Genomic DNA, 57,671 nt, shown 5'->3' with positions numbered 1-57,671 from the left:
CGTGGGGGATCGCCCGGCCGCCCGCGTACACGACCCCGTCCAGGTCGAGCAGTGCCGTGTCGTAGGCCCGGCTCAGCTCCCGCTCGCTGCCCGCGGGCCGCGTCCTGACCGTCTGGCTCATCACGTCTCGCCTCTCCCTCGCCCGTGCCCGGCCGCGCGACACGCCGACGGGCACCCTCGCCATGCCCGTTCGGGCACCCTGCTCTTCCGATCATTCCGTATGCCTGTGACAGCGCACGGCCCACTTACGATGCACGAATGAACTCTGCAGGTCCCGCTGAAAATCCAGCCCAGGACCAGGCGGGCGACGGGCTCGACCTGATCCCGTTCCGCGGCGTGCGCTACCACCCCGACCGGGTCCGGGGCCTCGCCGACGTCACGTCGCCGCCGTACGACGTGGTGGTACGCCCCGACGGTCTGCACCACCTGGAGTCCGCCGACCCGTACAACATCGTCAGGCTGATCCTCCCGCAGGCCCCGACGCCCGCCGAACGGGGCAGGCGCGCCGCGGACACCCTCCGCGACTGGCGCGCCGCGGGCATCCTCACCACCGATCCCGAGCCGGCCCTCTACGTCTACGAACAGCACACGGGGGATCAGTCGGGTGAGCTGGTGCAGCGGGGTGTCATCGGCGCGGTGCGGCTCTCCTCGCCCGCCGAAGGCGTGGTGCTGCCCCACGAGGACGTCATGCCGCAGCTCGTCGCGGACAGGGCCGAGCTGATGCGGGCGACGGCCGCCAACCTGGAGCCCCTGCTGCTGACGTACCGCGGCGACGGGGGCGGCGGCCTCCGGGACATCGTGGACGGTCCTGACGGGCTCCAGGACGCACGCCGGACGCCGGCGCGCCCGGTTAGGGGGACTGGCCCCGTGCCGGCGAGTGGCCCCGTATCGGGAAGTGGCCCCGTGTCGGGGAGCGGCATCGGGTCGAGGGGTGCTTCTGGAGAGCGTGCGTCCGGCGGGCTCGGGCGCAGGGACACCGCCGCCGTCATCGACGACACCGTGCGGCGCCCGCCGCTGCTCGCCACCACCACGGAGGACGGTGTCCGCCACCGCCTGTGGTCCGTCAGCGACCCGGAGCAGATCGCCGCGGTCCGCGCGGACCTCTCCCGCCACCAGGCCCTGATCGCGGACGGTCACCACCGCTGGGCCACGTACCTGACTCTACGCGCGGAGCACACCGTACCCGGGCCCTGGAACTACGGACTGGTCCTCCTCGTGGACACGGTGCGTTACCCGATGCGGGTACGTGCGATCCACCGCCTGCTGCACCGCCTGCCCGTCTCCGACGCGCTCGCCGCCCTCGACGGCCGCTTCCGGGTGCGCGAGGTCGACGGTCCGCTGGAGGACGCCATGGACACGCTCGCCAAGGCCCGCACGGACGGCAACGCCTTCCTGCTGGTGGGCGACGGCGCGTTCCACCTGGTCGACCGGCCCTCGCACGAGCTGCTGGACCGGCTCGTCCCCGAGGCACCGGTGGCCTGGCAGACCCTCGACGCCACGGTGCTCCACTCGGTCCTGCTCGACCACATCTGGCAGGTCCCGGACGCTCCCGAGCACGTCTCCTACATCCACGACACCGCGGCCACCGTCGCCAAGGCGGAGCGCGACGGTGGCACGGGCATCCTGATGCATCCGGTCCGCGAGGACGTGGTGCGCGACCTTGCGCGGCAAGGTGTGATGATGCCGCGCAAGTCGACGTCCTTCGGCCCGAAACCGGCCACGGGGCTGGTGCTTCGGGTGCTCACGGAGTGAGCACCGTCAACGTCTGAGCCTCGCGCCGTGGCCGCACGGCGGGTTGGAAGCGTGGGGAGTTGGGGGGCTTGGGACTGGGCGGGCTGGGAACCTACGCGTCCCGGCCGCGCCCATCCGCGTCCCGGTGGTCGGGTGCGGTCGTCCGGTCGTCGTCCGTGTCCCAGTCGTCGTCGGAGTCCTCCCGTGGGGAGGCTTCCGCTGCTGCGGCCTCGGGCTGCCCGGACGGGTCCTCGGCCTCTGGCTCCTCGTCCAGGTCGTCCCCGGCGGGAGACTGCTCGTCCCGAGGATCGTCGGCCTGGGGACGGTCAGCCTGGGGCTGGGCGGCCTGAGGCTGAGCGGCCTCGGCTTCGGCTTCCTGTTCTGTCTCCTCGTCGAAGGTCTCGTCGAGGGCGTCCGTGAACTCGATGCCGTCCAGCTCGGCGAGCCGGTCGGAGGCGTCGGTGGTGCCGTCCCGGTCGGACTCGACGGCTTTGGCGAACCAGTCCCGTGCCTCCTCGTCCCGGCCCGCCGCGAGCAGCGCGTCGGCGTAGGCGTAGCGCAGGCGCGCGGTCCACGGCTGGATCGAGTTCGAGGCCAGTTCCGGGCTCTGCAACGTCACGATGGCGGCGTCGAGTTGGCCGAGGTCGCGGCGGGCACCGGCGGCCACCAGCCGCATCTCGACCTGGCCGGCCTTGTCGAGCTTGCCGACCTCGGGGGCACCCGCCATGTCGAGAGCCTTCTCGGGCCGGCCGAGACCGCGCTCGCTGTCAGCCATGAGGGGCCACAAGTCGACATTGCCGGTCATCCGCCGGGCGGCCCGGAACTCGGCCAGCGCCTCGCCGTAGAGCTGGTTCGCGTATGCGGCGAAACCGGCGGCCTCACGCACGGCCGCCACACGGGACGCCAGCCGCAGTGCGACCTTGGCATAACCGTAGGCGCGTTCGGGCTCGTCGTCGATCAGCCGCGCGACCATGACGAGGTTCTTCGCGACATCGTCGGCGAGTGTCTTCGGCAGGCTCTGGAGTTCCTGCCGCACCTCCCTGTCGACCTCTTCTCCGGTGACGTCCTCAGGGATGGGCAGGCGCTGGATGGGCTCGCGGTCGCGGCCCCTGTCCCGGTCGCGGTCATCACGGAACCTGTCGCCACCACGGTGGTCCCCACGCCGCTCTCCGCGCCAGTCTCCACCGCGTCCGTCACGGCTGTCCCGGCTGTCCCTGCCGTCCCGGCCACGGAAGCCGCCAGGGCGGCCACCACGGCTGTCGTCCCGGCGGAAACCACCCCGGCTGTCGTCGCGCCTGTCGTCACGGGTGCGGTACTCGCCTGTACGTCCACCACGGGCGTCGTCGCGTCGGAAGCCGCCCCGGTCGTCGCGGCCGTGGTCCCGGCTGTCACGGGTGTCACGGTGATCGTCCCGCCGCTGCTCGTGCCGGCCGGTGTCACCGGCGCGTTCGGAACGCCGGTCATCGCGACGGAAGCCGCCCCGGTACCCATCACCGCGGGGCCCGCCCCGATCATCACGGCGACCGTCACGATCGTCACGGCGGAAACCACCGCGATCGTCACGACGGCCGTCACGGTCATCACGCCGGAAACCGACACGGTCATCACGACGGAAGCCGCTCTGCTCGTCACGGCGGAACCCCCCGCGGTCATCGCGTCGGCCGTCACGGGCGTCACGGTCATCACGGCGGAAACCGCCACGATCGTCACGACGGCCGTCACGATCGTCACGCCGGAACCCACCACGATCATCGCGCCGGAACCCACCGCGATCGTCACGACGGCCGTCACGGTCATCACGCCGGAAACCACCACGGTCATCGCGTCGGCCGTCACGGTCATCACGCCGGAAACCGCCACGATCGTCACGTCGACCATCACGATCGTCACGCCGGAAACCACCACGGTCGTCACGTCGGTCATCGCGGCGGAAGCCACCCCGCCCGGCGTGGTCGCCGTCGCGCCGGAATCCCGGGCGGTCGTCCCTGCGGTGGGCCGGACGGTCTCCGTCCCCGCGGTAGCCACGGCCCTCGGCTCCGCCGGGGCGCCGCTCGGAACCGTACCGGTCGCCCTGCTGTCCGCCGCTGTACCGGTCGTCGCGACGGGGTCCCGCGGGTCGGTCGTCACGGCGGAAGGGCGGACGTCCGCCACGGTCCTGGAAGCCCCGGTCGCGGTCGTCGCGACCGCGGTTGCCGCCGTGGTCGCCGTCGCGGCGAGCGTCCCCGTGGCCGCCACGGTCGCCGCGGTCGCGGTCACCGCCTCGGTTGCGGTCTGGGCGCTGCCCGAAGCCGCCTCGCTCATCATCGCGTCGGGGCCGAGCCCGGTAACCGTCGCGGTCACCACCGTCCCGGCGGCGCTGCTCACGCTCCGGACGGTCGTCGGGAGAGTTGGCGGACATCACTGACTCCTGTCGTCACTACCACGGTCATTCTTACGCAGCCGAGCACATGAACGGCGCCCGAAAAAACAAAAGGACCCTTGGTCCCAGCGTGAACGCTGGGACCAAGGGTCCTCCAAAGATTGTTCGGCGGCGTCCTACTCTCCCACAGGGTCCCCCCTGCAGTACCATCGGCGCTGAAAGGCTTAGCTTCCGGGTTCGGAATGTAACCGGGCGTTTCCCTCTCGCTATGGCCACCGAAACCCTATCAGTCACCCCGTTTATAAACAGGGTATCGAACAGGGCCAGCGAACAAGCACACTTTTCAATTGATAAGTGAAGCCGTTCAGCCGACACGACCGTTCGTTGTCTGAGAACCAACACAGTGAACGCGAGCACCTGAGGACAAGCCCTCGGCCTATTAGTACCAGTCACCTCCACCCCTCACAGGGCTTCCAGACCTGGCCTATCAACCCAGTCGTCTACTGGGAGCCTTACCCCATCAAGTGGGTGGGAGCCCTCATCTCGAAGCAGGCTTCCCGCTTAGATGCTTTCAGCGGTTATCCCTCCCGAACGTAGCCAACCAGCCATGCCCTTGGCAGAACAACTGGCACACCAGAGGTTCGTCCGTCCCGGTCCTCTCGTACTAGGGACAGCCCTTCTCAAGACTCCTACGCGCACAGCGGATAGGGACCGAACTGTCTCACGACGTTCTAAACCCAGCTCGCGTACCGCTTTAATGGGCGAACAGCCCAACCCTTGGGACCGACTCCAGCCCCAGGATGCGACGAGCCGACATCGAGGTGCCAAACCATCCCGTCGATATGGACTCTTGGGGAAGATCAGCCTGTTATCCCCGGGGTACCTTTTATCCGTTGAGCGACGGCGCTTCCACAAGCCACCGCCGGATCACTAGTCCCGACTTTCGTCCCTGCTCGACCCGTCAGTCTCACAGTCAAGCTCCCTTGTGCACTTACACTCAACACCTGATTACCAACCAGGCTGAGGGAACCTTTGGGCGCCTCCGTTACCCTTTAGGAGGCAACCGCCCCAGTTAAACTACCCATCAGACACTGTCCCTGATCCGGATCACGGACCCAGGTTAGACATCCAGCACGACCAGAGTGGTATTTCAACAACGACTCCACGAACACTGGCGTGCCCGCATCACAGTCTCCCACCTATCCTACACAAGCCGAACCGAACACCAATATCAAACTATAGTAAAGGTCCCGGGGTCTTTCCGTCCTGCTGCGCGAAACGAGCATCTTTACTCGTACTGCAATTTCACCGGGCCTATGGTTGAGACAGTCAAGAAGTCGTTACGCCATTCGTGCAGGTCGGAACTTACCCGACAAGGAATTTCGCTACCTTAGGATGGTTATAGTTACCACCGCCGTTTACTGGCGCTTAAGTTCTCAGCCTCGCCCACCCGAAAGTGAGCTAACCGGTCCCCTTAACGTTCCAGCACCGGGCAGGCGTCAGTCCGTATACATCGCCTTACGGCTTCGCACGGACCTGTGTTTTTAGTAAACAGTCGCTTCTCGCTGGTCTCTGCGGCCACCCCCAGCTCAAGGAGTAAATCCCATCACCAGGAACGGCCCCCCTTCTCCCGAAGTTACGGGGGCATTTTGCCGAGTTCCTTAACCATAGTTCACCCGAACGCCTCAGTATTCTCTACCAGACCACCTGAGTCGGTTTAGGGTACGGGCCGCCACAAAACTCGCTAGAGGCTTTTCTCGACAGCATAGGATCATCCACTTCACCACAATCGGCTCGGCATCAGGCCTCACCCACAAAGTGTGCGGATTTACCTACACACCGGGCTACACCCTTACCCCGGGACAACCACCGCCCGGGATGGACTACCTTCCTGCGTCACCCCATCACTCACCTACTAACCGCTTGGACCGGCGGCTCCACCACTTTCCCCGACGGTAAACCGACAGGGAACGGCTTCACGGCCTTAGCATCACGATGCTCGATGTTTGACGCTTCATAGCGGGTACCGGAATATCAACCGGTTATCCATCGACTACGCCTGTCGGCCTCGCCTTAGGTCCCGACTTACCCTGGGCAGATCAGCTTGACCCAGGAACCCTTAGTCAATCGGCGCACACGTTTCCCACGTGTGAATCGCTACTCATGCCTGCATTCTCACTCGTGAACCATCCACAACTACCTTCCGGCGCTGCTTCACCCGGCACACGACGCTCCCCTACCCATCACAACACCCGTTAAGGCTCATGCTGCAATGACACGACTTCGGCGGTATGCTTGAGCCCCGCTACATTATCGGCGCGGAATCACTAGACCAGTGAGCTATTACGCACTCTTTCAAGGATGGCTGCTTCTAAGCCAACCTCCTGGTTGTCTCTGCGACTCCACATCCTTTCCCACTTAGCACACGCTTAGGGGCCTTAGTCGATGCTCTGGGCTGTTTCCCTCTCGACCATGGAGCTTATCCCCCACAGTCTCACTGCCGCGCTCTCACTTACCGGCATTCGGAGTTTGGCTAAGGTCAGTAACCCGGTAAGGCCCATCGCCTATCCAGTGCTCTACCTCCGGCAAGAAACACACGACGCTGCACCTAAATGCATTTCGGGGAGAACCAGCTATCACGGAGTTTGATTGGCCTTTCACCCCTAACCACAGGTCATCCCCCAGGTTTTCAACCCTGGTGGGTTCGGTCCTCCACGACCTCTTACAGCCGCTTCAACCTGCCCATGGCTAGATCACTCCGCTTCGGGTCTTGAACACGCTACTCAACGCCCTCTTCGGACTCGCTTTCGCTACGGCTCCCCCACAACAGGTTAACCTCGCAACATGCCGCAAACTCGCAGGCTCATTCTTCAAAAGGCACGCAGTCACGACTAACAGGAACAAATCCCGTCAGCGACGCTCCCACGGCTTGTAGGCACACGGTTTCAGGTACTATTTCACTCCCCTCCCGGGGTACTTTTCACCATTCCCTCACGGTACTATCCGCTATCGGTCACCAGGGAATATTTAGGCTTAGCGGGTGGTCCCGCCAGATTCACACAGGATTTCTCGGGCCCCATGCTACTCGGGAAACTCTCAAACAAGTCGCAGACATTTCAGCTACGGGGGTCTTACCCTCTACGCCGGGCCTTTCGCATGCCCTTCGCCTACATCCACGATTTCTAACTTGCCTCACGACCGGCAGATCATGAAAGAAAGCTCCCACAACCCCCAAGACGCAACCCCTGCCGGGTCTCACACGCCCAAGGTTTAGCCTCATCCAGTTTCGCTCGCCACTACTCCCGGAATCACGGTTGTTTTCTCTTCCTGCGGGTACTGAGATGTTTCACTTCCCCGCGTTCCCTCCACACTGCCTATGAGTTCAGCAGCGGGTGACAGCCCATAACGACTGCCGGGTTACCCCATTCGGACACCCCCGGATCAAAGCTCGGTTGACAGCTCCCCGGGGCCTATCGCGGCCTCCCACGTCCTTCATCGGTTCCTGGTGCCAAGGCATCCACCGTGCGCCCTTAAAAACTTGGCCACAGATGCTCGCGTTCACTGTGCAGTTCTCAAACAACGACCAACCACCCACCACCCCAAGCAACAGCCTGAGTTCACCGGGGCCGGCAACCGAAAACACAACCACCACGTGGCCGTGCCCTCAGACACCCAACAGCGTGCTCAACACCTCAAGCCCTCGTAGTCCACGTTCCACGCCTCACAAGGAAGCAGTACTAGCGGCCCGAGCCGACTCAAGATGCCGAATAGTCAACGTTCCACCCATGAGCGAACCAGCATCGAACACTCCCCGATGTACTGGCCTCTGCGTCGGTCTAAGCCGACGTGGAGTGCTCCTTAGAAAGGAGGTGATCCAGCCGCACCTTCCGGTACGGCTACCTTGTTACGACTTCGTCCCAATCGCCAGTCCCACCTTCGACGACTCCCTCCCACAAGGGGTTGGGCCACCGGCTTCGGGTGTTACCGACTTTCGTGACGTGACGGGCGGTGTGTACAAGGCCCGGGAACGTATTCACCGCAGCAATGCTGATCTGCGATTACTAGCGACTCCGACTTCATGGGGTCGAGTTGCAGACCCCAATCCGAACTGAGACCGGCTTTTTGAGATTCGCTCCACCTCACGGCATCGCAACTCATTGTACCGGCCATTGTAGCACGTGTGCAGCCCAAGACATAAGGGGCATGATGACTTGACGTCGTCCCCACCTTCCTCCGAGTTGACCCCGGCGGTCTCCCGTGAGTCCCCAGCACCACAAGGGCCTGCTGGCAACACGGGACAAGGGTTGCGCTCGTTGCGGGACTTAACCCAACATCTCACGACACGAGCTGACGACAGCCATGCACCACCTGTACACCGACCACAAGGGGGACCGTGTCTCCACGGTTTTCCGGCGTATGTCAAGCCTTGGTAAGGTTCTTCGCGTTGCGTCGAATTAAGCCACATGCTCCGCCGCTTGTGCGGGCCCCCGTCAATTCCTTTGAGTTTTAGCCTTGCGGCCGTACTCCCCAGGCGGGGCACTTAATGCGTTAGCTGCGGCACGGACGACGTGGAATGTCGCCCACACCTAGTGCCCACCGTTTACGGCGTGGACTACCAGGGTATCTAATCCTGTTCGCTCCCCACGCTTTCGCTCCTCAGCGTCAGTATCGGCCCAGAGATCCGCCTTCGCCACCGGTGTTCCTCCTGATATCTGCGCATTTCACCGCTACACCAGGAATTCCGATCTCCCCTACCGAACTCAAGCATGCCCGTATCGACTGCAGACCCGGAGTTAAGCCCCGGGCTTTCACAACCGACGCGACACGCCGCCTACGAGCTCTTTACGCCCAATAATTCCGGACAACGCTTGCGCCCTACGTATTACCGCGGCTGCTGGCACGTAGTTAGCCGGCGCTTCTTCTGCAAGTACCGTCACCCTAAGGCTTCTTCCCTGCTGAAAGAGGTTTACAACCCGAAGGCCGTCATCCCCCACGCGGCGTCGCTGCATCAGGCTTGCGCCCATTGTGCAATATTCCCCACTGCTGCCTCCCGTAGGAGTCTGGGCCGTGTCTCAGTCCCAGTGTGGCCGGTCGCCCTCTCAGGCCGGCTACCCGTCGTCGCCTTGGTAGGCCATCACCCCACCAACAAGCTGATAGGCCGCGGGCCCATCCTTCACCGCCGGAGCTTTCCACACCAGAAGATGCCTCCCAGTGTCCTATCCGGTATTAGACCCCGTTTCCAGGGCTTGTCCCAGAGTGAAGGGCAGATTGCCCACGTGTTACTCACCCGTTCGCCACTAATCCCCGACCGAAGCCGGATCATCGTTCGACTTGCATGTGTTAAGCACGCCGCCAGCGTTCGTCCTGAGCCAGGATCAAACTCTCCGTGAATGTCTTCCCACCAACGGTGGGTCACACATCACGAGAGCGGTGCAGGAAGCGGAATACAACTTCCCGCACACAGCGTCCTCGCTGTGTTCTTGTTACTTCAAAGGAACCACGTCACCACAAAGACCCAATGCAAGCATCTTCGGGTAGACGGGGTATCAACATATCTGGCGTTGACTTTTAGCACGCTGTTGAGTTCTCAAGGAACGGACACTTCCTTCGTACTCACCACGAAAACCTACTTCGCGGCTTTCCTCCGGGCGTTTCCCTTCGGCTTTTCCGACTCTATCAGATCCTTCGGACCCGATTTCCCCGGCCGGAACAGGGGCGTCTTAATCGGCCTCGCGGCCTTTCGACATTCACTACGTTATCCGATCCCCGGGGCGGTCCCCGGAACGGGGTCTCTGCCCTTCATGGACGCGTGAATTCGGCATGCCGATTACGCACCCGCTGAGGGAGTCGTAGGTAGTGGTTTTGCCGCTTCCGGCTGCTGACTGAAAGCCGTAGCCGGTTCCAGCGGCTCGATCTACATTACGGGTCCATGGCGGGCGCGTCAAGTTCTGCGCTTGCGGGGCGTGTGCGGCCGGTACGGGCTGACCGTGGGGTCGCCGTCGATCCAGAAGCGCCAGGGGTGGACCCCGCCCGCTCCCGACACGCCTGTGCGTGGACCGTTGCGCACGCGGTCGGCATCACACGGGTTCCCGTTGAGGAGTTGGAGCGGGGCATCGGGTCCCCCACAGAGGTCCGTGCCGTTGAGGGCGCGGTCCACGTCGAGGGCCGTCGCCAGCCTGGCCGGGCCCTTGGCCAGTTCCCTGTCGTGCCGGGCCGAGGGCCTGCGTAGACGGGCCAGCTCGGCGCCTTCCACGATCTCCCCGGCCCGCAGGAGGACCCCGCTCGCGTGGTTCTCGGGTCCGCAGACGACGTTGAGGCAGAACCACATGCCGTACGTGAAGTAGACGTATGCGTGTCCCGGGGGGCCGAACATCACTTCGTTGCGGGCCGTCCGCCCGCGGTAGGCGTGCGACCCGGGATCCACCTCGCCCGCGTAGGCCTCCACCTCGGTGAGGAGGAGCTCGATCGGGCCCTCGGGGGTGTTGCGTACGAGCAGGCGTCCCAAGAGGCCCTTGGCCACGTCCAGCACAGGCCGGTCGAGGAACTCCCGCGCGAGGGGCGTACGGTCAGGGGCCACGATCATGGGGTCCGAGCCTAGTCCACGACGCGCGCCCGATCAGAGCGCGCGGTGACCCGCCGGCTGCCAGGATGAGTGCGCGCAACCGGACGCGGCCGGTTGGCGTATACGGATCAAGAAACAGGTTGGCAGACCACAGGCGCGGCCTGGGGAGGAGAGACATGGGGTTCAAGAGGCTGCTTGCGAGTCTGGGCGCGGGCGGGGCTTCGGTGGAGACGGTGCTCAACGACGCCAACGTCGTGCCCGGTGGTGTGGTCCAGGGTGAGGTGCGGATCCAGGGCGGCACCGTCAGCCAGGAGATCCAGGGTCTGTCGGTCGGCCTCCAGGCCAAGGTCGAGGTCGAGGGCGGAGACCAGGAGTACAAGCAGAACATCGAGTTCACCAAGGTGCGGCTCGGCGGGGCCTTCCAGCTCCAGGCGGAGGCGGTGCACGCGGTGCCGTTCGGTCTGGAGATCCCCTGGGAGACGCCGATCACCAGCTTCTCCGGGCACGCGCTGCACGGTATGCACATCGGGGTGTCGACCGAGCTTCAGATCGCCCACGCGGTCGATTCCGGCGATCTCGATCCGATCACGGTTCACCCGCTGCCGGCCCAGCAGGCGATCCTGGACTCCTTCGGGAGGCTCGGGTTCCACTTCAAGAACGCGGACATGGAGCGCGGCCACATCCGGGGTACCCGGCAGCAGCTGCCCTTCTACCAGGAGATCGAGTTCTTCCCGCCGCAGCAGTACCGGGGGCTGAACCAGGTCGAGCTGAGCTTCGTGGCGGACGACCGGGAGATGGACGTCATCCTGGAGATGGACAAGAAGCCGGGGCTCTTCAGTGAGGGCAGCGACACCTTCAAGTCGTTCGTGGTGGGGCTGCACGACTTCCACACGACGGACTGGGCCGCCTATCTGAACCAGTGGATCTCGGAGGTCGGTAGCCGCCGCAACTGGTTCTAGGTCCTAGGCTCGGCTCCGTAAGTCGTACCTGATCTGGAGGTGCCGTTGTGACCGATCCCAAGAGGCCGCCCCTTCCCCATGAATTCCTTCCCCAGGTGCCCGCCTTCACCGTGGTGAGCGAGGACGTGGCGGAAGGAGCGACGCTGGGGGACGCGCAGGTCTACGCGAGCGGGAACACCTCGCCGCAGCTGCGGTGGGAGGGGTTCCCGGCTGAGACCAAGAGCTTCGCCGTCACCTGCTACGACCCGGACGCCCCCACGGGCAGCGGGTTCTGGCACTGGGTCCTCTTCGACATCCCGGCCACCGTCACGGAGTTGCCCGCCGGTGCGGGCACCGGGGCGTTCCAGGGGCTGCCGAGCGGCGCGACCCAGGCGCGGAACGACTACGGCACCAGGGACTTCGGCGGTGCCGCGCCGCCCGCCGGCGACCCAGCGCACCGCTACGTCTTCACCGTGTACGCCGTGGACCAGGAGAAGCTGGGACCGGACGCCGACGCGACGCCGGCGTTCGTCGGGTTCAACCTGCGTTTCCACACCCTGGCGCGGGCCCAGCTCGTCGGCGAGTACGCGGCGCCGGCTGCGGGATGACACGCCTTCGCTGAGGCGGCCGTCCCGCGGTCCGGTGACCGTTCGCCCTGGGAGTGGCTGTCTCGGTGGACGATGTGACCGGGTGGGCCGTGCCCGTCAGGACGGGCACGGTTCACCCAACATTCGCCCGCCTTCGACCTTGGGATTGGTCGGAGGTGGGCATCTTTTATTGCGTTGTCCATCCCGGCGCGCCCGGCCAGAGTTGATCCCAGCCCGCCAGGCGGCGGGCCGGTCATACGGGAGGTGGGTGTGCGGGACACGCTGGTGCTCAATGCGAGCTTCGAGCCGCTGTCGACTGTGACCTTGAACCGTGCCGTCGTGCTGGTGTTGCAGGACAAGGCGGTCGTCGAGCAGGCCCACCCCGCGCTGCGGGTGCGTGCCGCGGCCGTGGACCTTCCGATGCCGCGGGTGATCAGGCTCTGCCGCTACGTACGGGTGCCCTTCCGAAGACGCGCTCCGTGGTCGAGGCGGGGTGTGCTGGTGCGCGATCAGCACAGGTGCGCGTACTGCGGCAGGCGGGCGACCACCGTCGACCACGTGGTGCCTCGTTCCGCGGGTGGCGCGGACTCCTGGCTGAACACGGTGGCGTCCTGTGCCGAGGACAACCACCGCAAGGCGAACCGCACACCGGAGGAGGCGGGGATGAAGCTGCTGCGGCAGCCCTTCGAGCCGACTCCCGCCGATGCGATGCTGCTGACGCTGGGCCGTCAGGAGCGCGAGACGCTGCCGGAGTGGCTGGGCAGGCCGGCTCCTCAGCCGGCGGCCAAGCCCGCTCCTCAGCCGGCGGCCTAGAGAGGCCGGGCGGCGGCCTGGAAGACGTGTGCAGCCCCTCGCCGGGGACCGGCGGGGGGCTGCTCCGCGTTGCGCTGTTGCTTCGGGGCGGTCGCCGGCCGGTGGCACCGGTCTGCGCCCTCGGGCGCCGCGTCAGTCGATGGGCGGCTGCTCGCGCAGTTCCTTGCCGTTGGCCGCGGTGGGGCCGCCGGACATGGGGCCGAGGTTGCCGACGGCGCCGGAGAGGCCCTTGAGGGCGTCGCCGATCTCGCTGGGCACGATCCACAGCTTGTTCGCGTCGCCCTCGGCGATCTTCGGGAGCATCTGGAGGTACTGGTACGAGAGCAGCTTCTCGTCCGGGTCTCCGGCGTGGATGGACTCGAAGACCGTGCGGATGGCCTGGGCCTCGCCCTCGGCGCGGAGCGCGGCCGCCCTGGCCTCACCCTCGGCGCGCAGGATCGCGGACTGCTTCTCGCCCTCGGCGCGCAGGATCTCGGACTGCCGGACACCCTCGGCCTGGAGGATCGCTGCGCGCTTGTCCCGGTCGGCGCGCATCTGCTTCTCCATGGAGTCCTGGATGGACGTGGGGGGCTCGATGGCCTTGAGCTCGACGCGGTTGACGCGGATGCCCCACTTGCCCGTCGCCTCGTCGAGGACGCCGCGCAGGGCGGCGTTGATCTCCTCGCGGGAGGTGAGGGTGCGCTCCAGGTCCATGCCACCGATGATGTTGCGGAGGGTGGTGACGGTGAGCTGCTCGATGGCCTGGATGTAGCTGGCGACCTCGTAGGTCGCGGCGCGTGCGTCGGTCACCTGGTAGTAGATGACCGTGTCGATGTTGACGACCAGGTTGTCCTGGGTGATCACCGGCTGCGGCGGGAAGGGCACGACCTGTTCACGCAGGTCGATGCGGTTCCTGATGGTGTCGATGAAGGGCACGACGATGTTGAGGCCGGCGTTGAGCGTGCGGGTGTAGCGGCCGAAGCGCTCGACGATGGCGGCGCTCGCCTGGGGGATGACTTGGATCGTCTTGATCAGGGCGATGAAGACCAGCACCACCAGAATGATCAGGACGATGATGATTGGTTCCATCGTGGTTGCCCGTACCCTTCATGCCTCGGCTTTTCCGGAAGATCCGTGCTTCTTTTAGATCTTGCTTGTCGAGTCTGTCAGACACCCGCGCGTCGTGGGCGACTTCCCGTAACTCCGCCTTGCCTCAAGCCGGTTCGGTGCGCGCGGAACGTGCAGGTCCGCCTTCCACCGGGGGCGGCCGCCGCGCGGTGTCGGGGCGGGCCCGGGAGGTAACCCCGCCGGCTCAGATGACGACGGCCGTGGCACCGTCGATCTCCACCACGTCGACTTCCTGCCCCACGTCGTAGCTGCGGGTGGTGTCGAGCGCGCGTGCCGACCAGACCTCGCCCGCGAGTTTGATCCGCCCGCCGGCGCTGTCGACGCGTTCCAGGACGACGGCCTGCTTGCCCTTGAGCGCGTCCACTCCCGATGCCAGTCCTGGGTTCTGCATCCGGTGTCTGTTGGCGATGGGACGGACGACCGCGATGAGGGCGACGGAGACGATGACGAAGACGACGACCTGGGCGACGATGCCGCCTCCGAGCGCCGCGACGACGGCTGCCGCGACGGCCCCTACGGCGAACATCCCGAATTCGGGCATTGCGGTCACTACGAGCGGGATTCCGAGCGCGACGGCTCCGATCAACCACCACACCCACGCGTCGATGCTCACATCGGCATGGTAGGGCCGCCGTCCCGTCGCCGAACAGACCTCCTGTCAGGAAGCGGACGAGCAAGCGGGTTCAGGACATCGGGAGGCCCTGGGCGGTCCAGCGCTCGCCGACCTGCTCGACCACGAGGGGGAGCCCGAAGCAGCGGGAGAGGTTGCGCGAGGTGAGTTCGATCTCCAGCGGGCCGGCGGCGAGCACCTTGCCCTGACGGAGCAACAGGACGTGGGTGAAGCCCGGTGCGATCTCCTCCACATGGTGGGTGACCATGATCATGGAGGGTGCGATGGGGTCGCTGGCGAGCCGGCCGAGGCGGCGGACCAGGTCCTCGCGGCCGCCCAGGTCGAGACCGGCCGCGGGCTCGTCGAGGAGGAGGAGTTCGGGGTCGGTCATCAGGGCCCGGGCGATGAGGGTGCGCTTGCGCTCCCCTTCGGAGAGGGTGCCGAACTTGCGGTCCAGGTAGTCGTTCATGCCGAGGCGGTCGAGGAAGGCGCGGGCGCGCTGCTCGTCGATGTCCTCGTAGTCCTCGTGCCAGCCGGCGGTCATTCCGTAGGCGGCGGTGAGGACGGTCTGCAGGACGGTCTGGCGCTTGGGCAGCTTCTCGGCGATGGCGACGCCCGCGACGCCGATGCGCGGGCGGAGTTCGAAGACGTCGACCTTGCCCAACTGCTCGCCCAGGATGCTGGCGGTGCCCGTGCTGGGGAAGAGGTAGCTGGAGGCGACATTGAGAAGGGTGGTCTTGCCGGCGCCGTTGGGGCCTAGGATGACCCAGCGCTCCCCTTCCTTGACCGACCAGGAGATCTGGTCCACCAGAGCCCGGCCCTCGCGGACCACGGATACGTCCTCCAGCTCCAGTACATCGCTCATGAGCGCGTTGTCTCCCATTGCAGTATCGGCTGTGAGCCGTCTCAGCTGTCGCGTGCGCCGGTGGGCGCAGCCCCCAGGCAAAACCTACGCCACCACTTGTGCGGACCGTTCCATCGGCCGGTCCCTAGGGTGGTACCCATGCTCTCGGAACCACGCTCTGGACGGTTGGCCTCATGGGGAAACGCACTATTGGCCGGATTGATCTCACCGGATGACGCGGTCCTGGCCGTGGTCGGCGAGGACGCTGTGCATCGCGTCACCGGGCTGCCCGGCGAGGAGGGGGCCGTCGGGCTCACGCTGGCGCTCGGCCGGCTGCGTGCGCTCGGTGTGACCGGCCTGCGGGTCGCGCTGCCCGCGCCGGGCCATCCCCTGGGCCTCAGCGGCCCTCCCGCGTTCAATGCGCGGGCTCTGGAGGCGGGAGAGGCGGTGGTCTGCCAGGGTGCCGCGCTGGGGCTGGTCCCCGAGGTGTCCCAGGCGGGACCCGCGGGCGACGTGCATGTCGAGGTCGCCTGGATCTGCCTGCCGACCAGACAGGCACCGCCCGCGGACGTGCCGTCGCTCGGAGAGGCGGAGCGGGAGCTCGCGGAGGCCCTCAGGGAGGCCACGGAGGTCCTCTCGCGCCTGGACGTCACGGCGTCCGGGCCTGCCGCGGAGGCGGCGATCGACGCCTATCGCGCGCGTGCGGAGCGCGGCCGTGAGCCGCTGGCACCCGGTTACCCGCCACGGGCGGTACGGGTGCTGGAGCTGGCCGAGCGGGTGGCGCTGCTGGTCTCGGTGACGTACGAGAACGGGCACGGCGCGGCCGTGAGCGCGTCGGAGATGGCGGCCCGGACGGAGGCTCTGCGCCCGGTCGAGCGGACGGCCCGGCGGGCGCAGGTGGCGGCGTACAACGCGTATGTGGAGGAGCGTGAGCGCGGCGCGCGGTGACGCGCGTCACCTGTGCGGCCGGTCACGTTGTGCCCTGGGCGCGCGATGCGCCTGTGCCGGTGGCCCGCGGGGCGACCGGCTCGCCCGCTGCCTGGGTTCAGCCCGTCACGCCGTGCCGGACGGCCCACAGGGCGGCCTGGGTGCGGTCGGCCAGGTCGAGCTTCATGAGGATGTTCGACACATGCGTCTTGACCGTCTTCTCCGAGAGGACGAGCGCCCGGGCGATCTCGCGGTTGGAGCGGCCGTCGGCGATGAGCCCGAGGACTTCCCTCTCACGCTCGGTGAGCGAGCCGGCCCTCCCCTGGCCGCTGCCCGTCTCCTCCTGGGAGAGGAGGGCTCCCGCGACCTCGGGCTGGAGCAGCACGTGGCCGGCATGCACGGAGCGGATGGCGCCGGCCAGCGCGTCCGGGTCGACGTCCTTGTAGACATAGCCGGCGGCGCCGGCGCGCAGGGCGGGGACGACCGTCCGCTGCTCGGTGAAGCTGGTGACGATGAGCACGCGCGCGGGGTTGGCGTGCTCGCGGAGCTTGCGCAGCGCCTCGACGCCGTCCATGCCGGGCATCTTGACGTCCATGAGGACCACGTCGGGGGCGAGCTCCTCGGCGCGGGCGACGCCCTCTGCGCCGTCGGAGGCCTCTCCGACGACCTCGATGTCGTCCTGCACCTCCAGGAAGGTGCGCAGGCCCCGGCGGACCACCTGGTGGTCGTCCACCAGCAGGACCCGGATCGGGCCTCCGGGTGGCCGCCGGTCCTGCCGCGCGCCGCCCTCCGGCCCTTTCTCGTCAGCCACCGGGGACCTCCATCTCGATCGTGGTGCCCTTGCCGGGCTCCGAGGCGATGGTGAGCCTGCCGCCGACGCCGCTCGCCCGCTCCCGCATGGAGACCAGGCCCAGGTGGCGGCCGGCGCGGCGGACGGCGCGGGGCTCGAAGCCCGAGCCGTCGTCCGTGACGCGCAGCAGCGTGTCCACGCCGCGGCGTGTCAGGCCGACGTCCACCTGGACCGCTCCCGAGTGCCGCAGGGCGTTGTGCAAGGCCTCCTGGGCCACGCGCAGGATGGCTTCCTCCTGGGCGGCCGGCAGGGCGCGCACGCCGCGGGAGGCGAAGGTGACGCGGGCGGAGTGGGCGCGGTCGAGTACCTGGATCTGGGTGCGCAGGGTGGCCACCAGGCCGTCCTCGTCGAGGGCGGCGGGGCGGAGCTCGACGACGGCAGCGCGCAGCTCGTCGGCGGCCTCCGCGGCGAGCTGCGCCACCTGGTGCAGCTCGCCCTTGGCGCGCGACGGATCGCGGTCCATGAGCGCCACGGCTGCCTGGGCGGTCAGCCGCAGGGAGAAGAGCTTCTGGCTGACGGCGTCGTGCAGCTCGTGGGCGAGGCGGGAGCGCTCCTCGGAGATGGTCAGCTCGCGGCTGCGCTCGTAGAGGCGTGCGTTGGTGAGGGCGATGGCGGCGTGCTGGGCGAGGATCGACAGGAGCTCCTCGTCCTGCTCGGTGAATCCGCAGCCGCCCTGCGGCTTGGGTGAACGCTTGTTGGCCAGGAAGAGCGCCCCGATCGTCTCCTCGCCGTCCCGGATGGGCAGGCCGAGGAAGTCGGACATCTCCGGGTGCGCGCTAGGCCAGCCCTCGAAGCGGAGGTCCTCGCGCACGTCGGCGAGGCGCTGCGGCTTGGCCTCGTGCAGCATCGCGGCGAGGATGCCGTGCTGGCGCGGCAGGGGGCCGATGGCCTTCCACTGCTCGTCGCTGACGCCGTCCACCACGAACTGCGCGAAGCCGCCGTGGTCGTCCGGGACGCCGAGGGCCGCGTACTCGGCGTCGAGCAGCTCACGGGCCGAGGCGACGATCGTCTTCAGGACGTCGCGCACCTCAAGGTGTCTGCTCATGGCCAGCAGCGCGGAGCTCACCGCGTACAGGCCGGAGCGCGGACCATCACTCATGACTTCACGGTACCCGCGGGCGGTGACAGTGCGTATCGGACCTGTGGCGGCCTCCCCCTAGGGCTGAGGACGTAGGGCCAGCGGACGGAGCCGGGGGCGGACCGGGATCCGGGCGGGGGCTCGGTGCCGCGGCGTGGAGGTCCGTCGCAGAAGTCCGGCGCCCCACGCGCGCGTGCACGCGCGGGGACAGGGGACACCGGCCGGAACGGGCTGGTCCAGGCCATGCGCGCCTGATATTCGAGAACGGCAGGGAAACCGCCTGGGGGCGTCCCGGACAAGACCCCAAGAATACTTACCCTGTGCATTGCGTCAGCAACAATTCGTGAAATAGAACGGGCCCCGATGTGAGCCCGGGCATAGGGCGTACATCACTTACGAAGCCACCTAGTGGACGTGCCACCTCTTCTTGAACGGGCACGATGCCGCGGACCACCGTCGCCCAGCAGCGCCCTTTCCACTATCCGCTTTCGTACGTCACATCTTTGCCACGATTTTTTGCGCTCGCTAAGAATGGCTGCCGTCGCCCGGTGTCGCGTGAATTGAAAGCGGCGCTTGTTTCCGAGACATCCGATCCGATTCGGAACGGCGGGCGGCTTCATCCCATTCGAAGAGGTCCAAAACTCATGTCGAAGCGCACTTTCAACTTCAAGAACTTCAAGCCCGGCGGTTCCTTCAACCGCGACATGCTCAACCGTGACGCGCTGAAGCGTGAGGTCACGGAGACGCGTGACCGCCTGAAGCAGTCGATCATGGACAAGCGCGACGTGCTCAAACGGGTGCCGGGTTCCGGTCCCGGTCATAGTCTCGCCCTGTCCCGCACCCACAAGATCGCCGTCGCCGGTGTCGCCGGCCTGGGTGCCGCCGCCATCGCGGTGTCGCTGGTTCCCGACCACTCCGGTGGCCAGCACTCCGCGCCGGTGGGTTACTCCGCCGCGAGCCAGGCGCACACCAGCGTGACGTCTCAGGGCGCGGGTGCCGACCAGAAGGCGCAGATCGCCGACGCGAAGGTGAAGGCGGACAAGACGAACCCGGAGAAGGACCACGGCGCCACGTCCAAGGGCACGGACCACACGCAGAGGGCGGTCTACTCCAACAACCTGGACGGCTGGATCCGTGAGTCGCTGCACATCATGAAGCAGCACCACATCCCGGGCTCCTACAACGGCCTGTACCGCAACATCATGCGTGAGTCGAGCGGTGACCCGAACGCGATCAACAACTGGGACATCAACGCCCAGAAGGGCATCCCGTCCAAGGGCCTGCTCCAGGTGATCCCGCCGACGTTCTCGACGTACCACGTCAAGGGCACGTCCTGGAACATCTACAACCCGGTCGCGAACATCACGGCTGCGGCGAACTACGCCGCCGACCGGTACGGCTCGATGGACAACGTGAACAGCGCCTACTGAGGCTCTTCAACAAGTCAATCGACGACCGGTCCCAGAAGCCTCGCCTGAGGCTCCTCTTGGACCTCTGAGTCTCAGCGATGGCCGCCGGGCGGGCACCCTCACATGGGTGACCCGCCCGGTGGCCTCTGCTGTGCGGGCGTGCCGGGGCCCGCAGAGGCCCCGGCACGCCCGGTCCTACTTGCGCATGACCTCCGGCTCATGGCGGCGCAGCAAGCGGGCGACGGCGAAGCCGCAGATCACGCCGATCGCGATCAGGATCGCCATGTTGGTGAACCACTGGCTCGCCGTGGGATCCCAGAGCGGGTCGACGTCCGTGGGGTTCTTGGGGTCCCACGGGGGCATGACGGTCTGCAGGTGCAGGGTCGCCGCCGAGGCCGAGATGGCCCAGCGGATCGGCATCAGCCAGGCGATCTGCTCCACACCGGGCGATCCGAAGATCTTGAAGAGCACCCCGGTGAAGACCACCTGGACGATGGCGAACATCACCAGCAGCGGCATGGTCTTCTCCGCCGTCTTCACCAGCGCCGAGATGACCAGGCCCACCATCATCGAGGTGAAGCCCAGGGCGATGATCACCAGGCAGAGCTCGACGGCGGGCAGGCTCTTGACGACGATGCCCTCGTCAGGCAGTTCTCGGTTGGAGAAGCCGATGGCGCAGATGATGACGCCCTGGAGCGCGGTGGTCACGCCGAGGACGATCACCTTGGACATCAGGTACGCGGAGCGTGACAGCCCGGTGGCGCGCTCACGCTCGTAGATGACGCGTTCCTTGATCAGTTCTCGTACGGAGTTCGCCGCGCCCGCGAAGCACATGCCGACGGAGAGGATCAGCATGATCGTACCGGCGTTGCTGTTGAAGCGCCCGGGGGGCGGTGGCTTGAGGCCGAAGTCGGTCGGGATGACCACGCTCACCAGGCCGAGGACGGCCGGCAGGATCACCATCAGGCCGATGAAGCCCTTGTCGGAGGCGATCACCGACAGGTAGCGGCGTATCAGGGTGCCGAGCTGCGCGCCCCAGGGCTGCGTCTTGGGGGGCTTGACGGCCCCGCGCGGCGGCATCTGTGCGGACTGCGCGGCGACGGCGTCGATGTCCGCGGCGTACAGCTGGTAGTGCTGCGAGCCCTTCCAGCGGCCCGCCCAGTCGTACTCGCGGTACTCCTCGAAGGCGGAGAAGACGTCGGCCCAGGACTGGTAGCCGAAGAAGTTCAGCGCCTCCTCGGGCGGGCCGAAGTACGCCACGGAGCCGCCCGGCGCCATCACCAGCAGCTTGTCGCAGAGGGCGAGCTCGGCCACGGAGTGGGTGACGACGAGCACCGTGCGGCCGTCGTCGGCGAGGCCCCGCAGCAGCTGCATGACGTCGCGGTCCATGCCCGGGTCGAGGCCGGAGGTCGGCTCGTCGAGGAAGATCAGGGACGGCTTGGTCAGCAGCTCCAGGGCGACCGACACGCGCTTGCGCTGGCCACCGGAGAGCGAAGTGATCTTCTTCTCCTTGTGGATGTCCAGCTTGAGCTCGCCCAGCACCTCGTCGATGCGGGCGGCGCGCTCCTGGTCCGTGGTGTCCGCGGGGAAGCGCAGCTTGGCCGCGAACTTCAGGGCGGTGCGGACGGTGAGCTCCTTGTGCAGGATGTCGTCCTGCGGGACCAGGCCGATGCGCTGGCGCAGCTCGGCGAACTGCTTGTAGAGGTTCCGGTTGTCGTAGAGGACGTCGCCCTGGTTGGCGGGGCGGTAGCCGGTGAGCGCCTTGAGGAGCGTCGACTTTCCGGAGCCGGACGGGCCGATGACCGCGATGACGGACTTCTCGGGGACGCCGAAGGACACGTCCCGCAGGATCTGCTTTCCGCCGTCGACGGTCACCGTCAGGTGCCGGGCCGAGAAGGAGACCTCACCGGTGTCGACGAACTCCTCCAGGCGGTCACCGACCAGCCGGAACGTGGAGTGGCCGACGCCCACGATGTCGTTCGGGCCGATCAGCGCCGAGCCGGACTTGGCGATCGGGATGCCGTTGACGTACGTGCCGTTGTGGGACCCGAGGTCACGGATCTCGAAGCGGCCGTCGGGCGTGGCGTGGAACTCCGCGTGGTTGCGTGAGACCTGGAGGTCGGAGACGACCAGGTCGTTCTCCAGCGCACGTCCGATGCGCATCACGCGGCCGAGCGAGAACTGGTGGAACGTCGTGGGGCTGCGGTCCCCGTACACCGGCGGCACGCCGTTCCCGCCCGCGGGAGGCTGCTGCCAGCCCTGCTGGGGGGCGCCGGCGGGCGGCTGCTGCACCGGCCCGCCCGGCTGCTGGTACGGAGCCTGCTGGGGGGCCTGGGCCTGCTGCGCCCAGCCCGCGGGGGATCCCGCGGGGGGCTGCTGCGGCGCGTACGGCTGCTGGGGCGCCTGCTGAGGGGCCGGCTGAGCCGGAGCGGCAGCCGGTGCGGCCTGCTGGGCCGGCGCGGCCACCGCCGCCGCGGAGGCGGCCACGGGTGCCCCCTGGACGTTCAGCCGCGGCCCGTCCGTCGCGTTGCCCAGGTGCACGGCGGAGCCGGGCGCCATCTCCAGCTGCTGGATCCGCTGCCCCCGCGCGTAGGTGCCGTTGGTGCTGCCGTGGTCCTCGATGACCCAGCTCCGCCCCGTCCAGCTGAGCGTGGCATGCCGCCAGGAGACCCTGGCGTCGTCGACCACGATGTCGCCCCCCGGATCACGTCCGATGGCGTATGTCCTGGACGGATCGAGCGTCCAGGTTTGTCCGTTCAATTCCAGTACGAGTTCCGGCACTCCGAGCCCCACTTTTTGTCCCCCGCGTTACCCCCGTCATGGGGAGTCTAGGGATGTCGAACATCGTGAGGAACTATTTCAGGCTCAGCACCCTGACCGAAAGTCGGGCCTTGTGAAGACCCAGTACCGGGTGCTTTGGGAGGGCTTCCGGCGAAGAACAAGGGGCTTGTCGAGGAAAAAGGAACCTTCCCTTCCGGGAGGCGTGCGTACGGGTGCTTGGCATCCTGGGAGGCGTGTGGCCCGAGAAGGGGCGCGCCATTTCCGCCGGACGCGGGGGGGGCGTACCCCCGACTTCCCGTCATCCGCGGGTCGTGATCGCGGCCGCGGCCGTGACCAGCGGATCCGCGATCGGGTTCGCGACGGTTCACCGGCCTGACCGACGAGGTACGCGGGCCGTACCCGCGGGGTATGCGGGCTGTACGCACGAGGTCGGTGGGCTCCGTGTGGCCCGCGTCCGAAACGCGGACTGCCGAGGCGCCTGTGCAGGGGCGCCGGTTACGGTGGGAGCACCATGAGCGCTTCACAGCCACCGAATGCGACGATGGCCGCTGCCGACGTCCCCACGCTGCTCGTCAAGATCTTCGGCAAGGACCGGCCGGGTATCACCGCCGGGCTCTTCGACACTCTCGCTGCGTACTCCCTCGACGTCGTCGACATCGAGCAGGTCGTCACCCGTGGCCGCATCGTCCTGTGTGCGCTGGTCACCCAGCCCGCCGCCGGCCTGGAGGGCGATCTGCGGGCCACCGTGCACAGCTGGGCGGACTCCATGAAAATGGAGGCCGAGATAATCTCGGGCCTCGGCGACAACCGTCCGCGCGGCGTCGGCCGCTCCCTCGTCACCGTTCTCGGCCACCCGCTGACCGCCCGGTCGACCGCGCGGATAGCCGCACAGATCACCGATGGCGGCGGCAATATCGACCGCATCTTCCGGCTGGCCAAGTATCCCGTGACCGCCGTCGAATTCGCCGTGTCCGGCACCGAGACGGAGTCGCTGCGCACGGCCCTGGCGACCGAGGCCGCCGCCCTGGGGGTCGATATCGCGGTGGTCGCGGCCGGCCTGCACCGCAGGGCGCAGCGCCTGGTCGTCATGGACGTCGACTCCACCCTCATCCAGGACGAGGTGATAGACCTCTTCGCCGCCCACGCGGGCTGCGAGGACAAGGTCGCCGAGGTGACGGAGGCGGCCATGCGCGGCGAGACGGACTTCGCGCAGTCCCTGCACGCGCGCGTGGAGCTCCTCGCGGGGCTCGACGCCTCCGTGGTGGACAAGGTGCGCAGCCAGGTTCGGCTGACGCCGGGCGCCCGCACGCTGATCCGGACCCTCAAGCGGCTCGGCTACCAAGTCGGGGTCGTCTCCGGGGGGTTCACGCAGGTCACGGACGACCTCCGGGACCGCCTCGGGCTGGACTTCGCGCAGGCGAACACGTTGGAGGTGCGCGACGGGAAGCTCACGGGCCGGGTCGTCGGCGAGATCGTGGACCGGGCGGGCAAGGCGCGGCTGCTGCGCCGGTTCGCCGCGGAGGCGGGGGTGCCGTTGTCCCAGACGGTGGCGATCGGCGACGGGGCGAACGACCTCGACATGCTGAACGCGGCCGGCATGGGCGTCGCCTTCAACGCCAAGCCGGTGGTCCGCCAGGCGGCCTACACGGCCGTGAACGTGCCGTTCCTGGACACGGTGCTGTATCTGCTGGGCATCTCCAGGGAAGAGGTTGAGGCGGCCGACACGGTCGAGGGCTGAGGGCCCCTCGCCGGGCACCTCTGCGGGGGCGGTGCCGCGGCTCCCTCCCCCGCGGCCGCGGTGCCCCCGGCTGCCCTAGGTGTTCTGTCCACGGAGGTTGGTGACGGACGCCACGGCTGAGCGATCTTGAAATAGGTGAGGGCCTTCTGGCTCGGTGTGGATTGCGACATCTGCACCGGCGACCAGAAAGGCCCTCGTGCCCCACCGTAATGCACCCCTGACCGAGACAGGACGACTGCGGCTGGCCCGCTGCGTCGTGGAAGACAACTGGCCCCTGCGCCGGGCCGCGGAACGCTTCCAGGTCTCGCCGACAACGGCACAGCGGTGGGCCGACCGCTACCGCAGGCTCGGCGAGGCGGGCATGACCGACCGCTCCAGCCGCCCGCACGCCAGCCCACGCCAGACGTCGACACGTACCGAGCGGCGGATCATCAAGGTGCGCGTACTGCGCCGCTGGGGCCCCGCACGGATCGCGAGCCTTCTGCGGCTGGCGCCCTCCACCGTGCACCGGGTACTCACCCGCTACGGCCTGGCCCGCCTCACGCATCTGGACCGGGCCACCGGCCGCGTCATACGCCGCTACGAACGCGCCAGGCCCGGCGAGCTCGTCCACGTCGACATCAAGAAGCTCGGCAATATCCCCGACGGTGGCGGCCACAAGATCCTTGGCCGCCAAGCGGGCCGCAAGACCCGCTCCGGCGCCGGCTACAGCTACCTGCACACCGCCGTCGACGACCACTCCCGCCTGGCCTACAGCGAGATTTTCACCGACGAGAAGAAAGAAACCGCCGTCGCCTTCTGGATCCGGGCGCAGGCGTTCTTCGCCTCGTGCGGGATCACCGTCGAGCGCGTGCTGACCGACAACGGCTCCTGCTACAAGTCCCGTCTGTGGCGCGATGCCCTGGCGGCGGCCGGGATCACCCACAAGCGAACCCGGCCCTACCGACCCCAGACGAACGGCAAGGTCGAACGCTTCAACCGCACCCTGCTCGATGAGTGGGCCTACGCCCGCCCTTACCGCTCAGAGCAGGAACGACGCGACGCCTTCCCTGACTGGCTGCACACCTACAATCACCACCGCGGACACACCGCGCTGAAAGGCCAACCACCCGCCAGCCGCGTCCCCAACCTCACAGGGCAATACACCTAGGCCGTGTCCGGCGGATCTTCGTGGGCCCGCGACTCCCCCACTGCCTGAAGGGCGTGGGTGGGGGTACCTCCCACGCCCGTTCAGGGCAGTGGGGGAGTGCCCCCAGTACCGCACCTCGCCGCGTTGTCGGAGTCATCCGGGTACGCCCAGTACGAGGATGATCCTCCGCCTTGCGATGCACGGCACCAGACGCCGCAGGCTGATCCACGAAGATCCGCCGGACACGACCTAGGGGCGTGGGGACAGGGGCACGTCCCGCGCCCTCAAGGCAGTGGGCGAGCGACCGGCTACGACGGGACAGTCAGGTCATTGCCGACCCAAAGGGCCGCCCCGGGGGGGGGCGCGCATCGCCCCTTAACAAGGGGCGCGGGGAACTGCGCGACCAGCCACGACGAGACGGTCAGGTCGTCACCGCCCCGAAGGGGCAGTCCGTGTCGGCTCCGGACCACCCCGGTGGGTGGTTGCTCGCGCCGGCGCGGCGGAGCCGCATGTCGATACAGCCCCGCGCCCCTGGGGAGGCCGGGAGGGACCCGCACAGTCCGCGGCCCGCCGAGGGGACCAGGGCGCCCGGACTACTTGCTCGGAGCCCAGAAATCCGTGAGCGTGCCGACGCCGGGTTCCAGCGACTTCCAGGATCCGCTGTACGAGATCACCACGAACGCCGAGGTGGGGAAGCCGCGGCCGTCCATCCGCGCGCGTGCGTCGCCTTCGGACTGGCCGGACAGGATCTCGGCCAGGCCCTGCACTCCGGGGTTGTGACCGATGAGCACCACGCTGCGGGTGTCGTCCGTGGTCTCGTTGAGCACGGTGATCAGCTCTCCCGGGGAGGCCTCGTAGATCCGCTCCTCATACACCGTCTTGGGGCGGTGCGAGAGCTCGTGGACCGCCAGCTTCCAGGTCTCCCGGGTGCGGGCCGCGGTGGAGCAGAGTGCGAGGTCGAAGTCGATGCCCGTCTCGGCGAGCTTGCGGCCCGCGACGGGGGCGTCATGACGGCCCCGGTCGGCCAGCGGACGCTCGTGGTCGGACACCTGGGGCCAGTCGGCCTTCGCATGCCGGAAAAGGACAATCCTGCGGGGTTCTGCGACGCTCATGGCTCCCAGCTTCGCATGAAACGCGCCAGGCGGCGCAGGGAGTTGGCAGCCCCTTCTCGGGCCCCCGCCGCCCGAACGGCGGCCTCCCGGTGGCGGGCCGAGGGATCAGCTCTGGTGCAGCACCGAGTGCTGGATGCCTTGCAGGACACGCCCGAGCGCCGGGTCGCCGCTGGTGCGCGCGTGGGACGGGTTGATCATCACCAGGAGCAGGGCGGCGAAGGCCAGGGCCGGCAGGGCGACGGCCCACCACGGAAGGCGGACCTCGACGCCCCTGTGAGGCGTGGTGTGTGGGTGGGCCTCCATGGTGCCTCCGTGCTCCGCGAGGATCAGCCGCCGTGGTTGCGGCCTTACCTAGAAGCTACGGAGGTGGGCACCGCATTCCCATCCGGTGATCCACCCACTTGACCCTGAGCCTTGCCCCCTAGGGGACGGGGGGTTGTCCCCACCATCGGCCCCTCAGGGCGCGGCGATGGAGGCGATGACCCCGATGATCAGGGTGATCACGAGCATGAGGCCCAGCACCGTGAGGAGCTTCTTCTGGCTGTTCTGCGGGTTCGGATCGAGCACAGGCATGCCGTCAGTGTCCCACCAGGCCGGACCGGTCCCTCGTCGGGGTCACCGGACCGGCCCCGCGGGGGCCGCCTCGCCTCACGCGGTGCCTGCGGTGGCGCGTTCCGCCTCGATGGTGCGGTCACGGCCGGCCAGGACGCCCACCAGGACCTGCGGGACGAGGAGCCCGGTCATCAGGGCGATCGGCAGCCCCCAGCCGCCGCTGTGCTGGTACAGCACGCCCACCAGCAGCGGGCCCGGAATCGAGATCAGATAGCCGACGCTCTGCGCGAAGGCCGACAACTGGGCGACGCCCGCGCCGGTCCTGGCCCGCATGCCGACCATGGTGAGGGCCAGCGGGAAGGCGCAGTTGGAGACGCCGAGCAGCCCCGCCCAGGCCACGGCACCGGCTGCCGGGGCGAGGTAGAGCCCCGCGCAGCCGGCCAGGCCGCACACGCCCAGGACCACCACGATCGGCCCCTGGTGCGGCATGCGCGCGGCGGCCCTGGGGATCACGAAGGCCAGCGGCACCCCGATCACCATCGTGAAGGCCACCAGCAGGCCCGCGGTGCCGGCGGACACGCCCGCGTCGCGGAAGATCTGCGGGAGCCAGCCCATCGTGATGTAGGCGCCGGAGGCCTGGAGGCCGAAGAAGACGGCGAGCAACCAGGCGATCCGGCTGCGGGCGATGCGCAGGCCGCCGCCGGCTCCGGTGCCGTCGACCCCGGCATTGGCCTGTGCGGGTGCCCCGGCCTCGCGGGCGGCGAGTCCGGGCTCCTGGGCTGACGCCCCCGCCTCCCCTGGTTCCTCGACGCGGGTGTCCCCCTGGTCCGCGGGCCCGCCGTCTCGGCGGCGCGCGAGCGGGATCCACGCGAGGGCGGCGATCCCGCCGAGCACCGCCCACGTCCCCAGCCCGGCACGCCACTCGCCGCCGAGGGCGTGGGTGAAGGGCACGGTCAGGGCGGCCGCCAGGGAGGTGCCGAGCGACAGCGCCATGGAGTACAGGCCCGTCATGGGGCCCACCCGGTCGGGGAACCAGCGCTTGACGATCACGGGCATGAGCACGTTGCCGAAGGCGACGCCCATCAGGGCCAGCGCTGTGCCGGCGAGGAAGGAGGCCGTGCCGCCCGCCAGGGGCCGGAGCGCCAGCCCGGCGGTGATGGCGACCATGCCCCCGCACACCACGGCGGCGGGGCCGAAGCGGCGGGCGAGGCGCGGGGCCATGATGCCGAAGACGGCGAAGCAGAACGGCGGCATGGAGGTGAGCAGGCCCGCGATGCTGCCGTTCATGCCGAGGTCGTCCCGGACGTCCTCCAGGAGCGCGCCGAGGCTGGTGACGGCAGGCCGCAGATTCAGCGCCGCAAGGACCATGCCCACGATCAGCAGCCGGATCAGCCAGGCAGGGGGCGCGGACGCCCGGTGCGGCACGTCGGGCGGTGTGGCGAGCCCTGCCGGCGGGGGGCTCGTGCGGGTTTCCTCAACTGCCATGCGAGCCATCATAGGATCGTAGGATGAATAGCTCTGACAGCAGCCTGAGTACGGTACTGCCATGCCGTTGAGTCATCAGCGCCGCTCGGCCCTGTCCGAGCAGGTCATCGCCGAGTTGCGCGCGCAGATCGTGTCGGGCGAGTGGCCCATGGGCGCCCGCATCCCCACCGAGCCCGAACTGGTGGAACAGCTGGGCGTCGCCCGGAACACGGTGCGCGAGGCGGTGCGCGCCCTGGCGCACAACGGCCTGCTGGACATCCGCCAGGGTTCGGGCACCTACGTCGTCGCCACCAGCGAGCTGGCCGGGGTGATGCACCGCAGGTTCGCCGGCGCCGACCCCCGGCACGTCGCCGAGATGCGCGCCTCGCTGGAGTCGAGCGCGGCGCAACTGGCGGCCGAGCGCCGTACCGAGCGCGATCTGAAGCAGCTGGACGCGCTGCTGCTGCGCCGTGAGGAGGCATGGGACTCGGGTGACACGGAGGCCTTCGTGACGGCCGACTCGTCCTTCCACATGGCCGTGGTGTCCGCCTCGCACAACGACGTCATGACGGCGCTCTACGCCGACCTGGGCGAGGTGCTGCGGGAGTGGCTGCGCGAGGACGTGGGCGAGGTGCTGGCCCCGGAGACCCACATGGACCACACCCCGCTGGTCGACGCGATCCGCGCGGGAGACGCCTCCGCGGCCGCCGCGGAGGCGGCGACGTACCCGCTCCAGTGCCGTCCCGGAAGGTGGCGGGCCGACGTGTCCGCGCCGAACACCGATCAGAAGGCGGCCCCGAAGGACTGATCAGCGTCCGCGCTCCGCCGACCGTGGCCCGGGCCTGCAAAGGCCCGGGCCGCGGTGGGCTTCAGGCGCCGATCGCGTGCAGGCCGCCGTCGACGTGGACGATCTCGCCCGTGGTCTTGGGGAACCAGTCCGACAGCAGGGCCACCATGGCGCGCGCCGCGGGCTCCGGGTCGGTCATCTCCCACTCCAGGGGGGAACGGTGTCCCCAGACGGAGGCCAGCTCCTCGAAGCCGGGGATGGACTTCGCGGCCATCGAGCCGATCGGTCCGGCCGCGACCAGGTTGCAGCGGATGTTCTGCTTGCCCAGGTCACGGGCCATGTACCGGTTGGTGGCCTCCAGTGCCGCCTTCGCGGGGCCCATCCAGTCGTACTGCGGCCAGGCGTAGCGCGCGTCGAAGGTGAGGCCGACGACGGAGCCGCCGTTCTGCATCAGCGGCAGGCAGGCCATGGTCAGCGACTTCAGGGAGAACGCCGAGACGTGCATCGCCGTGGCGACGGACTCGAACGAGGTGTTGAGGAAGTTCCCGCCGAGGGCGTCCTGCGGGGCGAAGGCGATGGAGTGGACGATGCCGTCCAGGCCGCCGAGCTCCTCGGAGACGGCCTCCTCCAAGCGCCCCAGGTGCTCGTCGTTGGTGACGTCCAGCTCGATGACCTTCACCGGACGGGGCAGCTTCTTGGCGATCCGCTGGGTCAGGGTCGGTCGGGGGTATGCCGTCAGGAGGATCTCCGCACCCTGCTCCTGAGCGAGCTTCGCGGCGTGGAAGGCGATGGACGACTCCATGAGCACACCGGTGATGAGGATGCGCTTGCCGTCGAGGATTCCACTCATGGTCTTCAGTGCCCCATGCCCAATCCGCCGTCAACGGGAATGACGGCTCCAGTGATGTAAGACGCCTCGTCGGAGGCGAGAAACCGCACGGTGGCGGCGATCTCCGAGGGCTGAGCGTAGCGGCCGAGCGGCACCTGGGAGACGATGCTCTTGCGCTGCTCCTCGGTGAGCACCTTGATCATGTCGGTGTCCACGAGGCCCGGTGCGACGACGTTGAAGGTGATGTTCCGCGAGCCCAGCTCCCGGGCGAGGGAGCGCGCGAAGCCGACGAGTCCGGCCTTGGACGCGGCGTAGTTCGCCTGTCCGGCGGAGCCGAGCAGGCCCGCCACCGAGGAGATCAGCACGACGCGGCCCTTCCTGGCGCGCAGCATGGCGCGGTTGGCGCGCTTGACGACGCGGAAGGTGCCGGTGAGGTTGGTGTCGACGACCGAGCTGAAGTCCTCCTCGGTCATCCGCATGAGCAGTTGGTCCTTGGTGATCCCGGCGTTGGCGATCAGCACCTCGACGGGGCCCTGTTCGGCCTCGATCTCCTTGTACGCCTGCTCCACCTGCTCGGTGTCGGTGATGTCGCAGCGCACGGCGAAGAAGCCCTCCGGCGGCTCACCCGAGCGGTAGGTGATCGCGACCTTGTCGCCCGCGTCGGCGAACGCTTGGGCAATGGCGAGGCCGATGCCCCGGTTACCTCCAGTGACGAGAACCGAGCGGCTCAACGGATCACCCTTTCCTCAGCGGTCTGGTACATCCAAAAACTTATCGGCCCCAGGTCCTCCGTGGAGAATCCACGCCCCACAGTGGCTCGTGTACATGACTGTCGGATCCCTACATAGTCCGGGCGCGCCCGGCCGCGGAGAGGGGTGCCGAGGCGCCCTGGCCCCCGCACGCCCGTCCCCCGGACGGCGTCCGGAGCACGCGTCGGGCCGGGGTCGCGGGTCGTGGGGGTCGCACAAATCAGGCCACGCGCTCCCCGATGGCTACGCGCGCTGATGTGCTTGTGTGCGCGCTGTCACGAGCGCCCTTGCGCTGCCGCGAGCGTGATCGCGCTGTCGACGCAGTGTTATCCACAGGCCCCCGCACGGCCCCCCGCTTCGTGATTGACTTCCGCGTGATCGGACCCCCACGAAGCCATTGGACAGGAGGCCGCTCGTGGCCCACGAGATCGATCAGTCGTTCCTCGCGCTCCCGCTGCGGGCCCTCGCGGACGCCGCGCTGGCCCGCGCCCGCGCGCTCGGCGCGCAGCACGCGGACTTCCGCTTCGAGCGGGTGCGCAGCGCCTCGTGGCGGCTGCGCGACGCGAAGCCGTCCGGTTCCTCGGACAGCACCGACCTCGGATACGCGGTGCGCGTGGTGCACGACGGCACCTGGGGCTTCGCGGCGGGCGTCGAGCTGACGGCGGACGGCGCGGCACGGGTGGCCGAGCAGGCCGTGGCCGTGGCCAAGCTGTCCGCGCAGGTCATCGAGGCTGCGGGAGCGGAGGCCGACGTCTCGCTGGCCGACGAGCCGGTGCACGCCGACAGGACCTGGGTCTCCGCGTACGAGATCGACCCGTTCTCGGTGCCGGACGAGGAGAAGAGCGGCCTGCTGGCCGAGTGGAGCTCGCGCCTGCTGCGTGCCCAGGGCGTCGCGCACGTCGACGCCACCCTGCTCACGGTCCATGAGAACAAGTTCTACGCGGACACCGCGGGCACCGTCACCACGCAGCAGCGGGTGCGCCTGCACCCCCAGCTCACGGCGGTCGCGGTGGACGAGTCGAGCGGGGAGTTCGAGTCGATGCGCACGCTGGCGCCCCCGGTCGGCCGCGGCTGGGAGTACCTGACCGGCACCGGCTGGGACTGGGACGGCGAGCTGGCCGAGATCCCCGAGCTGCTCGCCGAGAAGATGCGCGCCCCCAGCGTGACGGCCGGCCCGTACGACCTGGTGGTCGACCCGTCCAACCTCTGGCTGACCATCCACGAGTCCATCGGCCACGCCACCGAGCTGGACCGCGCCCTCGGCTACGAGGCGGCCTACGCGGGCACCTCGTTCGCCACCTTCGACAAGCTCGGCACGCTCAAGTACGGCTCCCAGATCATGAACGTCACGGGCGACCGGACCGCAGAGCACGGCCTGGCCACCATCGGCTACGACGACGAGGGCGTGGCCGCCCAGTCCTGGAACCTGGTCAAGGACGGCGTCCTGGTCGGCTACCAGCTCGACCGCCGCATCGCCAGGCTCACGGGCTTCGACAGGTCCAACGGCTGCGCCTACGCCGACTCCCCCGAGCACGTGCCGGTGCAGCGGATGGCGAACGTCTCCCTCCAGCCCGATCCCGGCGGCCTCTCCACGGAGGATCTGATCGGGGGCGTGGACCGCGGCATCTATGTCGTGGGCGACCGCTCCTGGTCGATCGACATGCAGCGGTACAACTTCCAGTTCACCGGCCAGCGGTTCTTCCGCATCGAGAACGGCCGGCTCGCCGGCCAGCTCCGCGACGTGGCCTACCAGGCGACGACGACCGACTTCTGGGGCTCCATGAGCGCGGTGGGCGGCCCCCAGACCTACGTGCTGGGTGGCGCCTTCAACTGCGGCAAGGCCCAGCCGGGCCAGGTGGCGGCGGTCTCGCACGGTTGCCCGTCCGCCCTGTTCCGCGGCGTGAACATCCTCAATACGACGCAGGAGGCCGGTCGATGACCCCCACCCACACCCCCCGTGCGAGCAAGCCGCACGAGGTCGTCGAGCGTGCCCTGGAGCTGTCCGGGGCCGACGGCTGCGTGGTGATCGCGGACGAGCACTCGTCGGCGAACCTGCGCTGGGCCGGGAACGTCCTGACCACCAACGGCGTCACCCGCGGCCGGTCGGTGACCGTGATCGCGACGGTGGACGGCGCCCAGGGCACGTCGTCCGGAGTGGTGTCCCGCTCGGCCGTCACGCAGGACGACCTGGAGCCTCTGGTGCGGGCCGCCGAGGAGGCCGCGCGGCGGGCGGGACCGGCCGAGGACGCCCAGCCGCTGATCGCCGGGATCGACCCGTCCCCCGCCTTCACGGACGACCCGGGCGAGACATCCTCCGCCGTCTTCACCGCCTTCGCCCCGGCGCTCGGCGAGTCCTTCGCCCGGGCCAGGGCGGGCGGGCGCGAGCTGTACGGATTCGCCAACCACGAGTTCGTCACCAGCTACCTCGGCACGTCGACGGGGCTGCGGCTGCGGCACGACCAGCCGACCGGGACCCTTGAGGTCAACGCCAAGTCCCCCGACCGCACGCGCTCCGCATGGGTCGGCCGGGCCACGCGCGACTTCCAGGACGTCGACCCCGCGGCGCTGGACGCCGAGCTGGCGCAGCGGCTGAGCTGGGCGGAGCGCAGCACGGAGCTGCCCGCCGGCCGGTATGAGACCCTGCTGCCGCCCAGCGCGGTGGCCGACCTGCTCGTCTACCAGATGTGGTCGTCCTCGGCCCGGGACGCGGCCGAGGGCCGCACGGTCTTCTCCAAGCCCGGCGGCGGCACCCGGGTCGGGGAGCGGCTGGCGGAGCTGCCGCTCACCCTGCGCAGCGATCCGAACGAGCCGGGTCTGGAGGCGGCGCCCTTCGTGCTGGCGCACTCCTCGGGCGACGACATCTCGGTGTTCGACAACGGCCTGCCCCTGGCGAACACCGACTGGATGCGCCGGGGCGAGCTGGCGCACCTCCTCAGCTCCCGGCACAGCGCGGGGCTGACCGGGCTGCCGGTCACCCCGCCCGTCGACAATCTGGTGCTGGAGGGCGGGTCGGACCGCTCGCTGGACGAGATGGTCGCCGCGACCACGGGCCGCGCCCTGCTGCTGACCTGCCTGTGGTACATCCGGGAGGTCGACCCCGCGACGCTCCTGCTCACGGGCCTGACCAGGGACGGCGTGTTCCTGGTGGAGGGCGGCGAGGTCGTCGCGGCGGTGAATAATTTCCGCTTCAATGAGTCCCCGGTCGATATCCTCGGTCGTGCGGCGGAGGCGGGGCGCACCGAGAAGACCCTGCCGCGCGAGTGGGGCGACTGGTTCACCCGCGCCGCCATGCCCGCCCTGCGCGTGCCCGACTTCAACATGAGCTCGGTCAGCCAGGGCGTGTGATGTGCCCGGCCTCATAGACTGGCCGGGCCCGGGCAAGCGCGGACGCTCGCCCGTTGGAGTGAGCACGGGACCGGTTCCGCAGGGGTGCGGACCGTCCCGTTCCACCTGATGAACGCGCCAGAAGGAGACAGAGGACCGTGACGGACATCGTCGACGAGCTGAAGTGGCGGGGGCTGTTCGCCCTCTCCACGGACGAGGACGCATTGCGCAAGGCGCTCGCGGACGGTCCCGTCACGTTCTATTGCGGCTTCGACCCGACCGCGCCCAGCCTGCACGTGGGCCATCTCGTGCAGGTGCTCACCGTCCGCAGGCTCCAGCAGGCCGGGCACCGACCGCTGGCGCTGGTCGGCGGGGCGACGGGCCTGATCGGCGACCCGCGGCCCACCGCCGAGCGGACGCTGAACGAGCCGGAGACGGTCGCGGGCTGGGTCGACAAGCTGCGCCGCCAGATCGAGCCGTTCCTCACCTTCGAAGGCGAGAACGCCGCCGTCATGGTGAACAACCTGGACTGGACGGCCGGCCTCACGGCGATCGAGTTCCTGCGGGACATCGGCAAGCACTTCCGCGTCAACAAGATGCTCACGAAGGACTCCGTCGCCCGCCGTCTGGAGTCCGATCAGGGCATCAGCTACACGGAGTTCAGCTACCAGATCCTCCAGGGCATGGACTTCCTCCAGCTCTACCGGCGGTACGGCTGCGTGCTCCAGCAGGGCGGCAGCGACCAGTGGGGCAACCTCACGGCGGGCCTGGACCTGATCCACCGGCTGGAGCCCGGTGCCGAGGTGCACGCGCTGGCCACCCCGCTGATGACCAAGACGGACGGCACCAAGTTCGGCAAGACCGAGGGCGGCGCCGTCTGGCTCGACCCGGAGATGACCACTCCGTACGCGTTCTACCAGTTCTGGCTGAACGTCGACGACCGCGACATCTCCGGGTACCAGCGCATCCTCAGCTTCAAGCCGCGCGCCGAGCTGGAGGAGCTGGAGCGGCAGACCGAGGAGCGCCCGCAGGCCCGGGCGGCGCAGCGGGCGCTGGCCGAGGAGCTGACGACGCTGGTGCACGGGCCGGAGCAGTGCGCGGCGGTGATCGACGCGTCGAAGGCCCTGTTCGGCCAGGGTGACCTGGCCGCGCTGGACGAGCCGACGCTGTCCGCGGCGCTCGCCGAGCTGCCGGGGGCCCGGGTCGCCTCGCTCGGCCCCGTGGTGGACCTGCTCGCCGAGGTCGGCCTGGCGCCCAGCAAGTCCGCCGCCCGCCGCACCATCAAGGAGGGCGGGGCCTACGTGAACAACGCCAAGGTCACCGCCGAGGAGCACGTCCCGGCCCGCGAGGACCTGCTGCACGGGCGGTGGCTGCTGCTCCGCCGCGGCAAGCGGAATCTGGCGGCGGTGGAGGTCGTCGAGGACTGACCGAGGTGGGTGGGCGCGGCCCGCGCCCACCCGCCGTGGCTCGCCGCCCGGTATGCCGGGTGCCAACGCCTGGGTGGCGGGCGTCCGCTCGGCACGCGGGCGTCGGCAGGCGGCTCCCGCGTCACATCCACGCAGCGCTGCCACGCATGCACGCCCCCTCGGATCCGCCCCCGTCGGATCCGCCCCCGTGAGAACCTCCCCCGTCAGAACCGCCACGTCGGATCCGCCCCGGCGATCAGAGTCCGGGCGTGCCCGCCCGATTGCCCGCTACATCGATCTGATGCCTTCTGATGCCCTGGTGGATGCCGGGTGGCGGGCAGATTTCCGTGCTGCTTACACCGATGAGGGCCAGACGTGCGATCGGTGCGCCGGATCGGCGCCGACGCGGGCGGGCCGGTCTCGAAGGCGTGCATGTCGCGGCGTACCGTAGGCAGTGAACGGACCTTGTGCCGGGCGGGTCCGCGTCGAGTTTCGAGTGGGCATCGTCCGGTAGACGTCGAGGTCTCCCCCAGCCCGTCCCGGGTGCGGGGAAAGGTGGTGGAGTGATGCGGAAGCAGCGCAAGGCCGAGGTCTTCCGGATCACAGGAGCCAGGCAGGGACTGCGCGACGACGTCCGCGGCCGGCAGCGTCGGTACATAATCTCGATGTCCGTCCGGACCGTGTCGGTCATCCTGGCCATAGTGCTGTGGAACATCGCGCAGCCCGTCGCGATCGTGGCGCTGGTCCTGGGATTCATCCTGCCGTATGTCGCGGTGGTGATCGCGAACGCCGGCCGCGAGAACGCGCCGTCACAGCCCCCGAGGTTCGTGCCGACGCCGTCCCGTCCGATGCTGACGAGCGGCAACCGCCGACCGGTCGCCGATCCCCCGGCGCACCGGCCCGCACCGGAGGAGGAAGCTCCGCCCGGCAGGTCGGGTGCGGAGCCGCCCACATCGCCCTCCGCGGATTCCGGCGGCCCGGCCACGACCACCGCCGACCCCTCCTCGTCACCGCCCCAGGACCGCGCCTGACCACGGACGATGGCGGTGCGACGGAGCCGGGCAAGAAAAGCTCAGATCAATCGTGCTGTTCCGGTGCCGGGGGATGGGTCACGCATGACATACTTCGAGAGCGCTCCGCATCCCCCGTCGGAGCGACGGACCGACGCCGGGCAGCTCCCCCCGTGGCTGCTCGGCGTCGCCCTTTTCAGGGCATGGATGCCAGGATCCTGCCGGTGGTTGGCGGCGGTCGGCGGACGCGGGATCCGGTGAGCGGACCGTTTGGCGTTCCGGGGCGGTCACCTGGTCTGATGTACGGATGAGTGACGAGACACCGATCTGTTCCGCGAAGGGCTGCCGTGCGACGGCGGCCTGGGTGCTCGCCTGGAACAACCCGAAGGTGCACACGCCCGAGCGCCGCAAGACCTGGCTCGCCTGCGAGGAGCACCGTGAGCACCTGTCGCAGTTCCTGGGCATGCGGGGCTTCTTGAAGGACGTGGTGCCGTTCGGCGACTGGCAGGAGCGGGAGCGGGGCGGCGCCGAGACGCCGCCGTCCGCGTGACGTCCCCTCAGTGACCGTTCACCCTCCGATGGCCGACATCGGGCGATCGGGTTGCAGGAACGCGGGGTCGTCAAGGCCGGAGCCGGCCTTCTTGCCCCACATCGCCAGCCGCCAGATCCGCGCGATCTCCTCGTCGGAGCCGGGCCCCGTGCCGCCGTCGGCGTCCGGACCGGTGCCCGCAGCGCCTGTACCGGAGCGCAGGGCGGCGCGCAAGTCGGTCTCCTCCGTGGCGAACAGGCAGGTGCGGATCTGGCCGTCCGCCGTGAGCCGTGTGCGGTCGCAGGCGGCACAGAACGGGCGGGTGACCGAGCCGATCACCCCGACGCGGTGCGGGCCGCCGTCGACGATCCACCGCTCGGCCGGTGCGGAGCCGCGCTCGGCCGACGCCTCGGGGGTCAGCGTGAAGCGGGTGCGCAGGGACTCGAGGATGTCACCCGCGGTGATCATGCTCTGGCGGCGCCAGCCGTGCTGGGCGTCCAGCGGCATCTGCTCGATGAAACGCAGCTCGTAGCCCTCCGCCATGGCCCAGGAGAGCAGGTCGGGTGCCTCGTCGTCGTTGAGGCCCGGCATCAGGACGGAGTTCACCTTGACGGGGGTCAGGCCGGCGGCCCTGGCGGCGTCGAGTCCGGCCAGGACGTCGTGGTGGCGGTTGCGCCGGGTGAGCGTCTTGAAGACGTCCGGGCGGAGCGTGTCCAGCGAGACGTTGACCCGGTCGAGGCCGGCGGCCTTGAGCGCGCCGGCGGTGCGGGCCAGGCCGATGCCGTTGGTGGTCAGCGACATCCTGGGGCGCGGTTCGAGGGCTGCCAGGCGCTCGACGATGCCGGTCAGACCGGGGCGCAGCAACGGTTCTCCACCGGTGAAGCGGACCTCCGTGATGCCGAGCCGGGTGACCGCTATCCGGACGAGCCGGACGATCTCGTCGTCGGTGAGGAGATCAGGCTTGGCCAGCCAGTGGAGACCCTCTTCCGGCATGCAGTAGGTGCAGCGGAGGTTGCACCGGTCGGTGAGCGAGACTCTCAGGTCGGTGGCCACCCGGCCGTAGGTGTCGATGAGCACGTGGGCCCCCTCCCTGATATGGGTCGTTACCGCGAGCGTACGCGACAGTCGGGGTGTTGGGCGCCGATCATCCGGTGCCGCACCGATCGTGCGGGTACCCCGGGCGGCGCCCGGGTTCAAACGTGGTTCTTGTCTCATATCGCGCGGGTGCTGCTTGCGGAGCCGTAGCGCGCGGGCGCCCCTGCCGATCCGGTTCTCGGCACGGCGCGGGCGAAGGCCGCCCACCGCGGCGCACCGGCGGGCGGCGGGACCGGAAGCCCCCGCAGAAACGGGTGCGTGCCCCCGGAACCACGTTCCGGAAGCACGCACCCGTGGTGTCCGCCCGGCGGCGGGTGCTCAGTGCGCGCCGGTGCCCGTGAGGGAACGGACCTCCAGCTCCGCGTACTTGGCCGTGTCCGGCTCGTCCTTGGAGAGGAGGGTGCCGACCCAGCCCAGCAGGAAGCCGACGGGGATGGAGATGATGCCGGGGTTCTCCAGGGGGAACCAGTGGAAGTCGGTGCCCGGGAACATCGACGTCTCCTTCCCGGAGACCACCGGCGAGAACAGCACCAGGACCACCGCCGAGACCAGCCCGCCGTAGATCGACCACAGCGCGCCCTGGGTGGTGAAGCGCTTCCAGAAGAGGCTGTAGAGGATCGTGGGGAGGTTAGCGGAGGCGGCGACGGCGAACGCGAGGGCGACCAGGCCCGCGACGTTCAGGTCGCGGGAGAGCGTGCCCAGGGCGATGGAGACGATGCCGATCAGGACGGTCGCCCACCGTGCGGCGCCCACCTCCTGCTTCTCGGTCGCCTGGCCCCTCTTGATGACGTTCGCGTAGATGTCGTGGGCGAACGAGGACGAGGAGGCGAGCGTGAGGCCGGCGACGACGGCCAGGATGGTGGCGAAGGCGACCGCCGAGATGACCGCCAGCAGGATCGCGCCCCACGTGGAGCCGGTGCCGCCGACGTGCAGGGCGAGCAGCGGGGCGGCCGTGTTGCCCGCGGGGTTGGAGGCCTTGATCTCGTCCGGGCCGACCAGGGCGGCGGCGCCGAAGCCCAGCACGATCGTCATCAGGTAGAACAGGCCGATGATGCCGATGGCCCAGTTGACGGACTTGCGGGCGGCCTTGGCCGTCGGCACGGTGTAGAACCGGATCAGGATGTGCGGCAGGCCGGCGGTGCCGAGCACCAGGGCGATGCCGAGCGAGATGAAGTCAAGCTTCGACGTCGAGTTCAGGCCGTACTTGAGGCCGGGCTCCAGGAACGCCGAGCCCTTTCCGCTCTTGTCTGCGGCCTGCCCGAGCAGGTCCGAGATGTTGAAGTTGAACTTCACCAGCACCAGCAGCGTGATCAGGATCGTGCCGCCGATGAGCAGGATCGCCTTGACCATCTGCACCCAGGTGGTGCCCTTCATGCCGCCGATGGTCACGTACACGATCATCAGCACGCCGACCAGCGCCACGATGCCGATCTTGCCGCCGTCGCTGGTGATGCCGAGCAGCAGCGAGACGAGCACGCCGGCGCCGGCCATCTGGGCGAGCAGGTAGAAGATCGACACCACGATGGTGGAGACACCGGCGGCGGTGCGCACCGGGCGCTGCCGCATCCGGTAGGCGAGGACGTCGCCCATGGTGAACCGGCCGGAGTTGCGCAGCGGCTCGGCCACCAGCAGCAGCGCGACCAGCCAGGCCACGAGGAAGCCGATGGAGTACAGGAAGCCGTCGTAGCCCGCGAGCGCGATGGCGCCGGCGATGCCCAGGAAGGACGCCGCGGACATGTAGTCCCCGGAGACGGCGAGCCCGTTCTGGAAGGCGCTGAACTGCCGGCCGCCCGCGTAGAAGTCGACGGCGTTCCTGGTCTGCCGGCCGGCCCAGATGGTGATGCCGAGCGTGATCAGCACGATCACGACGAACAGCGAGATGATCAGCGTCCGGTGGTCGCTGACGTCCGCGGCGAGCGTTGTCAGACGGGTGCCCGCCGGGAGAGTGGTTGCGGGGCTCATGCGCCGTCCTCCAGCCGCTTCTTGATGGCCTCTGCCTTGGGGTCGAGCCGGGTGGAGGCGTGGTGCGAGTACCACCAGGCGATCAGGAACGTGGTGAGGAACTGCGCGAGGCCGAACACCAGCGCCACGTTGATGTTGCCGACGATCTTGGTGCCCATGAAGCCGCCCGCGTAGTTGGACAGCAGGACGTACAGCAGGTACCAGAGCACGAAGGCGACGGTCAGCGGGAACGCGAAGCCGCGGTGCGAGCGGCGCAGTTCGCCGAACTGCGGGCTCTGCTGGACCTCGGCGAACTCGGCGGCCGAGGGAAGCCCGCGCCCGGCCTCGGGGCCGGACTCGGACGGCGGATTCTCCTGGGGCGGTGGTGCTTCGGTGGTCATGGTGCCTCCTTGCGGTACGGGTGCGGGTGCCGACGCCGGGGGGACGGGGGACGCCTGGACGAGGGTCTCGGGAGCCTTGGGAGGCTCGGGTGACGACGGGGACGGGGCAGGTGACGGCGGCTGTGCTGCGGACATCGGGAGTCTTTTCGTACGGGGGCGAAGGACTGGCTGTGCCCCCTGTTCAACGGCACGGCGGCGCCAAGGGCTCGGTTCAAACAGCCGGCTTTCTTTCAGAACTCGTTGCTGACCAGCGCGGGCCGGGTTAATTTCGCCTGAGTCATGCGTCATGCACCTGCCCGAGCACCACCGTGTTCGGGCAGTTCCGTATCCGAGCGGTCCCACGGGCCGTGGCCGCGGACCGCAGGGCGCGGGACCAGAACGGCCGGCAGCAGGGCACCACGGCACCACCGCACGGCCGGCACCCCTCGCACCCGCACGACCGCACGGCCGGCAAGCACCGCGTCACCCGCACCAGCGCACACGCGAAAGGACCCGCACGCCCGGAAAGGTGGAGACCCCCTTGCACAGACAGGAGAACCCATGACCGCTCCCCTGGCCCGTTACCGCCGCGCCGCGGCCCTGCCCCTCGGTATGGCCCTGGCCTCGGCCCTCGCCTTCCTGCCGAACGTCACCGCGACGGCGGCCGACGGCGCGGCCGGCGCCCCGGTCGCCCAGAGCCGCCTCGCCGCGGCCGACGGCCCGGAGCTGAGCTACGTCGTCAACGTGCACCCCGGGCACGGCGCCTCGCGCACCGTGCTGCGGGCGATATCGGACGCGGGCGGCACGGTCGTCACGTCGTACGACCAGATAGGCGTGATCGTGGTGCACTCCGCGAACGCCGGCTTCGCCGAGGAGATGCGCGCCGTGCGCGGCGTCGACTCGGCCGGTGCGACCCGCACCGCGCCGCTGCCCGCGCAGTCCACCACCGACACCGGCAAGCCGCGGCCGCTGACCGCCACCGAGGCGAAGGCCGTGGCGGCCCGCGCGAAGGCGGGCCAGGACCCCCTGGAACCGCAGCAGTGGGACCTGCGCGCCATCCAGGCGGACAAGGCACACGAGCGGACCCTCGGCAGCCCCAAGGTCACCGTCGCCGTGATCGACACCGGCGTGGACGACACCCACCCCGACATCGCCCCGAACTTCAACCGCGCCGCCTCCGTCAACTGCGTCTCCGGCAAGCCGGACACCGCCGACGGGGCCTGGCGGCCCGGGGCGGCCGACAGCCCGCACGGCACGCACGTCGCCGGCGAGATCGCGGCGGCCAGGAACGGCATCGGGATGACCGGTGTGGCGCCGGGCGTGAAGGTCGCCGGCATCAAGGTCGCCACCACCGGGGGCTTCTTCTACACCGAGGCGGTCGTCTGCGGCTTCGTCTGGGCGGCGGAGCACCACGTGGACGTCACCAACAACAGCTATTACACGGACCCGTGGTACTTCAACTGCACCGACGACCCCGACCAGCGCGCGCTGGTCGACGCGGTCAGCAGGGCCTCGCAGTACGCGGAGCGCAAGGGCACCGTGAACGTCGCGGCCGCCGGCAACGAGTCGTACGACCTGGCGTCCGACTCGATCGACGACGTGGCCAGCCCGAACGACACCAAGCCGGTGCCGAGGACCATCGACCCGGCCGTCTGCAAGGACATCCCGACCCAGCTGCCGGGCGTGGTGACGGTCGCCGCCACCGGTGCCAAGAACATCAAGTCGTCGTACTCGAACTACGGCCTCGGCACCATCGACATCGCGGCACCCGGCGGCGACTCCACCGCCTACCAGCCGCCCGCCCCGCCCGCCACCAACGGCTCGATCCTGGGCACGCTGCCGGGCGGCACGTGGGGCTACATGTCCGGTACGTCGATGGCGACCCCGCACGTGGTGGGCATCGCGGCGCTCATCAAGTCGACCCACCCGTACGCCCCGCCGGCCCTGGTGAAGGCGCTGCTGTACAAGGAGGCCGACGCCACGCCGTGCACCGACCCGTACGACATCGACGGTGACGGGCAGGTGGACGCCGTGTGCGCCAGCGGGCACGGCACGACCGGGTTCTACGGGGCGGGCATCGCTGACGCCCTGAACGCCGTGCGCCGGTAGCGACGGCACGCACGCTCCCTCCCGCACCGCTCCTTCATGAGGCGGTGCGGGGCCGCGGCCGTCCGGGGCGGGGTCCTCGGGCGGCCGCGGGCGTGAGTTGGGGGCGGGGCGCGGGGAAAAGGGGCCCGGCCTGCCGCGCTCCGCACAACGGCGGCTGTCCGCGCCCACCCGCGCCTGTCCGCACCCGTCCGCACCCGTCCGCCTCCCGCCCCGTTGGGCCGAACGGACGCCTGCGCGCCGTGCCCGTCATCCGGGTACATGACCCGAGTTGCCCGGTTCCCGGGGTCCGGTGAGGATCCCAGGTGTGAGCTCGATACCAGGTGCTGCGAAGGCGGCCGGCGGCGCGCACGGCGAGCCGGACGGCAGCTCCGCGGTGCCGGGGACCGCGGCCGGCGGCCCGGGCGGACCCCCGCCCTCCCCCGGAAGCGGCGCTGCCCCCGGAATCGCCCCAGGTGGGGTGCTCCCGGGCGGGCCGGCCGGTCGCCGGGCATCCGCGCCCGCGGGCCTGGCGCGGCCCGCCGCCGTTGTCGCGCTCCTCCTCGCCGCGCTCGCCGTCCCCCTGCTGGGCCCGTCCGCCGCGCTGCACGGCACGGGCGAGGAGGCACCGCCCGGAGCGGCCGGGATCGCGGTGCTGCGCGCCGTCCTGTTCGCGGCGCTCTGCGTGCCGGTCGGCGAGGTGTTCACGGGGTGGCTGGCGCGCCGGGTACCGGGGGCGCCGACGGCGCGCGCTCCGGCGTCCTGGGCGGGACCGGCCGCCGGGGCCGGTTTCGTGGCGGCCCTGTGCCTCGCGTCCGTCGCGTCCACCGGCAATCTGGTGCCGCACCGGCTGGCCGACGTGGACATCGCCGGGCTGTACCGCACTCGGGACGGCATCCTGGCGCTCGTCGAGGTCAACGCCTTTCTGCTGGCGGGGCTGTGGGCCCGGTCGCGGAGGACGGCGAGCCGGATGCTCCCGGCGGTCGCCGTCGTGGTGGCGGAGGCGTACCGCGCCCACCTGGCGTGGGAGTCCGTGCCGTTGGTGGGCTACGCGCTGACCGGTGTGCACCTCACCTGTGCCGTGCTCTGGGCGGGCGGGCTCTGGCAGGTGCTGCGGACGGTCCGGCTGTGGCGCGTGCGTGGTGCGCCGGGCGCCGCCCGCTCGGACGGCCCCGTTTCGGGCGTCCCCGGCTCGGAACCTCCGGTGTCGGGCGCCCCCGCCGCGGCTGGCCCGCCCGCGGGCGCCGGGTCCGGGCGCGCGGGGCCGGGCGACGCCGGCGAGGTCGCCGCGGCGGCGCTGCTCGGGCGGTACGCGCGCGTGGCGGCTGGGCTCCTCGCACTGGTCACCGCCACGGGAGTGGTGAGCGCCCTGCGGCGCATGCCGCTTGACACGGTGTTCGGGCAGTTGGTGACGACCGGTTACGGCCGGACGCTGCTGGCGAAGGTCCTGCTGGTGGCCGTCGCCGCGGGGCTCGGGGGCGCGGCGCGGCTGCGGCTCGGGGCGCTGGCCCGGACGCCGTTGCCGGCCCGGATACGGACCCGGCTGGGCGCAGGCCGCGTCCGCGCTCCCCTCACCGCGTGCACGCCGGCGCGCGCGGAGGTCGTGGTGCTCGGTGTGGTGGTCGTGGTGTCGGCCCTGCTCACTGCGCTGCCGCTACCGATCACATGGTAAGAGTGCGGGTGCGGAAGGTGGAGAGGCCGGGTGCGGACGGTTGAGAGTCGCGGGTGCGGACGGCTGAGAGCCCGGACCCGGATGGTGGGAGGCCAGGCGCCGCGGCGGCGGCAGGAACCTCGGCGCCCCGCCCACCCCCGTGCTCCTACGCCGGCAGCCCCTCGGCTCATACGCCGGCAGCCCCTCGGCTCATACGCCCGCCGCCCCCAGCAGCGAGCCCACCGCGTACGTCACCGCCATCGCCAGCGCGCCCCCCGCCACGTTCCGCACGACCGCGGGCCGGATGGCCGCGGCGCCGAGGCGGGCGCTGCTCCAGCCGGTGAGGGCCAGGGTGATGAGGACGGAGGCCACGGTGACGAGCAGCCGCCAGGCGGTCGGCGGCAGCACGATCGCCAGCAGCGGCAGCAGCGCCCCCACGGTGAAGGCGAGGAAGCTGGCCCACGCGGCGTGCCACGGGTTCACCAGCTCGTCGGGGTTGATGCCCAGTTCGACGCTGGCGTGCGCGCGCAGCGCGTCGCGCTCGGTGAACTGGCGCGCCGCCTCGCGGGCCACCTCCCGGTCCAGGCCGCGCTCCTGGAGCAGCCCGGTCAGCTCCTCCAGCTCCTCCTCGGGCTGTTCGCGCAGCTCGCGCCGCTCCAGGGCGAGCGCGGCCTTCGTGGTGTCGCGCTGGGTGGACACCGAGACGTACTCGCCCGCCGCCATGGACATCGACCCGGCCAGCAGGCCCGCGAGCCCGGCGGTCAGCAGGGCGCCGCGGTTGTCGGTGGCTCCCGCGACGCCGACGACGAGGCCCGCGGTGGAGACCACGCCGTCGTTGGCGCCCAACACACCGGCGCGCAGCCAGTTGAGACGCTCCCCCAGCGAGCCGCCGTGTTCCTCCTGGTGCCTGCCGCCCGCGGCGGCTCCCCCAGCGTCGCTGCTCCCGGCCTCGCTGCTCCCGGCGTCGCCGTCGGATCCGTGATCGGTCACCGGAGAAGGTTCTCACCCGCTGCTCAGGGGGCGGACACGGGCACGCCGCGACCCCGCGTCGGCGCCCGGCGGCCGGTCGGGAATCGCCGCGGTCGGCCGCGGATCCGCGGCCGGACCCGGCGGAACGAACTCGGGGAGGCCCCCGGGGGGTTCGGGCCACTGTCAGTCGCGCCCCGTATCCTCAATGACCATGCTCGAAGATCCTTTGTTCGCGGCCCCCACGCAATGGTCGGCTCCCGCCGACTCCACGGCGTCCGCGGGCACTTGGCCGACCGGCTATCCGCAGGGGTACGCAGTCGTGGACGTGGAGACCACGGGGCTCGCCCGGGACGACCGCATCGTGTCGGCCGCCGTCTACCGCGTCGACGCCCGAGGCGAGATCGAGGACCACTGGTACACGATGGTCAATCCCGAGCGTGACCCGGGCCCGGTCTGGATCCACGGCCTGACGAGCGAGGTGCTGGAGGGCGCGCCGCTCTTCGCGGACATCGCCGAGGAGTTCGCGGCCCACCTGGCCGACCGCGTCCTCGTCGCGCACAACGCCGTCTTCGACTGGTCCATGATCGCCCGGGAGTACGCCCGCGCGGAGCGCACCGCCCCCGTGCGGCAGCGGCTGTGCACCATCGCGCTCAGCAAGGAGCTGGGCCTCCCGCTGGCCAACCACAAGCTGGAGACGCTCGCGGCGCACTTCGGCGTCGTCCAGCGCCGCGCGCACCACGCGCTGGACGACGCGCGCGTGCTGGCCGAGGCCTTCCGGCCCAGCCTGCACGCGGCGGCCGAGGGCGGCGTGCGGCTGCCGCTGCTGGAGTGCCTGCCGCTGACGGAGTGGTACGACGGCCGGGACCGCGCCCCCGCCGGGCGGATCGGGCGTCAGTCCGGATACCGGCCCGGCGGTTGGCGCCCGTCGCGCAGGTTCCCCCCGTGCCCGTATCCGAACCCGGGACGCTACGAGCCCGGCAGGCCCCTGCGGCAGGGCATGCGCGTGGCGTTCTCGGGTGACACGTCCGTGGAGCGCGAGCTGCTGGAGGACCGGGCCGTGGCCGCGGGTCTGCACGTGGCCGGCAGCCTGTCGCGGCTGACCAGCCTGCTGGTCACCAATGACCCGGACTCCGGCACCAGCAAGACCGTCAAGGCCCGGCAGTACGGCACACCGGTGATCGACGAGGCGGCCTTCGGCCAGCTGCTCCAGGACGTGGCGCCCGCGGAGGGCGGCCCGGCGGACGGCGGGACCGGGAACGCGGCGCGTGGCGGACCGGCGTCCGGGGCACGCGGCGGACAGACCTCCGGGGCGTAGGGAAGCCGGGCGCCGACGGCCGCGTCGGACGGGTGATTGCCGGGCGACGCGCCCGGCCGCCCCTCGCCGTGGCCGCCGGCGGACCACATCCTGTGGCGCATGGCGGTGTGCGAGGTCTGCGGAAACGACTACCCGATGTCCTTCGAGGTGCACGCGCAGGGCGCGGTCCGCCGCTTTGCTGGCGCCTCGTGCTCCCGAAGGGGCTGTGCTGGGCCGGAACAGGGAGGCAGAGGGCCGTCTGCTGTCGCTACCAGACAGAAAGCCGTTCCCCAGATGCGGGCCGGTCCCCCACCTGCACACCTGCTTCCAGGGAGCCAGGTCCGTCTGCGACCCCGGCCTGAAGGGGTTCGCTGCTGCTCCTGGCGGGCCGGGGTCGGCGAGGGCATTCTGATCATCGCGGTCGGCTCGCTGGCACTCGGCCTGCTGGACGCCCCGCAATGGGGCTGGGGCTCCGCTCGCCTCATCGCCGCGCTCGCCGTTTCGGCCGCCGGTCTACGGTTCCTCGTCCTGCGCTCCTCGCGCGCCCGGCCGCCGATCATCGACCTGGCCCTCTTCCGCGACCGGACCTTCAGCGCCTCCAACATCGCTGCGCTGGCCTTCTACGCGGACTTCGGCGTCGATCTGCTCGCGCTGGTGCTGTGGCCGCAGGACGGCTCCGGACGCTCGGCCGACAGCTCGTCCTCGCGAGGCAGGCCGAGCTTGCGGTAGCCGGAGCCGGTCGCGATGATCACCGTCCTCGCGCGGTGCACGGTGCCGGCGGAGTCCGTGAGGAGTTTTATGTCTCCTGTGAGGTCGGCGGAGGCGATGTCGTCGTCGATCATCTCGGCGCCGGACTTCTCGGCCTGGGCCCGCATGTTCTCCATCAGGACCGGCCTGTTGATGCCTTCGGGGAAGCCGGGAGGTTCTCGACCTCGGTGGTGGTGGTCAGCGAGCCGCCGACGAAGATGCTGCTGCCGAACAGCAGGGGCTTCATCTGGGCGCGGGCGCTGTAGAGGGCGGCGGTGTAGCCAGCAGGGCCGGAGCCGATGATGACGACGTCGCCTATCTCGCTCACGCTGTCGCCTCCGGCTTCGTGGGGGCGATCTCGGCGATCAGGCCCTCGACGAGGGTCTTGATCTCGTCGCGGATCGGGCGGACGGTCTCGATGTCCTGTCCGGCCGGGTCGTCCAGCTTCCAGTCCAGGTAGCGCTTGCCGGGGAAGACGGGGCAGGCGTCGCCGCAGCCCATGGTGATGCAGACGTCCGACTCCTTCACCGCGTCGATGGTGAGGGTCTTCGGCGTCTGCTGGGAGATGTCGATGCCGACCTCGGCCATGGCCTGGACGGCGGCCGGGTTGACCTGATCGCCGGGGGTGGAGCCGGCGGAGCGGACCTCGACGCGGTCTCCGGCCAGGTGGGTCAGCCACGCGGCGGCCATTTGGGAGCGGCCGGCGTTGTGGACGCAGACGAACAGGACGGACGGCTTGTCGGCCATGGTGATCGTTCTCTCTCGTCGCATGGCGGAACCCAGCCGCCAATGACTTCAGCCCCCGCTGGTATCAGCGGACGATGATATGACAGTATCAGTGCATGCTGACTTCAGTCGATGCTGATGTGATCCGGGTGTTGGGCGATCCGCTCCGCCTGAAGATCGTGACCCTGCTTGCGCGCGAGACGCTCTGCACGACGCACCTGGTCGAGGAGACCGGAGCCAAGCAGACCAACCTCTCCAACCACATGAAGGTGCTGCGGGCGGCCGGGCTCGTGGAGACCGAGCCGTGCGGCCGCTTCACCTACTACAAACTCAAGCCCGAGGTCCTGGCCGGCCTGTCCGAGCAGTTCGCCGAACTCGCCGCCTCCGCCCGCACCGCCGCCGAGAACAAGAGGGCCTGCCCGTGACCTCCACCGAGCCCACCACCTCCCGCACCCAGAGCGCCGATGGGCCCGGGGACGACTCGATCGTCAAAAAGCTCTCCACGCTCGACCGCTACCTCGCGGTGTGGATCGCACTGGCCATGGCCATCGGCCTGGGCCTGGGGCGCCTGATCCCGGGGATGAACGACGCACTCGCCAAGATCGAGGTCGGCGGGATCTCCCTGCCGATCGCGCTCGGCCTGCTCGTGATGATGTACCCGGTCCTGGCCAAGGTGCGCTACGACAAGCTCGACCGCGTCACCGGCGACAAGAAGCTGATGGCGTCCTCGCTGGTCATCAACTGGATCGTCGGACCGGCGGTGATGTTCGCGCTGGCGTGGACCTTCCTGCCGAACCTTCCCGAGTACCGCACCGGCCTGATCATCGTCGGCCTGGCCCGCTGCATCGCGATGGTCATCATCTGGAACGACCTCGCCTGCGGCGACCGCGAGGCCGCGGCCGTCCTGGTCGCGTTGAACTCGGTGTTCCAGGTGATCGCGTTCGGCCTGCTGGGCTGGTTCTACCTCGATCTGCTGCCCCGCTGGATGAACCTCGGCGACGGCCAAGGCCTGGACGTGTCCGTGTGGCACATCGCGCTGAACGTCATCATCTTCCTCGGCATCCCGCTGCTGGCCGGCTTCCTCACCCGCCGCATCGGCGAACACAAGCTCGGCCGCGCCCACTACGAGGCGACGTTCCTTCCGAAGATCGGGCCGTGGGCGCTGTACGGGCTGCTGTTCACGATCGTCATCCTGTTCGCCCTGCAGGGAAAGACGATCACTTCACAGCCGCTGGACGTCGCCCGCATCGCGCTGCCGCTACTGGTGTACTTCGCCGTCATGTTCTTCGGCGCATTCCTCCTCGGCAAGGGCCTCCACCTGGCCTACGACCGCACCGCGACCCTCGCCTTCACCGCCGCGGGCAACAACTTCGAGCTGGCCATCGCGGTCGCCATCGCCACCTTCGGCGTCACCTCCGGCCAGGCCCTGTCCGGCGTCGTCGGCCCGCTCATCGAAGTCCCGGTGCTGATCGGCCTGGTCTACGTCGCGCTCGCCTGGCGCAAGAAGTTCACCCCCAGCGCGGTGACGACGGCCCCGTGACGCAGCACACGGATGTAGTGGTGGTCGGCGGATGCCAGGCTGGGCTCGCCGCCGGCTGCCACCTGCCGCCAGAAACTCGACTTCACCATCCTGGACGCCGGCACGGCCCCGGGCGGGGCCTGGCAGCACATGTGGGACTCCCTGCACCTGTTCTCCCCGGCGGAGTACTCCTCACTGCCGGGCCGGCTCATGCCCGTCCAGCACGGCACCCGCGTGAACGCCGTACACCGCGACGAAGGCCATCTCCTGGTCGAGACCGACGCGGGCATCTGGCGGGCCCGCGCGGTCATCAGCGCCACCGGCGGCTGGTCGCGGCCCTTCCTGCCCGCCGTCCCCGGCTGATCCGTCTTTGCCGGGCGGCAGCTCCACACGGTGAACTACCGCCGTCCGGCCGACTTCTCCAGCCAGCGCCTCATCGTGGTCGGCGTCGCCAACTCCGGCGCCCAGATCGCCGCCGACCTCGCCCTGCACGGCCACGTCGACGTGACCTGGGTGACCCAGCACCCGCCACGGTTCCTCGCCGACGACATCGACGGCCGCGCCCTACGGTCTGGCTACGGTCAGTCGCGGTGGAGCTGGGCGGCCACAGCGACAGCTACCATCTCGTCCACACCAGTCAGGGGCCGCTGCCGCTTCTTGACGATCTGCGGCTCGAACGTGCCGGACACGTCCCGGGGCACCTCGACTTCGACCGGGCCGACATCAGCACGGTCTTGGACCGCGTGCCATTGCGGCTGTTGCCGCTGCTCCGACCGGGCGGCTCGTGCTTCTCATAGCCGAGATGATCGGCGATCTCGCCCTCCAGGGCGAAGTCCAGCACCCATTTCGTCAGCTGCTGCAGCAGCCCACCCTCACCACTGAGCCGGAGACCCTCGCTCCGGGCCCGGTCCACCAGCATCGCGATCAACTGCGCGTCGCTGGAGGCCAGCATCCCAGCCACCTGACCGTCGGCACCGGCCGACTCCAACCCAACCTCTGATCGATCGCTTGACGTCTTCCTTGATCGTCGGATCCGCCGTTACTTTTACACTCCCTCTCCGATGAGTGTGAGGTACCTCAAGACGGGGCGTTTGCCCAGGCGGGGCCGGTCGCGGATGTTCTGAATGAACAAGAACACATCGGCACGAGCAGTCGCGGGCCTCAGTGAGCAGAGGCAAGGACTCGGGCTGGAAAGCGGCGATCGGCTGGGACCCCATGTCAGAATGGGCCGCCGAGGGCTGAACCCAAGCTGGAACATCCACACCAGCGGACGTGACAGGAGGTGCGCCATAACGGAGTTGGCCGACGCGGTGGTCTCCTTTCCCTCGGTTGTCTTCACTCCCGTACTCGTCGTGCTCGTCGGATTTTGGCTGCTGGTTCTGCTGAATCCGTCCCAGCGGCCCGGCTTCGGATTCCACCAGCACGCTGACGGGCTGGGCGTGAGACGCATTCCGGTGCTTGCGACGGCATCTATCGTGCTCGCCCTCGCCTGGCTCTTCAGTCTCGCTGGCTCCCTGCTGCTGCGCCGTGCCGATGCGGGCAGGGTCGTGTACGGCGTACTGAGCACGGTTGTTCTTGTCTGTTCCCTGGCGCTGGCCTGGACGGCGACACGGGTTCTGCTCCATGCGTGGCGCCGGAGGCGCCGGCCCGGACGCTTCCCGCCTCACAACGGGAGCAGGCGGGAGTAGGGAAAGGGACTGGTGATCGGATCCGCGGTCAGCGGTCCTTTGCGGGCCAGTCCAGCAGGCGGGCGCCGATGACGGCGGTCTGGAGCATGTAGCGGTGGGCGGGTTCGGCAGGGTTGGCGCCCGTGAGCTTGTGGATGCGCTCCAGTCGGTAGGTCATGGCCCGCACGCTGAGTGAGAGGCGGCGGGCAGCCTCGGCGGCGACGCAGCCGGAGTCGAAGTATGCGGTGAGCGTGTCGAGGAGGGGCTGAGCGCCGCCACGGGCCGTGGTGAGCGGGCCGAGTGTGCTCGACACGAGGTCGGCCATGGCCTGGCGATCCCTTGTCAGGACCGGGTAGACGAGCAGGTCGGCCGTGCGCAGGACGGGGTCGTCGAGTCCGAGGCGCTCGGCCATCTCCAGAGCGCTCAAGGCCTCCTCGTACGACTGGACCACTCCTCCTGGGCCCGGTTGTGAGCGGCCGATGGCTACGCGGCCTCCGTCCGTCGCGGCGTGCGCCTGCTTCGCGAAGTAGGAGAGGATCCCCGTCTCCGGGCCGGCAGCGACGCACACCAGCCGTCCGTCCTTGGTGGTGAGCAGCACATTGCGGTTGCCGAAGCGGGTGGTGAGAGCCTGCTCCACCTGCCTGGGCACCGCGCTGCCCTCGTCGTACCCGGTGGGCCCCTGTGCGACGGCGACTGCGTGGGCGTGGGAGAGGTGCAGCCCGAAGCGTTCGGCGCGCTCAGCCAGGTGGCCCAAGTCGCTGCGGCCGTGGAGAAGGTCGTCGATGAACTCCCGTCGTGCGGCCTCCTCCTGGCGGACGGCCAGCCGCTGGGCGTTTTCGTAGCCTTCGGCGAAGGCATCTATGGCCTGTTGCACGGCCGCGAGCGTACGGTCCGCCGCGCCGGGATCCCGGGGCCAGGCAGTGCGTGTCGCGGAAAGGTGTGCGCTGATCAGAGAGCGAAGCCCATAGCCGGCCTCTGCCGACTGTTCGCCCAAGGTCCGCTGGTAGTCGACCTCCTGGCGCGTCAGGTGCCGGCCCGTCGCCGACACCTCGGCCAGGAGTCGAACGTAGCCGTCCAGATAGCTGTCAGGGATGTCAGCACTAGTCACATCCCCCACCGTAATCTTGATGTTCTGGTGACGGGTTCTTAGCGGCTCACCGGCATCGAGACCCGAGGAAACGCTGCCGGGAGCCAGCAATGCGGGGCCCAGCTTCCCAGGGGCACCCTGATGCGTGGGAGCTTCATGAACGGCTTCGAAGCCGCACGCCGGCACCCCTTGCCGCCGAGGGCCCCGAGTAGGCAACGCGGCGTCCTATGTGTCGCGTCCAGGACAGGAGGCCCGAAATGTGGAAATATGTGGAGTCCGCCACCGGTTTCCCTGTGATCCTCTTCACCGCGGCCCTCGTGATTGTCCTCTGCTTCTGGCTGCTGGCCGCCCTCCGAATCGTGGCCGTGGACAGCTTCGACGGAGATATCGACCTCGAAGCCTGGGGCATGGCCGGAGTCCCGGTGTCGGTCGCATTCTCCCTGTTCACGGTGCTCGCTTGGGGCCTCGGGCTCGGCCTGACGCTGCTGCTCTCCGCCTGGCTGCCCGCGGGAGCAACCGCCGCGGTTCTGCGGGTCGTGGTGTCGGCCACCGCGCTGTTCGCCGCCCGGCGCCTGACATGCTTGGCCGTCCTACCACTCCGCCGTGTCTTCTCCACTGACACCGTCTCCAGGCGTCCTACGGCTCACGACAGGTCCGCCTGAGCCACTCTTCGCCCCACGGCGCACGGCGTCCTGAGGGACGCACGGCACCGATCTCATCGGCGCGCTCGCCGCTGCCTGCCTGTCCGCCGCCCTCTTCACACCCGCCGTCTTGACCATGCCGGACAGCCCCACCCATGCCCACTCGACCGACCTCGCCCGCGAAAAGCGGTGCCCGGTAGCCGCCCGGCACAGCCCGCTTGCACCCCGGGCACCCCTGCCCGACGCCGGTCCGCCGCGACCGGCGTCGCATGGTGACGAACCCGGAGAGCCCGCACATCACGGCCGCCGCCACCGCGCCTGCGCGAGAACCGGCGCCGTGCCAGGGCCTACGCCAACCGGTTCCTGCGCGACGCTGAGTGACCGGGGGCCGCACGAAGGGAAACGGTGCCGCTGGCGCGGCCGGCGGTATCGTGTCCGTTGTGGGTCCCGTTTCCGGTAGCGCGCAGCATGGCGGATCGGGAGTTCGCCGGAAGCGGGACGGGAGCCGGGCGTGCGTGCACGAGACTTGGCAGTGGAGTACGAGACGGTCGGGCTCGACAGCGACGCCTTGGACGCCGCGCGGCTGATGGCCGAGCGTCGTCTGCCCGCGCTGCTGGTGGTCGACGGGCACGGGGTACCGAAGGCCATCCTGCCGGCTTCGCAGATGATCAAGCTTCTCGTTCCCGGGTATGTCATCGAGGATCCGACCCTCGCGGCCATCATCGACGAACGCCATGCGGACCGCCTGTGCGACGCTCTGGCAGGACTCAAGGTGCGCGACTGCCTGTCCAAGAGTGCTCCGCCGCCCGTTGTGGCCGCGCCGGACGACACCGCGCTGGAGATCGCGGCGCAGATGGCGCAGGTCCGCAGCCCGCTGGTGGCCGTGGTGGAGCGGGATGTACCCGACAGGGCAGAGCAGACCGGCACATCCGGTTCACGTCTGCTCGGCGTGATCACCGCCTCCCACCTCCTGGAGCGCCTTCTGGCTGCCACGGCGCGCTGAGCACCACTGTCACAGCGCACCGAGCACCGAGCGGCAGGCGCACCCCCGGCTGTGCCGCCGACGGTGGAATCGCTGCGAACACTGCCCCTTCAATGCCGGAACCCGGCAATCTCCGCGCTTCCGATGTGCCCGCTAAGAACCTATCAAAGCAGCGTCAAGGACATGTAAGTTTCCTTGCGGTGTGCCGGGAAGCCTGGTCGGCGAGCAGAAGACAGCTCTCTCTCCGATCGGGGTTGCGGCATGGTGCTGGTGGCGGTGTTCGGTGTTGCTCTGCTGGTGGCCGTGCTGCTGTCGGGCCTGGCGGCGCGCACGGTACTTTCCACCTCCTTCCTCTTCCTGGTGGGTGGTGCGCTCGTCAGTGACGGTTTCCTCGGCTTGATCCACATCACGCCGGACAGCGAGATCGTGTCGGCGACGGCCGACCTGGCCCTGTTCGCGGTGCTGTTCACCGACGGCATGCACGTTTCCCTGCCGAAACTGCGCGCGAACTGGCGGAACCCGGCGCGGGCCCTCGGCCTCGGCATGCCTCTCGCCTTCGTCTTCATGGCCCTCGTCACCCGCTACCTGGTGGGTCTGGACTGGACGACCTCCTTCCTGGTGGGTGCGGTGCTGGCACCCACCGACCCGGTGTTCGCCTCGGCGATCGTCGGCCGTACCGAAGTGCCGGCCAAGCTCCGCCACCTGCTGAACGTCGAGAGCGGCGTCAACGACGGACTCGCGCTGCCGGTCGTCCTCGTGCTGATCGCCGCCGCCGGACCGACCAGCGGGAGCGCGGAAGCCTCACCGGGAAAGATCGGGTCGGAACTGCTGCTGGGCCTGGTCTTCGGCGTCGTGCTGCCCCTGCTGGTAAGCGGTCTCGTACGGTTCCCGCTGCTGGGCGCGGAGGCCAAGCTCCAACCGCTTCTTCCGCTGGCGACGGGAATCGTCCTGTACGCCCTGTGCCACCTCACCCACGCCAACCCTTACCTGGCCGCCTTCACGGCGGGTGCGACCATCGCGTACGTCATGCCGGAGGCGAGGATCTCCTTCGAGTCGCTGGGCGAGGCGCTGGCGGAGCTGACCAAGTTCGCCGCGCTGCTCGTCTTCGGCGCACTGCTGACCCCCCACCTGTTCGGCAGCCTGCCCCTTGGGGGCTACGGAGCCGTGCTCCTGGCGATCTTCCTGATCCGGCCGGCGTCGCTGCTGCTGTCGCTGCTCGGCACCCGACTCTCGCGCAGGGAGAAGCTGGTCGCCGCGTGGTTCGGCCCGAAGGGCTTCGCCTCTGTGGTGTACGGACTGCTCGTCCTGCAGTCCGGCATCCCACACGCGCAGCAGGCCTTCACGCTGATCGCCGTCTGCATCGCGTTCTCCATCGTCGCCCACAGCTCCACAGACGTGCCCATCGCCCGAGCGTTCCACGTCGACGAACTCGCCGGCATTTCAGAGGGCACGGACGCAAGGCCCGCCGTCGTAGACAGCAGCGAAGGAATCGGAGGACCGTGAACGACTGGCATAGCTGGGCCGCGATCGTCGTATTCGTCGGCGCGTACGTCCTGATCATCAGCGAGAAGATCCACCGCGTCGCCGTCGCCCTCGGCGGTGCGGGGCTCATGCTCGCGATCGGGGCGACCGACGACGTCTCGGCGTTCTACTCCCAGGACTCCGGCATCGACTGGAACGTCATCTTCCTCTTGCTGGGGATGATGGTGATCGTCGGCGTGCTGAAGAAGACAGGCATGTTCGAATACCTGGCCATCTGGGCCGTCAAGCGAGCCCGTGCAAGACCGTCCCGGGTCATGGCCATGCTGGTCGTCATCACCGCCGTCGCCTCTGCCCTGCTCGACAACGTCACCACCGTTCTGCTGATCGCGCCGGTGACCCTGCTGGTCTGCGAGCGCCTCGCGCTTCCCGCCGCTCCGTTCCTGACAGCGGAGGTGTTCGCCTCCAACATCGGGGGCACGGCGACCCTGGTCGGAGACCCGCCCAACATCATCATCGCCAGCCGCGCGGGCCTGACCTTCAACGACTTCCTCGACCACCTCGCCCCGCTCGCGGTGGTACTGGTGATCACCCTGCTCCTGTTGTGCAGGGTGATGTTCCGCACATCCTTCCGATACGACGGCGACCGCGCCGCCGAGATCATGGCGCTGGAGGAGCGCGAAGCGATCAAGGACCCCCGCCTACTCGTACAGGGCCTCATCGTCCTGACCCTGGTGGTGGCCGGCTTCGTCCTGCATCCAGTGCTGCACTACGAACCCAGCATCGTCGCGCTCCTGGGCGCCGGCCTGCTCATCGCCGTCTCCGCCGTCGAGACGAACGATGTGCTGGCCGAGGTCGAATGGCCCACGCTCGCCTTCTTCGCCGGACTGTTCGTCATGATCGGCGGCCTCATCGACACCGGCGTCGTCGGCAAGATCTCGCACTACCTCGCGGACGTGATCGGCGGCAACGAACTCGGCGGCTCCCTGACCCTGCTCGGCGGCTCCGCCGTGCTGTCCGGCATCGTCGACAACATTCCCTACGTCGCCACCATGGCCCCCATCACCAGCGACCTGGTCCACAACATGGGCGGCTCCGGCGACCACGTCCTGTGGTGGGCCCTCGCCCTCGGCGCCGACCTCGGCGGCAACGCCACCGCCATCGGCGCCTCCGCCAATGTCGTCGTCCTCGGCATCGCCGAACGCAACCGCCAGCCGATCTCGTTCTGGGAGTTCACCAAGTACGGCCTCATCGTCACCGCCGCGACCGTAGTCATCTCGCTGGCCTACGTATGGCTGCGCTACTTCGCGCTCACGTGACACTCCGCGTCCGGAGCCCGCGGATCTCCCGCGGCATCAGCCGCTGACCAACTGGCACCTGCCGCCGAACCCGCAGGCCGGCCCGTGTCACGTTGCGCAATCCACAGGGGTGGCGGCAGCCCGCGTCTGGGGTGAGCCGGTACCGGCTCGACAGCGGAGGTTGGGACACATCCGATCGAGGGAACCCTGCGAGGGACAGAGAGGTACCCTTGCGTAATGCAATAGTTTATATTGCATAATGCAAGAGTGTCCTTCATCAGTGCTGACCCTTCGGCTCCCAGGCCCCTTGTCCGTCGCGGCCTACCCTGGGTGGGTGCGTTCCTGCGCGGTGCCACCGGGGGCCTGCCCTTGCTGGCCGTGGTCGTGGGGGCCGGGGCGGGAGCGGGCGCCATCGTCTTCCGGTGGCTGATCCAGACCTTCACCCGCCTGCTGTCGGGCCACGCCGACTACGCGGCGGCCGGCCATGCGGTGAACCCCCATGTGCCATGGTTGGGCCGCTGGTTCGTCCTGGTGGCGCCCGTGCTCGCGGGGCTGGTGTACGGCCCGCTGGTGTACCGGTTCGCGCGAGAGGCACGGGGCCACGGGGTACCGGAGGTCATGTTCGCGGTGGCCCGGCGCGGTGGGCACATCGCAGGACGGGTGGCCGTGGTGAAGTCGCTGGCCTCCGCCCTGTGTATAGGCGGGGGCGGCTCGGTGGGCCGTGAGGGGCCGATCGTGCAGATCGGCTCGGCCCTGGGCTCGACGGTCGGCAGGCTGCTCAGGGTGGCGGAGGACCGGATGCGGATCCTCGTGGCCTGCGGCGCCGCTGCCGGCATCGCGGCTACCTTCAACGCGCCGCTGGCCGGGGTCTTCTTCGCGATGGAG

General features: G+C 69.4%; 45 protein-coding genes, 3 rRNA genes and 4 pseudogenes (2 of these 52 running past the window's edge). 25 read left to right on the top strand and 27 right to left on the bottom strand.

Going from position 1 to position 57,671, the window contains the following annotated elements; translation table 11 throughout:
- Positions 1-121: the 5' end (the start) of an HAD hydrolase-like protein gene (locus Sm713_RS20060; protein WP_212910953.1), read on the bottom strand. It extends 920 nt beyond the left edge of the window; 121 of the gene's 1,041 nt are visible here — the first part of the coding sequence; the start codon lies at positions 119-121; its stop codon lies beyond the left edge, outside the window.
- Between the two features lie 137 nt (positions 122-258).
- Here Sm713_RS20060 and Sm713_RS20055 point away from each other — a divergent pair, with 137 nt between their 5' ends.
- Positions 259-1,752 carry a DUF1015 family protein gene (locus Sm713_RS20055; protein WP_212910952.1) on the top strand — a complete coding sequence of 498 codons (1,494 nt, stop codon included), beginning with the start codon at positions 259-261 and terminating at the stop codon, positions 1,750-1,752.
- Positions 1,753-1,843: 91 nt separating this feature from the next.
- On the opposite strand, the gene Sm713_RS20050 is transcribed toward Sm713_RS20055, so the two are convergent.
- From Sm713_RS20050 to Sm713_RS20025, 6 genes and pseudogenes are all read right to left on the bottom strand, one after another.
- Positions 1,844-2,767: a tetratricopeptide repeat protein gene (locus tag Sm713_RS20050; protein WP_249416639.1), complete on the bottom strand. Its 924-nt coding sequence runs from the start codon at positions 2,765-2,767 to the stop codon at positions 1,844-1,846.
- Between the two features lie 105 nt (positions 2,768-2,872).
- Positions 2,873-4,129: pseudogene (locus Sm713_RS41710) on the bottom strand (hypothetical protein); the annotation flags it as partial.
- Positions 4,130-4,253: 124 nt separating this feature from the next.
- Positions 4,254-4,370 (bottom strand): 5S ribosomal RNA (rrf, locus tag Sm713_RS20040).
- Between the two features lie 139 nt (positions 4,371-4,509).
- Positions 4,510-7,634: ribosomal RNA gene (locus tag Sm713_RS20035) — 23S ribosomal RNA — on the bottom strand.
- Between the two features lie 318 nt (positions 7,635-7,952).
- Positions 7,953-9,481, bottom strand: a 16S ribosomal RNA gene (locus Sm713_RS20030).
- Together the 16S, 23S and 5S rRNA genes form the textbook arrangement of a ribosomal RNA operon.
- A gap of 550 nt (positions 9,482-10,031) precedes the next feature.
- Positions 10,032-10,673: a DNA-3-methyladenine glycosylase gene (locus Sm713_RS20025; RefSeq protein WP_212910950.1), complete on the bottom strand. Its 642-nt coding sequence runs from the start codon at positions 10,671-10,673 to the stop codon at positions 10,032-10,034.
- 155 nt (positions 10,674-10,828) lie between these two features.
- Between Sm713_RS20025 and Sm713_RS20020 the strand changes: the two genes are divergently transcribed.
- The 3 genes from Sm713_RS20020 to Sm713_RS20010 all read left to right on the top strand — a co-directional run bounded on the left by Sm713_RS20020 (position 10,829) and on the right by Sm713_RS20010 (position 12,990).
- Positions 10,829-11,611, top strand: coding sequence for a sporulation protein (locus Sm713_RS20020; RefSeq protein ID WP_212910949.1), 783 nt, complete (start codon positions 10,829-10,831; stop codon positions 11,609-11,611).
- Positions 11,612-11,658: 47 nt separating this feature from the next.
- Positions 11,659-12,198 carry a YbhB/YbcL family Raf kinase inhibitor-like protein gene (locus tag Sm713_RS20015; RefSeq protein ID WP_212910948.1) on the top strand — a complete coding sequence of 180 codons (540 nt, stop codon included), beginning with the start codon at positions 11,659-11,661 and terminating at the stop codon, positions 12,196-12,198.
- A gap of 249 nt (positions 12,199-12,447) precedes the next feature.
- The gene (locus Sm713_RS20010; RefSeq protein WP_212910947.1) at positions 12,448-12,990 is read left to right on the top strand and encodes an HNH endonuclease; all 543 of its coding nucleotides are present in this window, start codon (positions 12,448-12,450) and stop codon (positions 12,988-12,990) included.
- Between the two features lie 132 nt (positions 12,991-13,122).
- On the opposite strand, the gene Sm713_RS20005 is transcribed toward Sm713_RS20010, so the two are convergent.
- From Sm713_RS20005 to Sm713_RS19995, 3 genes are all read right to left on the bottom strand, one after another.
- Positions 13,123-14,058, bottom strand: coding sequence for an SPFH domain-containing protein (locus tag Sm713_RS20005; protein ID WP_212910946.1), 936 nt, complete (start codon positions 14,056-14,058; stop codon positions 13,123-13,125).
- A 223-nt stretch (positions 14,059-14,281) separates the two neighbouring features.
- A complete protein-coding gene (locus Sm713_RS20000) occupies positions 14,282-14,710 on the bottom strand; it encodes an NfeD family protein (RefSeq protein WP_212910945.1) in 429 nt (142 codons plus the stop codon).
- Positions 14,711-14,780: 70 nt separating this feature from the next.
- Positions 14,781-15,572: an ABC transporter ATP-binding protein gene (locus Sm713_RS19995; protein WP_212910944.1), complete on the bottom strand. Its 792-nt coding sequence runs from the start codon at positions 15,570-15,572 to the stop codon at positions 14,781-14,783.
- A gap of 138 nt (positions 15,573-15,710) precedes the next feature.
- On the opposite strand from Sm713_RS19995, the gene Sm713_RS19990 reads away from it, so the two are divergent.
- Positions 15,711-16,499 (top strand): hypothetical protein, encoded by a 789-nt coding sequence (locus tag Sm713_RS19990; RefSeq protein WP_212910943.1) that lies wholly within the window; start codon positions 15,711-15,713, stop codon positions 16,497-16,499.
- A 97-nt stretch (positions 16,500-16,596) separates the two neighbouring features.
- On the opposite strand, the gene Sm713_RS19985 is transcribed toward Sm713_RS19990, so the two are convergent.
- Complete coding sequence (locus Sm713_RS19985) at positions 16,597-17,226, bottom strand: response regulator transcription factor (RefSeq protein WP_212912139.1); 630 nt, start codon at positions 17,224-17,226, stop codon at positions 16,597-16,599.
- Positions 17,227-17,281: 55 nt separating this feature from the next.
- Positions 17,282-18,427, bottom strand: coding sequence for a GAF domain-containing sensor histidine kinase (locus Sm713_RS19980; protein WP_212910942.1), 1,146 nt, complete (start codon positions 18,425-18,427; stop codon positions 17,282-17,284).
- A 749-nt stretch (positions 18,428-19,176) separates the two neighbouring features.
- Here Sm713_RS19980 and Sm713_RS19975 point away from each other — a divergent pair.
- Positions 19,177-19,836: a transglycosylase SLT domain-containing protein gene (locus Sm713_RS19975; RefSeq protein WP_212912138.1), complete on the top strand. Its 660-nt coding sequence runs from the start codon at positions 19,177-19,179 to the stop codon at positions 19,834-19,836.
- Positions 19,837-20,010: 174 nt separating this feature from the next.
- Here the strand turns inward: Sm713_RS19975 and Sm713_RS19970 are convergent, their stop codons facing one another.
- The gene (locus Sm713_RS19970; RefSeq protein WP_249416404.1) at positions 20,011-22,575 is read right to left on the bottom strand and encodes an FHA domain-containing protein; all 2,565 of its coding nucleotides are present in this window, start codon (positions 22,573-22,575) and stop codon (positions 20,011-20,013) included.
- A gap of 532 nt (positions 22,576-23,107) precedes the next feature.
- Here Sm713_RS19970 and serB point away from each other — a divergent pair.
- Both serB and Sm713_RS19960 read left to right on the top strand, forming a co-directional pair.
- On the top strand, positions 23,108-24,334 hold the full coding sequence (serB, locus tag Sm713_RS19965) for a phosphoserine phosphatase SerB (RefSeq protein WP_212910940.1): 1,227 nt from the start codon (positions 23,108-23,110) through the stop codon (positions 24,332-24,334).
- Between the two features lie 196 nt (positions 24,335-24,530).
- Positions 24,531-25,484: an IS481 family transposase gene (locus Sm713_RS19960; RefSeq protein WP_212910452.1), complete on the top strand. Its 954-nt coding sequence runs from the start codon at positions 24,531-24,533 to the stop codon at positions 25,482-25,484.
- A 572-nt stretch (positions 25,485-26,056) separates the two neighbouring features.
- On the opposite strand, the gene Sm713_RS19955 is transcribed toward Sm713_RS19960, so the two are convergent.
- From Sm713_RS19955 to Sm713_RS19945, 4 genes are all read right to left on the bottom strand, one after another.
- Positions 26,057-26,575, bottom strand: coding sequence for a histidine phosphatase family protein (locus Sm713_RS19955; RefSeq protein ID WP_212910939.1), 519 nt, complete (start codon positions 26,573-26,575; stop codon positions 26,057-26,059).
- Positions 26,576-26,680: 105 nt separating this feature from the next.
- Positions 26,681-26,878 (bottom strand): hypothetical protein, encoded by a 198-nt coding sequence (locus Sm713_RS19950; protein ID WP_212910938.1) that lies wholly within the window; start codon positions 26,876-26,878, stop codon positions 26,681-26,683.
- 153 nt (positions 26,879-27,031) lie between these two features.
- Positions 27,032-27,148: an SGM_5486 family transporter-associated protein gene (locus tag Sm713_RS41200; RefSeq protein WP_283249784.1), complete on the bottom strand. Its 117-nt coding sequence runs from the start codon at positions 27,146-27,148 to the stop codon at positions 27,032-27,034.
- Between the two features lie 75 nt (positions 27,149-27,223).
- Positions 27,224-28,621 carry a CynX/NimT family MFS transporter gene (locus Sm713_RS19945; RefSeq protein ID WP_374196010.1) on the bottom strand — a complete coding sequence of 466 codons (1,398 nt, stop codon included), beginning with the start codon at positions 28,619-28,621 and terminating at the stop codon, positions 27,224-27,226.
- Positions 28,622-28,673: 52 nt separating this feature from the next.
- On the opposite strand from Sm713_RS19945, the gene Sm713_RS19940 reads away from it, so the two are divergent.
- A complete protein-coding gene (locus Sm713_RS19940) occupies positions 28,674-29,399 on the top strand; it encodes a FadR/GntR family transcriptional regulator (protein ID WP_212910936.1) in 726 nt (241 codons plus the stop codon).
- Positions 29,400-29,460: 61 nt separating this feature from the next.
- On the opposite strand, the gene fabI is transcribed toward Sm713_RS19940, so the two are convergent.
- Positions 29,461-30,228, bottom strand: a complete 768-nt coding sequence (gene fabI, locus Sm713_RS19935) for an enoyl-ACP reductase FabI (RefSeq protein WP_212910935.1) — start codon at positions 30,226-30,228, stop codon at positions 29,461-29,463.
- A 5-nt stretch (positions 30,229-30,233) separates the two neighbouring features.
- Positions 30,234-30,938, bottom strand: a complete 705-nt coding sequence (fabG, locus tag Sm713_RS19930; RefSeq protein WP_212910934.1) for a 3-oxoacyl-[acyl-carrier-protein] reductase — start codon at positions 30,936-30,938, stop codon at positions 30,234-30,236.
- 433 nt (positions 30,939-31,371) lie between these two features.
- Between fabG and Sm713_RS19925 the strand changes: the two genes are divergently transcribed.
- From Sm713_RS19925 to Sm713_RS19905, 5 genes are all read left to right on the top strand, one after another.
- Complete coding sequence (locus Sm713_RS19925; RefSeq protein ID WP_212910933.1) at positions 31,372-32,895, top strand: TldD/PmbA family protein; 1,524 nt, start codon at positions 31,372-31,374, stop codon at positions 32,893-32,895.
- The gene (locus Sm713_RS19920; protein WP_212910932.1) at positions 32,892-34,301 is read left to right on the top strand and encodes a metallopeptidase TldD-related protein; all 1,410 of its coding nucleotides are present in this window, start codon (positions 32,892-32,894) and stop codon (positions 34,299-34,301) included. Before Sm713_RS19925 ends, Sm713_RS19920 begins: the two co-directional genes overlap by 4 nt.
- A gap of 137 nt (positions 34,302-34,438) precedes the next feature.
- The gene (gene tyrS / locus Sm713_RS19915; protein WP_212910931.1) at positions 34,439-35,707 is read left to right on the top strand and encodes a tyrosine--tRNA ligase; all 1,269 of its coding nucleotides are present in this window, start codon (positions 34,439-34,441) and stop codon (positions 35,705-35,707) included.
- Between the two features lie 545 nt (positions 35,708-36,252).
- Entirely contained in the window at positions 36,253-36,717 is a 465-nt protein-coding gene (locus tag Sm713_RS19910; protein WP_212910930.1) for a DUF3099 domain-containing protein, read from the top strand.
- 286 nt (positions 36,718-37,003) lie between these two features.
- Positions 37,004-37,246: a hypothetical protein gene (locus tag Sm713_RS19905; RefSeq protein WP_212910929.1), complete on the top strand. Its 243-nt coding sequence runs from the start codon at positions 37,004-37,006 to the stop codon at positions 37,244-37,246.
- A gap of 18 nt (positions 37,247-37,264) precedes the next feature.
- Here the strand turns inward: Sm713_RS19905 and moaA are convergent, their stop codons facing one another.
- The 3 genes from moaA to Sm713_RS19890 form a co-directional block, all read right to left on the bottom strand.
- Complete coding sequence (gene moaA / locus Sm713_RS19900; protein ID WP_212910928.1) at positions 37,265-38,302, bottom strand: GTP 3',8-cyclase MoaA; 1,038 nt, start codon at positions 38,300-38,302, stop codon at positions 37,265-37,267.
- A gap of 336 nt (positions 38,303-38,638) precedes the next feature.
- Positions 38,639-40,282: a cation acetate symporter gene (locus Sm713_RS19895; protein ID WP_212910927.1), complete on the bottom strand. Its 1,644-nt coding sequence runs from the start codon at positions 40,280-40,282 to the stop codon at positions 38,639-38,641.
- Positions 40,279-40,662, bottom strand: coding sequence for a DUF485 domain-containing protein (locus Sm713_RS19890; protein WP_212910926.1), 384 nt, complete (start codon positions 40,660-40,662; stop codon positions 40,279-40,281). Before Sm713_RS19890 ends, Sm713_RS19895 begins: the two co-directional genes overlap by 4 nt.
- A gap of 540 nt (positions 40,663-41,202) precedes the next feature.
- Here Sm713_RS19890 and Sm713_RS19885 point away from each other — a divergent pair.
- Entirely contained in the window at positions 41,203-42,750 is a 1,548-nt protein-coding gene (locus Sm713_RS19885; RefSeq protein WP_212910925.1) for a S8 family serine peptidase, read from the top strand.
- Positions 42,751-43,207: 457 nt separating this feature from the next.
- Entirely contained in the window at positions 43,208-44,398 is a 1,191-nt protein-coding gene (locus tag Sm713_RS40515) for a CopD family protein (RefSeq protein WP_374196053.1), read from the top strand.
- Positions 44,399-44,587: 189 nt separating this feature from the next.
- On the opposite strand, the gene Sm713_RS19875 is transcribed toward Sm713_RS40515, so the two are convergent.
- Positions 44,588-45,259 carry a VIT family protein gene (locus tag Sm713_RS19875; RefSeq protein WP_249416637.1) on the bottom strand — a complete coding sequence of 224 codons (672 nt, stop codon included), beginning with the start codon at positions 45,257-45,259 and terminating at the stop codon, positions 44,588-44,590.
- A gap of 292 nt (positions 45,260-45,551) precedes the next feature.
- Here Sm713_RS19875 and Sm713_RS19870 point away from each other — a divergent pair, with 292 nt between their 5' ends.
- On the top strand, positions 45,552-46,661 hold the full coding sequence (locus tag Sm713_RS19870; protein WP_212910923.1) for a DEDDh family exonuclease: 1,110 nt from the start codon (positions 45,552-45,554) through the stop codon (positions 46,659-46,661).
- A gap of 668 nt (positions 46,662-47,329) precedes the next feature.
- Here Sm713_RS19870 and Sm713_RS19865 read toward each other — a convergent pair.
- Positions 47,330-47,715, bottom strand: a pseudogene (locus Sm713_RS19865) (NAD(P)/FAD-dependent oxidoreductase); the annotation flags it as partial.
- Entirely contained in the window at positions 47,712-48,134 is a 423-nt protein-coding gene (locus Sm713_RS19860; RefSeq protein ID WP_212912136.1) for an arsenate reductase ArsC, read from the bottom strand. The pseudogene Sm713_RS19865 and the gene Sm713_RS19860, both read right to left, overlap by 4 nt.
- A gap of 95 nt (positions 48,135-48,229) precedes the next feature.
- Between Sm713_RS19860 and Sm713_RS19855 the strand changes: the two genes are divergently transcribed.
- The 3 genes and pseudogenes from Sm713_RS19855 to Sm713_RS19845 form a co-directional block, all read left to right on the top strand.
- The gene (locus Sm713_RS19855) at positions 48,230-48,538 is read left to right on the top strand and encodes a helix-turn-helix transcriptional regulator (RefSeq protein ID WP_212910922.1); all 309 of its coding nucleotides are present in this window, start codon (positions 48,230-48,232) and stop codon (positions 48,536-48,538) included.
- The gene (gene arsB, locus Sm713_RS19850; protein WP_212910921.1) at positions 48,535-49,653 is read left to right on the top strand and encodes an ACR3 family arsenite efflux transporter; all 1,119 of its coding nucleotides are present in this window, start codon (positions 48,535-48,537) and stop codon (positions 49,651-49,653) included. Before Sm713_RS19855 ends, arsB begins: the two co-directional genes overlap by 4 nt.
- A pseudogene (locus Sm713_RS19845) lies at positions 49,650-50,199 on the top strand (NAD(P)-binding domain-containing protein); the annotation flags it as partial. The gene arsB and the pseudogene Sm713_RS19845, both read left to right, overlap by 4 nt.
- A 50-nt stretch (positions 50,200-50,249) precedes the next feature.
- Here the strand turns inward: Sm713_RS19845 and Sm713_RS19840 are convergent.
- Both Sm713_RS19840 and Sm713_RS19835 read right to left on the bottom strand, forming a co-directional pair.
- Positions 50,250-50,584, bottom strand: a pseudogene (locus Sm713_RS19840) (transposase); the annotation flags it as partial.
- 764 nt (positions 50,585-51,348) lie between these two features.
- On the bottom strand, positions 51,349-52,407 hold the full coding sequence (locus Sm713_RS19835; RefSeq protein ID WP_212910920.1) for a CdaR family transcriptional regulator: 1,059 nt from the start codon (positions 52,405-52,407) through the stop codon (positions 51,349-51,351).
- Positions 52,408-52,643: 236 nt separating this feature from the next.
- Here Sm713_RS19835 and Sm713_RS19830 point away from each other — a divergent pair, with 236 nt between their 5' ends.
- The 5 genes from Sm713_RS19830 to Sm713_RS19810 form a co-directional block, all read left to right on the top strand.
- Entirely contained in the window at positions 52,644-53,048 is a 405-nt protein-coding gene (locus Sm713_RS19830) for a hypothetical protein (protein WP_212910919.1), read from the top strand.
- Positions 53,049-53,538: 490 nt separating this feature from the next.
- Positions 53,539-54,030 carry a CBS domain-containing protein gene (locus Sm713_RS19825; protein ID WP_212910918.1) on the top strand — a complete coding sequence of 164 codons (492 nt, stop codon included), beginning with the start codon at positions 53,539-53,541 and terminating at the stop codon, positions 54,028-54,030.
- A gap of 240 nt (positions 54,031-54,270) precedes the next feature.
- Complete coding sequence (locus tag Sm713_RS19820) at positions 54,271-55,512, top strand: sodium:proton antiporter (protein WP_212910917.1); 1,242 nt, start codon at positions 54,271-54,273, stop codon at positions 55,510-55,512.
- A complete protein-coding gene (locus Sm713_RS19815; RefSeq protein ID WP_212910916.1) occupies positions 55,509-56,807 on the top strand; it encodes an SLC13 family permease in 1,299 nt (432 codons plus the stop codon). Before Sm713_RS19820 ends, Sm713_RS19815 begins: the two co-directional genes overlap by 4 nt.
- 309 nt (positions 56,808-57,116) lie before the next feature.
- On the top strand, positions 57,117-57,671 hold the 5' portion of the coding sequence (locus Sm713_RS19810; RefSeq protein ID WP_249416402.1) for a chloride channel protein. The gene runs 1,203 nt beyond the window's last position; only the first 555 of its 1,758 coding nucleotides appear in the window; its start codon is at positions 57,117-57,119; its stop codon lies beyond the right edge, outside the window.

The organism is Streptomyces sp. TS71-3 (genome assembly GCF_018327685.1).
GTDB lineage: Bacteria > Actinomycetota > Actinomycetes > Streptomycetales > Streptomycetaceae > Streptomyces.
This window is presented reverse-complemented; position numbering and strand designations above follow the sequence as displayed.

Coding starts and splice junctions, on each gene's coding strand:
- Sm713_RS20055 (WP_212910952.1), top strand. CDS start 259: ATGAACTCTGCAGGTCCCGCTGAAAATCCAGCCCAGGACCAGGCGGGC.
- serB (WP_212910940.1), top strand. CDS start 23,108: ATGAGCGCTTCACAGCCACCGAATGCGACGATGGCCGCTGCCGACGTC.
- fabI (WP_212910935.1), bottom strand. CDS start 30,228: ATGAGTGGAATCCTCGACGGCAAGCGCATCCTCATCACCGGTGTGCTC.
- Sm713_RS19990 (WP_212910943.1), top strand. CDS start 15,711: ATGCTCTCGGAACCACGCTCTGGACGGTTGGCCTCATGGGGAAACGCA.
- Sm713_RS19905 (WP_212910929.1), top strand. CDS start 37,004: ATGAGTGACGAGACACCGATCTGTTCCGCGAAGGGCTGCCGTGCGACG.
- Sm713_RS19870 (WP_212910923.1), top strand. CDS start 45,552: ATGACCATGCTCGAAGATCCTTTGTTCGCGGCCCCCACGCAATGGTCG.
- Sm713_RS41200 (WP_283249784.1), bottom strand. CDS start 27,148: ATGCCTGTGCTCGATCCGAACCCGCAGAACAGCCAGAAGAAGCTCCTC.
- Sm713_RS19860 (WP_212912136.1), bottom strand. CDS start 48,134: ATGGCCGACAAGCCGTCCGTCCTGTTCGTCTGCGTCCACAACGCCGGC.
- Sm713_RS19945 (WP_374196010.1), bottom strand. CDS start 28,621: ATGGCTCGCATGGCAGTTGAGGAAACCCGCACGAGCCCCCCGCCGGCA.
- Sm713_RS19980 (WP_212910942.1), bottom strand. CDS start 18,427: ATGAGTGATGGTCCGCGCTCCGGCCTGTACGCGGTGAGCTCCGCGCTG.
- Sm713_RS19975 (WP_212912138.1), top strand. CDS start 19,177: ATGGACAAGCGCGACGTGCTCAAACGGGTGCCGGGTTCCGGTCCCGGT.
- Sm713_RS20020 (WP_212910949.1), top strand. CDS start 10,829: ATGGGGTTCAAGAGGCTGCTTGCGAGTCTGGGCGCGGGCGGGGCTTCG.
- Sm713_RS19920 (WP_212910932.1), top strand. CDS start 32,892: ATGACCCCCACCCACACCCCCCGTGCGAGCAAGCCGCACGAGGTCGTC.
- Sm713_RS19855 (WP_212910922.1), top strand. CDS start 48,230: ATGCTGACTTCAGTCGATGCTGATGTGATCCGGGTGTTGGGCGATCCG.
- Sm713_RS19895 (WP_212910927.1), bottom strand. CDS start 40,282: ATGAGCCCCGCAACCACTCTCCCGGCGGGCACCCGTCTGACAACGCTC.
- Sm713_RS20025 (WP_212910950.1), bottom strand. CDS start 10,673: ATGATCGTGGCCCCTGACCGTACGCCCCTCGCGCGGGAGTTCCTCGAC.
- Sm713_RS19885 (WP_212910925.1), top strand. CDS start 41,203: ATGACCGCTCCCCTGGCCCGTTACCGCCGCGCCGCGGCCCTGCCCCTC.
- Sm713_RS20005 (WP_212910946.1), bottom strand. CDS start 14,058: ATGGAACCAATCATCATCGTCCTGATCATTCTGGTGGTGCTGGTCTTC.
- Sm713_RS19995 (WP_212910944.1), bottom strand. CDS start 15,572: ATGAGCGATGTACTGGAGCTGGAGGACGTATCCGTGGTCCGCGAGGGC.
- Sm713_RS19820 (WP_212910917.1), top strand. CDS start 54,271: ATGGTGCTGGTGGCGGTGTTCGGTGTTGCTCTGCTGGTGGCCGTGCTG.
- Sm713_RS19950 (WP_212910938.1), bottom strand. CDS start 26,878: ATGGAGGCCCACCCACACACCACGCCTCACAGGGGCGTCGAGGTCCGC.
- Sm713_RS19910 (WP_212910930.1), top strand. CDS start 36,253: ATGCGGAAGCAGCGCAAGGCCGAGGTCTTCCGGATCACAGGAGCCAGG.
- Sm713_RS19890 (WP_212910926.1), bottom strand. CDS start 40,662: ATGACCACCGAAGCACCACCGCCCCAGGAGAATCCGCCGTCCGAGTCC.
- Sm713_RS19955 (WP_212910939.1), bottom strand. CDS start 26,575: ATGAGCGTCGCAGAACCCCGCAGGATTGTCCTTTTCCGGCATGCGAAG.
- Sm713_RS19940 (WP_212910936.1), top strand. CDS start 28,674: ATGCCGTTGAGTCATCAGCGCCGCTCGGCCCTGTCCGAGCAGGTCATC.
- Sm713_RS19830 (WP_212910919.1), top strand. CDS start 52,644: ATGTGGAAATATGTGGAGTCCGCCACCGGTTTCCCTGTGATCCTCTTC.